Annotated in this window: 51 protein-coding genes, 1 tRNA gene, 1 pseudogene and 1 riboswitch; of the genes and pseudogenes, 21 read left to right on the top strand and 32 right to left on the bottom strand. The window is 72.9% G+C overall.

The features are described from left to right. Positions 1-238: 238 nt before the first annotated feature. A complete protein-coding gene (locus ACFYNX_RS31020; protein WP_365545258.1) occupies positions 239-1,564 on the top strand; it encodes a UDP-glucose/GDP-mannose dehydrogenase family protein in 1,326 nt (441 codons plus the stop codon). 37 nt (positions 1,565-1,601) lie between these two features. On the opposite strand, the gene ACFYNX_RS31015 is transcribed toward ACFYNX_RS31020, so the two are convergent. Further along, positions 1,602-2,120 carry a cupin domain-containing protein gene (locus ACFYNX_RS31015; protein ID WP_365544806.1) on the bottom strand — a complete coding sequence of 173 codons (519 nt, stop codon included), beginning with the start codon at positions 2,118-2,120 and terminating at the stop codon, positions 1,602-1,604. Between the two features lie 447 nt (positions 2,121-2,567). Here ACFYNX_RS31015 and ACFYNX_RS31010 point away from each other — a divergent pair, with 447 nt between their 5' ends. Continuing rightward, entirely contained in the window at positions 2,568-3,464 is an 897-nt protein-coding gene (locus ACFYNX_RS31010; RefSeq protein WP_388666227.1) for an SGNH/GDSL hydrolase family protein, read from the top strand. Between the two features lie 121 nt (positions 3,465-3,585). Further along, complete coding sequence (locus ACFYNX_RS31005) at positions 3,586-3,966, top strand: VOC family protein (protein WP_365544811.1); 381 nt, start codon at positions 3,586-3,588, stop codon at positions 3,964-3,966. A 6-nt stretch (positions 3,967-3,972) separates the two neighbouring features. Here the strand turns inward: ACFYNX_RS31005 and ACFYNX_RS31000 are convergent, their stop codons facing one another. Genes ACFYNX_RS31000 through ACFYNX_RS30990 form a run of 3 tightly spaced genes read right to left on the bottom strand, consistent with a single transcriptional unit; the run spans position 3,973 to position 6,835 of the window. Beyond that, complete coding sequence (locus tag ACFYNX_RS31000; RefSeq protein ID WP_388666225.1) at positions 3,973-5,175, bottom strand: dipeptidase; 1,203 nt, start codon at positions 5,173-5,175, stop codon at positions 3,973-3,975. Further along, positions 5,172-5,699: a 5-(carboxyamino)imidazole ribonucleotide mutase gene (gene purE, locus ACFYNX_RS30995; RefSeq protein WP_388666223.1), complete on the bottom strand. Its 528-nt coding sequence runs from the start codon at positions 5,697-5,699 to the stop codon at positions 5,172-5,174. The genes ACFYNX_RS31000 and purE overlap by 4 nt, the downstream gene beginning before the upstream one ends. Further along, positions 5,696-6,835 (bottom strand): 5-(carboxyamino)imidazole ribonucleotide synthase, encoded by a 1,140-nt coding sequence (locus ACFYNX_RS30990; protein WP_388666221.1) that lies wholly within the window; start codon positions 6,833-6,835, stop codon positions 5,696-5,698. Before ACFYNX_RS30990 ends, purE begins: the two co-directional genes overlap by 4 nt. A gap of 211 nt (positions 6,836-7,046) precedes the next feature. Between ACFYNX_RS30990 and ACFYNX_RS30985 the strand changes: the two genes are divergently transcribed. Further along, positions 7,047-7,562, top strand: a complete 516-nt coding sequence (locus ACFYNX_RS30985; protein ID WP_365544823.1) for a GtrA family protein — start codon at positions 7,047-7,049, stop codon at positions 7,560-7,562. 9 nt (positions 7,563-7,571) lie between these two features. Here the strand turns inward: ACFYNX_RS30985 and ACFYNX_RS30980 are convergent, their stop codons facing one another. Continuing rightward, positions 7,572-8,843 carry an ATP-binding protein gene (locus ACFYNX_RS30980; RefSeq protein ID WP_388666218.1) on the bottom strand — a complete coding sequence of 424 codons (1,272 nt, stop codon included), beginning with the start codon at positions 8,841-8,843 and terminating at the stop codon, positions 7,572-7,574. 21 nt (positions 8,844-8,864) lie between these two features. Next, a complete protein-coding gene (locus ACFYNX_RS30975) occupies positions 8,865-9,542 on the bottom strand; it encodes a response regulator transcription factor (protein WP_125664197.1) in 678 nt (225 codons plus the stop codon). Positions 9,543-9,968: 426 nt separating this feature from the next. On the opposite strand from ACFYNX_RS30975, the gene ACFYNX_RS30970 reads away from it, so the two are divergent. Beyond that, positions 9,969-11,489, top strand: a complete 1,521-nt coding sequence (locus ACFYNX_RS30970; protein WP_365544827.1) for an oligopeptide:H+ symporter — start codon at positions 9,969-9,971, stop codon at positions 11,487-11,489. Positions 11,490-11,573: 84 nt separating this feature from the next. On the opposite strand, the gene ACFYNX_RS30965 is transcribed toward ACFYNX_RS30970, so the two are convergent. Next, positions 11,574-11,996: an ATP-binding protein gene (locus ACFYNX_RS30965; RefSeq protein WP_125664191.1), complete on the bottom strand. Its 423-nt coding sequence runs from the start codon at positions 11,994-11,996 to the stop codon at positions 11,574-11,576. 108 nt (positions 11,997-12,104) lie between these two features. Further along, on the bottom strand, positions 12,105-12,473 hold the full coding sequence (locus tag ACFYNX_RS30960) for an STAS domain-containing protein (protein WP_125664189.1): 369 nt from the start codon (positions 12,471-12,473) through the stop codon (positions 12,105-12,107). Between the two features lie 218 nt (positions 12,474-12,691). Between ACFYNX_RS30960 and ACFYNX_RS30955 the strand changes: the two genes are divergently transcribed. The 4 genes from ACFYNX_RS30955 to ACFYNX_RS30940 all read left to right on the top strand — a co-directional run bounded on the left by ACFYNX_RS30955 (position 12,692) and on the right by ACFYNX_RS30940 (position 15,063). Continuing rightward, on the top strand, positions 12,692-13,606 hold the full coding sequence (locus ACFYNX_RS30955) for an RNA polymerase sigma factor SigF (RefSeq protein WP_388666214.1): 915 nt from the start codon (positions 12,692-12,694) through the stop codon (positions 13,604-13,606). 183 nt (positions 13,607-13,789) lie between these two features. Next, entirely contained in the window at positions 13,790-14,125 is a 336-nt protein-coding gene (locus ACFYNX_RS30950; RefSeq protein WP_388666211.1) for a hypothetical protein, read from the top strand. 39 nt (positions 14,126-14,164) lie between these two features. Next, entirely contained in the window at positions 14,165-14,515 is a 351-nt protein-coding gene (locus ACFYNX_RS30945; RefSeq protein WP_365544834.1) for a VOC family protein, read from the top strand. Between the two features lie 14 nt (positions 14,516-14,529). Then, entirely contained in the window at positions 14,530-15,063 is a 534-nt protein-coding gene (locus ACFYNX_RS30940) for an NUDIX hydrolase (RefSeq protein WP_388666208.1), read from the top strand. A 55-nt stretch (positions 15,064-15,118) separates the two neighbouring features. Here ACFYNX_RS30940 and ACFYNX_RS30935 read toward each other — a convergent pair whose 3' ends face one another. The 5 genes and pseudogenes from ACFYNX_RS30935 to hutU all read right to left on the bottom strand — a co-directional run bounded on the left by ACFYNX_RS30935 (position 15,119) and on the right by hutU (position 21,469). Further along, entirely contained in the window at positions 15,119-15,841 is a 723-nt protein-coding gene (locus tag ACFYNX_RS30935) for a hypothetical protein (RefSeq protein WP_388666205.1), read from the bottom strand. A gap of 111 nt (positions 15,842-15,952) precedes the next feature. Next, positions 15,953-17,197, bottom strand: a pseudogene (gene hutI, locus ACFYNX_RS30930) (imidazolonepropionase); the annotation flags it as partial. A gap of 17 nt (positions 17,198-17,214) precedes the next feature. Further along, positions 17,215-18,555, bottom strand: a complete 1,341-nt coding sequence (locus tag ACFYNX_RS30925; RefSeq protein WP_388666202.1) for a formimidoylglutamate deiminase — start codon at positions 18,553-18,555, stop codon at positions 17,215-17,217. Then, on the bottom strand, positions 18,546-19,772 hold the full coding sequence (locus ACFYNX_RS30920; RefSeq protein ID WP_388666245.1) for an allantoate amidohydrolase: 1,227 nt from the start codon (positions 19,770-19,772) through the stop codon (positions 18,546-18,548). Before ACFYNX_RS30920 ends, ACFYNX_RS30925 begins: the two co-directional genes overlap by 10 nt. 17 nt (positions 19,773-19,789) lie before the next feature. Next, positions 19,790-21,469, bottom strand: coding sequence for a urocanate hydratase (hutU, locus tag ACFYNX_RS30915; protein ID WP_388666199.1), 1,680 nt, complete (start codon positions 21,467-21,469; stop codon positions 19,790-19,792). A gap of 117 nt (positions 21,470-21,586) precedes the next feature. On the opposite strand from hutU, the gene ACFYNX_RS30910 reads away from it, so the two are divergent. The 6 genes from ACFYNX_RS30910 (at position 21,587) to ACFYNX_RS30885 (ending at position 25,908) form a co-directional block, all read left to right on the top strand. Next, entirely contained in the window at positions 21,587-22,969 is a 1,383-nt protein-coding gene (locus ACFYNX_RS30910; protein WP_388666196.1) for a diaminopimelate decarboxylase, read from the top strand. 32 nt (positions 22,970-23,001) lie between these two features. Beyond that, positions 23,002-23,559 (top strand): SRPBCC family protein, encoded by a 558-nt coding sequence (locus ACFYNX_RS30905; protein WP_388666193.1) that lies wholly within the window; start codon positions 23,002-23,004, stop codon positions 23,557-23,559. 161 nt (positions 23,560-23,720) lie between these two features. Beyond that, a complete protein-coding gene (locus tag ACFYNX_RS30900) occupies positions 23,721-24,146 on the top strand; it encodes a hypothetical protein (RefSeq protein WP_388666190.1) in 426 nt (141 codons plus the stop codon). Beyond that, positions 24,143-24,931, top strand: a complete 789-nt coding sequence (locus ACFYNX_RS30895) for a transcriptional regulator (RefSeq protein WP_388666187.1) — start codon at positions 24,143-24,145, stop codon at positions 24,929-24,931. Before ACFYNX_RS30900 ends, ACFYNX_RS30895 begins: the two co-directional genes overlap by 4 nt. Then, a complete protein-coding gene (locus tag ACFYNX_RS30890) occupies positions 24,931-25,473 on the top strand; it encodes a roadblock/LC7 domain-containing protein (protein ID WP_388666184.1) in 543 nt (180 codons plus the stop codon). The genes ACFYNX_RS30895 and ACFYNX_RS30890 overlap by 1 nt, the downstream gene beginning before the upstream one ends. A gap of 63 nt (positions 25,474-25,536) precedes the next feature. Next, entirely contained in the window at positions 25,537-25,908 is a 372-nt protein-coding gene (locus ACFYNX_RS30885; RefSeq protein ID WP_125667118.1) for a hypothetical protein, read from the top strand. A 52-nt stretch (positions 25,909-25,960) separates the two neighbouring features. On the opposite strand, the gene ACFYNX_RS30880 is transcribed toward ACFYNX_RS30885, so the two are convergent. Together ACFYNX_RS30880 and ACFYNX_RS30875 are read right to left on the bottom strand one after the other, a co-directional pair. After that, entirely contained in the window at positions 25,961-26,818 is an 858-nt protein-coding gene (locus tag ACFYNX_RS30880; RefSeq protein ID WP_365544864.1) for a MurR/RpiR family transcriptional regulator, read from the bottom strand. A gap of 505 nt (positions 26,819-27,323) precedes the next feature. Beyond that, a complete protein-coding gene (locus tag ACFYNX_RS30875) occupies positions 27,324-28,712 on the bottom strand; it encodes a cystathionine beta-synthase (RefSeq protein WP_365544867.1) in 1,389 nt (462 codons plus the stop codon). A 103-nt stretch (positions 28,713-28,815) separates the two neighbouring features. On the opposite strand from ACFYNX_RS30875, the gene ACFYNX_RS30870 reads away from it, so the two are divergent. The 3 genes from ACFYNX_RS30870 to ACFYNX_RS30860 all read left to right on the top strand — a co-directional run bounded on the left by ACFYNX_RS30870 (position 28,816) and on the right by ACFYNX_RS30860 (position 32,421). After that, positions 28,816-29,853: an SGNH/GDSL hydrolase family protein gene (locus tag ACFYNX_RS30870; RefSeq protein ID WP_388666179.1), complete on the top strand. Its 1,038-nt coding sequence runs from the start codon at positions 28,816-28,818 to the stop codon at positions 29,851-29,853. A gap of 244 nt (positions 29,854-30,097) precedes the next feature. Next, positions 30,098-31,318, top strand: a complete 1,221-nt coding sequence (locus tag ACFYNX_RS30865) for an acetyl-CoA C-acetyltransferase (RefSeq protein ID WP_388666176.1) — start codon at positions 30,098-30,100, stop codon at positions 31,316-31,318. A 275-nt stretch (positions 31,319-31,593) separates the two neighbouring features. Further along, positions 31,594-32,421, top strand: a complete 828-nt coding sequence (locus ACFYNX_RS30860; protein WP_365544875.1) for a hypothetical protein — start codon at positions 31,594-31,596, stop codon at positions 32,419-32,421. Between the two features lie 15 nt (positions 32,422-32,436). On the opposite strand, the gene ACFYNX_RS30855 is transcribed toward ACFYNX_RS30860, so the two are convergent. From ACFYNX_RS30855 to ACFYNX_RS30840, 4 genes are all read right to left on the bottom strand, one after another. Beyond that, positions 32,437-32,766: a hypothetical protein gene (locus ACFYNX_RS30855; protein ID WP_365544878.1), complete on the bottom strand. Its 330-nt coding sequence runs from the start codon at positions 32,764-32,766 to the stop codon at positions 32,437-32,439. Positions 32,767-32,879: 113 nt separating this feature from the next. Beyond that, entirely contained in the window at positions 32,880-33,782 is a 903-nt protein-coding gene (locus ACFYNX_RS30850) for a Bax inhibitor-1/YccA family protein (protein WP_125667112.1), read from the bottom strand. 182 nt (positions 33,783-33,964) lie between these two features. Beyond that, positions 33,965-35,293: a DUF2079 domain-containing protein gene (locus ACFYNX_RS30845; protein ID WP_388666172.1), complete on the bottom strand. Its 1,329-nt coding sequence runs from the start codon at positions 35,291-35,293 to the stop codon at positions 33,965-33,967. 290 nt (positions 35,294-35,583) lie between these two features. Further along, positions 35,584-35,668: transfer RNA gene (locus tag ACFYNX_RS30840), tRNA-Leu, on the bottom strand. 387 nt (positions 35,669-36,055) lie between these two features. Between ACFYNX_RS30840 and ACFYNX_RS30835 the strand changes: the two genes are divergently transcribed. Further along, positions 36,056-36,826, top strand: a complete 771-nt coding sequence (locus ACFYNX_RS30835) for an ABC transporter ATP-binding protein (RefSeq protein WP_388666169.1) — start codon at positions 36,056-36,058, stop codon at positions 36,824-36,826. Positions 36,827-36,917: 91 nt separating this feature from the next. Then, complete coding sequence (locus tag ACFYNX_RS30830; RefSeq protein ID WP_388666166.1) at positions 36,918-39,449, top strand: ABC transporter permease; 2,532 nt, start codon at positions 36,918-36,920, stop codon at positions 39,447-39,449. An 89-nt stretch (positions 39,450-39,538) separates the two neighbouring features. Here ACFYNX_RS30830 and ACFYNX_RS30825 read toward each other — a convergent pair whose 3' ends face one another. From ACFYNX_RS30825 to ACFYNX_RS30770, 12 genes are all read right to left on the bottom strand, one after another. Then, entirely contained in the window at positions 39,539-40,840 is a 1,302-nt protein-coding gene (locus ACFYNX_RS30825; RefSeq protein ID WP_388666163.1) for a class I SAM-dependent methyltransferase, read from the bottom strand. A gap of 211 nt (positions 40,841-41,051) precedes the next feature. Continuing rightward, positions 41,052-42,431, bottom strand: a complete 1,380-nt coding sequence (locus ACFYNX_RS30820) for an NAD(P)/FAD-dependent oxidoreductase (RefSeq protein WP_388666161.1) — start codon at positions 42,429-42,431, stop codon at positions 41,052-41,054. A 369-nt stretch (positions 42,432-42,800) separates the two neighbouring features. Then, positions 42,801-43,715: a Ppx/GppA phosphatase family protein gene (locus ACFYNX_RS30815; RefSeq protein WP_365544891.1), complete on the bottom strand. Its 915-nt coding sequence runs from the start codon at positions 43,713-43,715 to the stop codon at positions 42,801-42,803. Continuing rightward, entirely contained in the window at positions 43,712-44,260 is a 549-nt protein-coding gene (locus ACFYNX_RS30810) for a DUF501 domain-containing protein (RefSeq protein WP_365544894.1), read from the bottom strand. Before ACFYNX_RS30810 ends, ACFYNX_RS30815 begins: the two co-directional genes overlap by 4 nt. 46 nt (positions 44,261-44,306) lie before the next feature. Continuing rightward, positions 44,307-44,777 (bottom strand): septum formation initiator family protein, encoded by a 471-nt coding sequence (locus ACFYNX_RS30805; RefSeq protein WP_125664982.1) that lies wholly within the window; start codon positions 44,775-44,777, stop codon positions 44,307-44,309. A 119-nt stretch (positions 44,778-44,896) separates the two neighbouring features. Beyond that, positions 44,897-46,189: a phosphopyruvate hydratase gene (gene eno / locus ACFYNX_RS30800; RefSeq protein WP_365544897.1), complete on the bottom strand. Its 1,293-nt coding sequence runs from the start codon at positions 46,187-46,189 to the stop codon at positions 44,897-44,899. A 393-nt stretch (positions 46,190-46,582) separates the two neighbouring features. Next, positions 46,583-47,317: a transglycosylase family protein gene (locus ACFYNX_RS30795; RefSeq protein WP_388666156.1), complete on the bottom strand. Its 735-nt coding sequence runs from the start codon at positions 47,315-47,317 to the stop codon at positions 46,583-46,585. Between the two features lie 3 nt (positions 47,318-47,320). Continuing rightward, a riboswitch (cyclic di-AMP (ydaO/yuaA leader) is annotated at positions 47,321-47,496 on the bottom strand. 258 nt (positions 47,497-47,754) lie between these two features. Next, positions 47,755-48,846, bottom strand: a complete 1,092-nt coding sequence (locus ACFYNX_RS30790; protein WP_388666153.1) for a transglycosylase family protein — start codon at positions 48,844-48,846, stop codon at positions 47,755-47,757. Between the two features lie 160 nt (positions 48,847-49,006). Then, positions 49,007-50,350, bottom strand: a complete 1,344-nt coding sequence (locus ACFYNX_RS30785; protein WP_388666150.1) for a cytochrome P450 — start codon at positions 50,348-50,350, stop codon at positions 49,007-49,009. Between the two features lie 61 nt (positions 50,351-50,411). Further along, positions 50,412-51,389, bottom strand: a complete 978-nt coding sequence (locus ACFYNX_RS30780; RefSeq protein ID WP_388666147.1) for a nucleoside triphosphate pyrophosphohydrolase — start codon at positions 51,387-51,389, stop codon at positions 50,412-50,414. A 19-nt stretch (positions 51,390-51,408) separates the two neighbouring features. Then, entirely contained in the window at positions 51,409-52,092 is a 684-nt protein-coding gene (locus ACFYNX_RS30775) for a SurA N-terminal domain-containing protein (protein ID WP_388666144.1), read from the bottom strand. A gap of 80 nt (positions 52,093-52,172) precedes the next feature. Continuing rightward, positions 52,173-53,168, bottom strand: coding sequence for a glycosyltransferase family 2 protein (locus tag ACFYNX_RS30770; RefSeq protein ID WP_388666141.1), 996 nt, complete (start codon positions 53,166-53,168; stop codon positions 52,173-52,175). 125 nt (positions 53,169-53,293) lie between these two features. Between ACFYNX_RS30770 and ACFYNX_RS30765 the strand changes: the two genes are divergently transcribed. Continuing rightward, a complete protein-coding gene (locus ACFYNX_RS30765; protein ID WP_388666138.1) occupies positions 53,294-55,705 on the top strand; it encodes a YfhO family protein in 2,412 nt (803 codons plus the stop codon). Here the strand turns inward: ACFYNX_RS30765 and ACFYNX_RS30760 are convergent. Further along, complete coding sequence (locus tag ACFYNX_RS30760) at positions 55,623-56,285, bottom strand: VanZ family protein (protein WP_388666134.1); 663 nt, start codon at positions 56,283-56,285, stop codon at positions 55,623-55,625. The two genes, ACFYNX_RS30765 and ACFYNX_RS30760, sit on opposite strands and share 83 nt — an antisense overlap. Between the last annotated feature and the right edge of the window lie 196 nt (positions 56,286-56,481).

Genomic DNA, 56,481 nt, shown 5'->3' with positions numbered 1-56,481 from the left:
ACCGCCGCCGCGAACGGCGCGATCTTCGCCTCCGCCAGCGCACGCACCGACTCCCGGAGCATGTCGTGCTCCTCGGAAGGCCGATACAGGTCGAAATCGCCAGAACCCGCCACGTCCACTCACTCCCACGCTTGCCGACTACCGTCGAGTAACACAAAGGGTAGGGCGTGACCGGGCCCCCGGCCAGGGCACGGCTATGCTCGGGCAGGCATTCCGCCCGACCCTCCTGGAGTACCGCATGGCCCTCAAGATCACCGTGATCGGCACCGGCTACCTCGGCGCCACCCACGCCGCGGCCATGGCGGAACTGGGCTTCGAGGTGCTCGGCCTCGACGTCGTCCCCGAGAAGATCGAGCTGCTGTCCTCCGGCCGGGTCCCGATGTACGAGCCGGGGCTCGAGGAACTGCTCGCGCGGCACGTGGCCGGCATCGAGGGGTCGAGCGGCCGGCTGCGGTTCACCACCTCCTGGGAGGAGGTGGGCGCCTTCGGCGACGTGCACTTCGTCTGCGTGAACACCCCGCAGAAGCACGGTGAGTACGCCTGCGACATGAGCTACGTGGACGCCGCCTTCACCTCCCTCGCCGGGGTCGTACGGGAAGGGGCCCTGGTCGTCGGCAAGTCGACCGTGCCGGTCGGCTCGGCCGAGCGGCTCGCGGCCCTGCTCCCGGCGGGCGTCGAGCTGGCCTGGAACCCCGAGTTCCTGCGGGAGGGCTTCGCCGTCGACGACACCCTGCACCCGGACCGGATCGTGGTCGGCGTGCGCGGCGAGCGGGCCGAGAAGCTGCTGCGCGAGGTGTACGCGGTGCCGGTCGGCGAGGGCTCGCCGTTCGTCGTGACCGACTTCCCCACGGCCGAGCTGGTGAAGACCGCCGCGAACTCCTTCCTCGCCACCAAGATCTCCTTCATCAACGCGATGGCGGAGGTCTGCGAGGCCGCGGACGGCGACGTCGCCAAGCTGGCGGAGGCCATCGGCCACGACGACCGGATCGGCGCCAAGTTCCTGCGGGCCGGCATCGGCTTCGGCGGCGGCTGCCTGCCGAAGGACATCCGGGCGTTCATGGCCCGGGCGGGCGAGCTGGGCGCCGACCAGGCGCTGACCTTCCTCCGCGAGATCGACTCCATCAACATGCGGCGGCGCGGCCAGATGGTCGAGATGGCCCGCGAGGCCCTGGGCGGGAACTCCTTCCTGGGCCGCCGGGTCGCCGTCCTCGGCGCCACCTTCAAGCCGGACTCGGACGACGTCCGCGACTCCCCCGCCCTCAACGTGGCCGGGCAGATACACCTCCAGGGCGGCCAGGTCACCGTCTACGACCCGAAGGGCATGGAGAACGCCCGCCGCCTCTTCCCGACCCTGGGGTACGCGGACTCGGCCCTGGAGGCCGTGCGCGGGGCGGACGTGGTGCTGCACCTGACGGAGTGGCGCGAGTTCCGCGAGCTGGACCCGGCGGAGCTGGGCGGGGCCGTCTCCGCCCGGATCCTCCTGGACGGCCGCAACGCGCTGGACGCGGCGCGGTGGCGCGGGGCGGGCTGGACGTACCGGGCGATGGGCCGCCCGCGCGCGTAGGGCTCCGGGCCCCGCCGGACACCGGTCCGGGTGCGGCCTACCCCTCTCCGGACTCGAAGTCCTCCACGAAGTAGCTGTCGTGCCGGACGCGGAACCGCTTGAGCTCCTCGCCGCCGCGCCGCGCCACCTCCGCGACCCGCTCGAAGTACTCCTCGCGCGGGGCGCCCGGGGAGAAGAGCATGAGCATGGACGTGGGGTCGTCGGTCGCGTTCTTGAAGGCGTGCAGTCCTCCGACCGGCACGTACAGGAAGTCGCCCGCGCGGCCGGTGACCCACCTGTCGCCGTCGTAGAGCTCCAGTTCGCCGGAGAGGACGTAGAAGGACTCGGACATCGCCTTGTGGAAGTGAGGCTTGGCCCCGGCGGCCCGGGGGCCGAGGTCCACCTTGTAGAAGCCGAACTCGCCGCCGGTCGAGGCGTGGGTGGCGAGGTAGTGGGTGGAGCCGCCGGGCGAGGAGATGTCCGGCGGGGTGCCGGCGGGGCGGAAGGTCGCGTTCACCTCGCCCTCGTCGCCGTGGTAGCGGGGCTCCGGGTACGCGAAGTCCTCGGGGTGCGACACGTTCTGCTCCTTCGGTGGGTCCGCTGATCTCCCTCCGCATGGTGCTCCCCGCCCCGAGGGACCGGCATCGGGCTCGCGGACGATCTCGGGGCCGCCGGACCGGGGACCGGAGACCTACGGCCCGTCCGACGGCCGGTCTTCGGCGAGTGCGCGGAGCCGGGGGCACGGGGAGGCCGGGGCGCACCCGGGGCAGGGCCCGGTGGAGCGCGGGCGGCCGGTGGGCCGTGCACCGCCGCGAACCCGGTTCAACGCGCGACATCTTGACGACTCGTCACGCCGACCCGATATTACGGACGAGTAAGACCGATCGGTAACACTGCGCGCAGCGTCCCCGCACTTCCGGTGGCAGGCGAACGGGACCGCCCTGCCGTCGGCACGGTGCGCCTTCCGGCCTTCCCCGGCGGCCGACGGGCGCCCGCCCCTCACCCCGTCATGAGAGGCACCGCCATGCGATCAGTCCCACCGAGCCGCCGCACCCGCACCGCCGCCGTCGCCGCCGCCACCGCCGTGCTGGCCACCGCCGCCGGTCTCGGCGCCGGTCCCGCCTCGGCCGCCGACACCCCGTTCGACCGTTACGTGGCCCTGGGCGACTCGTACGCGTCGGGAGCGGGCGTACCGGACCAGACCGACTCCGCCTGTACGCGCTCCAGCCGCAACTACCCCGCCCTGCTGAACGCCGCGCTCTCCCCCGCCGCCCACCGGGACGTCACCTGCGGGGGTGCCACCACGGTCCACATGACCTCCGCCCAGAACGCTTCCGCGCCCCCACAGTTCGACGCCCTGGACGTCGGCACGGACCTGGTGACCCTCACCATCGGCGGCAACGACGTCGGCTTCGCCGGCATCATCGTCCGCTGCGTGACCCTGGGCGTGTTCGACCTGGGCGGCTCGCCCTGCAAGAGCAGCTACACCTGGACGGGCACCGACCGGCTCGCCGCCACCGTCGACGCCGCAGCCCCCAGGATCGCCGCGACCCTCGACGGCATCCGGCAGCGCGCGCCCCACGCCAGGATCCTGGTCACCGGCTACCCGGCGATCCTCCCCGACGACGGCACCAACTGCCCCCGGGTGGCGACCGTCGCCAAGGGCGACGCCCCCTGGCTGCGGGACGTCCACAAGCGGCTCAACACCGTGATCGCCGCGCAGGCCGCCGCGCACGGGGCCGTCTACGTGGACACGTACACCAAGTCCATCGGCCACGACGTCTGCAAGCCGGCCGGAACCCGCTGGATGGAACCGCTCCTCACCGACGCCGCGGCCCCCTTCCACCCCAACGCGGCGGGCGAGAGGGCCATGGCCGACGCGGTGCTCGCGGCCGCACGCCGACCGGCGACGGCGACGTAGCCGTGTGAGTGGGTTCCGGTCCGTGCGCCGGGTCGAGCGCGTGTGGGTGGCCTTGTCGTGCGCGGACGCGGGTAGGGGCGGACGGTGGGAACGTCCCACCCGTACGAGCACGAGGAGAGCCATGCCCGTCGCCACCCTGCGGTCCGTCGTCCTGGACTGTCCCGACCCCATGTCCCTCGCCACCTTCTACGCCGGGATCCTCGGCGGCTCGCCCCGCGTCTCCTCGGACCCCGAGGAGGGCGACTCCTGGGTGATGCTCTCCGGGCACGACGGCACCCAGCTCGCCTTCCAGGAGGTCTCCGGGTACGTCGCGCCGCGCTGGCCCGAGGAGGAGGGCGGGCAGCAGTTCCACCTGGACCTGACCGTGGACGACCTCGACCGGGGCGAGGAGCAGGTCCTCGCGCTCGGCGCCAAGCTCCTCGACGCGGGCGGGCCCGACCGCGACTTCCGCGTCTACGCGGACCCGGTCGGGCACCCGTTCTGCCTCTGCGTGGACCTGTAGGGGCGGTCAGGCCCCCCGGCCGTCCAGGGACTCGATCGTCGCGTTCGACGGGGCCGTGCCGTTCCTCAGGTCGCGGGAGACGTCCTCCGCGTCGCGCAGGACGCGGACCGCGTTGGACCAGGTCAGCTTGGCCAGGTCCGGGCGCGACCAGCCGCGGTGGAGGAGCTCCGCGATCAGGTTCGGGTAGCCGGCGACGTCGTCGAGGCCGGCCGGGGTGAAGGCCGTCCCGTCGTAGTCGCCGCCGATGCCGACGTGGTCGATCCCGGCCGCCTCGCGCATGTGGTCGAGGTGGTCGGCGACCGTGGCGGCAGTGGCCACCGGGCGCGGGTTCGCCTCCTCGAAGGCGCGGTGCAGCGCCATCGCCCCGGCCGTGGTGTCGAGGTGGTCGAAGCCGTGCTCCCGCAGGTTCTCGTCCGCCCGCGCGGTCCACTCGACGGCCGCCGGGAGGATGAACTTGGGCACGAAGGTGGCCATCGCCACGCCGCCGTTGGCGGGCAGCCGCTCCAGGACGTCGTCCGGGACGTTGCGCGGGTGGTCGCAGACCGCGCGGGCCGAGGAGTGCGAGAAGATCACCGGCGCGGCGGTGGCGTCCAGGGCGTCCCGCATGGTCGTCGCGGCCACGTGCGAGAGGTCGACGAGCATGCCGGAGCGGTTCATCTCGCGGACGACCTGCCGGCCGAAGGCGGAGAGCCCGCCGACGCCCGGCTCGTCGGTCGCCGAGTCCGCCCAGTCGTTGTTGTCGTTGTGGGTGAGCGTCATGTAGCGCACGCCCAGGGCGTGCAGCGCGCGCAGGGTGGCGAGGGAGTTGTTGATCGAGTGGCCGCCCTCGGCGCCCTTGAGGGAGGCGATGCGGCCCTGCTCGCGGGCCGCCTCCATGTCGTCCGCCGTCAGGGCGGGCGCGAGGTCCGCCGCGTACCGCTCCAGGAGCTGGTCGACGACGTCGATCTGCTCCAGGGTGGCGCTGACCGCGTCGTCCCCGGCGAGCCGGCAGGGCACGTACACGGACCAGAACTGGGCGCCGACCCCGCCGGCCCGCAGCCGGGCCAGGTCGGTGTGGAGCGCGCCGGTCTGGTCGGCCGCGATGTCCATGCGGTCCAGGTCGTACCGCACGTGCTCCCGCAGCGCCCACGGCAGGTCGTTGTGGCCGTCCACGACGGGGTGGCCGGCCAGCAGCTCCCGCGCCTCGGCGAGGCGGTCGGCGGCGGTCACCGGGCGAACCCGAAGGACTCGGCGCCCTCGACCCTGGCCCGCAGCCGCGCGCCCTTCTCCGTCGCCTGGTCGTTCAGCTCCCGCTGGAAGGCGCGCATCCGGTCCAGCAGCGCCGGGTCGTGCGCGGCGAGGATCCGGGCCGCGAGCAGGCCCGCGTTCCGGGCGCCGCCGACGGAGACCGCGGCGACCGGCACGCCGGCCGGCATCTGCACGATGGAGAGCAGCGAGTCCATGCCGTCGAGGTACTTCAGCGGCACGGGCACGCCGATGACGGGCAGCGGCGTGACGGAGGCGAGCATGCCGGGCAGGTGGGCGGCGCCGCCCGCGCCCGCGACGATCGCCTTGAGCCCGCGCCCGGCGGCCTCCTCGCCGTACGCGATCATCTCGCGCGGCATGCGGTGCGCGGAGACGACGTCGACCTCGTAGGGGATCTCGAACTCGTCCAGGGCCTGGGCGGCGGCTTCCATGACGGGCCAGTCGGAGTCCGAACCCATGACGATGCCGACGACGGGGCTGGTGCTCATTCGGTGATCGTTCCTCGCAGGTAGCCGGCGGCGTGGCGGGCGCGCTCCAGCACGTCGTCCAGGTCGTCGCCGTAGGTGTTGACGTGGCCCACCTTGCGTCCGGGCTTCACGTCCTTGCCGTACATGTGGATCTTGAGCTGCGGGTCCCTGGCCATGCAGTGCAGGTACGCGGAGTACATGTCCGGGTAGTCGCCGCCCAGGACGTTGCACATCACGGTCCACCGCGCGCGCGGGCGCGGGTCGCCGAGCGGCAGGTCGAGGACCGCGCGGACGTGGTTGGCGAACTGCGAGGTGATCGCGCCGTCCTGGGTCCAGTGGCCGGAGTTGTGCGGGCGCATCGCCAGCTCGTTGACGAGGATGCGGCCGTCCGTGGTCTCGAACAGCTCCACGGCGAGGTGGCCGACGACGCCCAGCTCCCGGGCGATCCGCAGCGCCAGCTCCTGGGCCTGCCCGGACAGCTCCTCGGACAGGTCGGGGGCGGGCGCGATCACGGTGTCGCAGACGCCGTCGACCTGGCGGGACTCGACGACCGGGTAGGCGACGGCCTGGCCGTGCGGGGAGCGGACGATGTTCGCCGCCAGCTCGCGCGCGAAGTCGACCTTCTCCTCCGCGAGGACGGGCACGCCGGCCAGGAAGGGGTCGCGCGCGTCCTCGGGCGAACGCACGAACCAGACGCCCTTGCCGTCGTAGCCGCCGCGCACGGTCTTGAGGATGACCGGGAAGCCCCCGACCTCGGCCGCGAAGGCCTCCGCGTCCGCCGGGTCCGCGACGATGCGGTGGCGCGGGCTCGGCGCGCCGATCTCGTCGAGCCGGGCGCGCATCACCCCCTTGTCCTGCGCGTGCACCAGTGCGTCGGGCCCCGGCCGGACGGGGATGCCGTCCGCCTCCAGGGCGCGCAGGTGCTCGGTGGGGACGTGCTCGTGATCGAAGGTGATCACGTCGCATCCGCGCGCGAAGTCACGCAGCGTGTCCAGGTCGCGGTAGTCGCCGATGACGACCTCGCTCACCACCTGGGCCGCGGAGTCCTGCGGAGTGTCACTGAGGAGCTTGAACTTGATGCCGAGGGGGATGCCCGCCTCGTGGGTCATTCGGGCGAGCTGACCGCCACCGACCATGCCGACTACCGGAAACGTCACCCTCTTAGGGTATCCGCACCATCGGGGAACACTCGTCCGGCTGTGTTTTGACACAAGGATCATGGGCAGACGCGCGGGCGGAAGCACGGGCGGGGCGGGGGTTCGGCCGTGGTTTGCGCGGTACAACGGCATGTGCCAGAGGCCCCTGGTTAGCATGGACTGGTTGACGTCACCCGGACGTCACCCGGACGGACGGGACAGAGCCATCACCATGAGTGAACCCGGCGCACTGCGCACGCGACTCGACCGGCTCTTCCGCGAGGTCGCGAAGTTCGGCGCCGTGGGCGCCGTGGGGGTTCTCGTCGACCTCGGGGTGTTCAACCTCGTGCGGCACTTCTCGGACCTGCCGGTCGTGCGGGCGAGCGTCGTCGCCACCGTGGTCGCGATCGCGTTCAACTACATCGGCTTCCGGTACTTCACCTACCGGGACCGGGACAAGAGCAGCCGCACCAAGGAGATGTCCCTCTTCCTGGTCTTCAGCCTGATCGGCCTGGTGATCCAGAACGGTCTGCTCTACGCGGCGACGTACGGCTTCGGCTGGGACGGTCCGCTGGCGAGCAACTTCTTCAAGTTCTTCGGGATCGGGGTCGCGACCCTGTTCCGCTTCTGGTCGTACCGCACCTGGGTCTTCCGCGCCCTGCCGGCGAAGGAGACCGTGCAGACCGCCGAATCGTTCCTGGAGCAGGCCCCGCGGCAGGCGACCCGCCGCCAGCCCGACCGGGTCTGACCCGGCCCCTCACCGCACGGGGCGGTCCTCGAGTTCCTCCGAGGGGCCCCGGACCTCGCGGCTCAGGAAGAGCGCGAAGACCGGCGGCTGCTGCTGGAGGAGCTCCAGGCGCCCGCCGTCGGCCTCCGCGAGGTCGCGGGCGACCGCCAGGCCGATGCCGGTGGAGCTGCGGCCGCTGACGGCCCGCTCGAAGATCCGCGCGCCGAGGTCGGCCGGGACGCCCGGCCCCTCGTCGGTGACCTCGATCACGGACTGGTTGCCGGTGACCCGGGTGCGCAGGGCGACCGTGCCGCCGCCGTGCATGAGCGAGTTCTCGATCAGGGCGGCGAGGACCTGGGCGACCGCGCCCGGGGTGCCCACGGCCCGCATGCCCTGCTTCCCCGAGTGCACGATGGCCCGCCCCGCGCTGCGGTAGGCCGGCCGCCACTCCTCGATCTGCTGCTTGACGACCTCGTCCAGGTCGAAGGCGACGGCGGAGCCGGTGCGGGGGTCACGGGAGTTGGTGAGGAGCCGCTGCACGACGTCGGTGAGCCGCTCGACCTGGGTGAGCGCGATCGTGGCCTCCTCCTTGACCGTCTCCAGGTCGTCGGCGACGGCGACCTCCTCCAGGCGCATGGAGAGTGCGGTGAGGGGCGTGCGGAGCTGGTGGGAGGCGTCGGCGGCGAGCCGGCGCTCGGCGGTGAGCATCCGGGCGATCCGCTCGGCGGAGGCGTCCAGGACGTCCGCGACCCGGTCCAGCTCGGGCACCCCGTACCGCTTGTGCCGGGGGCGCGGGTCGCCGGAGCCGAGGCGTTCGGCGGTCTCCGCGAGGTCGGTGAGCGGGGAGGCGAGCCGGTTGGCCTGCCGTACGGCGAGGAGGACGGCGGCGACGACGGCGAGCAGGGCCACCGCGCCGATGATCAGGAGGGTGCGGCCGACCTCGGCGGTGACGGCCGAGCGGGACTCCTCGACGGTCACGGTCTCGCCGCGCTCGCCCGTGGCGGAGCCGCGGATGACCTCGCCCTCGGGGCGCTCCCCGATCGCGATCGGTTCGCGGCCGGGGATGCGGATCTGCGCGTACCGCTTGGCGCCGCTCTGCTCGGCGAGGATGTCCGGGTTGACCGGCTCGCCGCCGATGAGCCGGCTGTCGACGATGGAGACGATCCGCAGCGCCTCCGAGTCCACGCTCTCCTGGGCGCTGCCGGCGATCGTGCGGGTCTCGACGATGACGAGGGAGACGCCGAAGACGGCGATGACGACGAGCACCACGGCGAGCGTGGAGTTGATCAGACGGCGGCGCACGGCTGCTTCTCTCTGGAGGTCCTAGCTCTTCTCGAAGCGGAAGCCGACGCCGCGGACGGTGGCGATGTAGCGCGGGTTCGCCGCGTCGTCGCCGAGCTTCTTGCGCAGCCACGAGATGTGCATGTCGAGGGTCTTGGTGGAGGACCACCAGGTGGTGTCCCAGACCTCGCGCATCAGTTGGTCGCGGGTGACGACCCGGCCGGCGTCCCGGACGAGGACCCGGAGCAGGTCGAACTCCTTGGCGGTGAGCTGGAGCTCCTCGTCGCCCATCCAGGCGCGGTGCGACTCGACGTCGATCCGCACGCCGTGGGTGGAGGGGGCGGCGACGGGCTCGGTGGCGCCGCGCCGGAGCAGGGCCCGGACCCGGGCGAGGAGCTCGGCGAGCCGGAAGGGCTTGGTGACGTAGTCGTCGGCGCCCGCGTCGAGCCCGACGACGGTGTCGACCTCGTCGGCGCGCGCGGTGAGCACCAGGATGGGGATCGCGTGCCCCTCGGCGCGCAGTCGCCGGGCGACCTCGAGTCCGTCCATGCCGGGGAGGCCCAGGTCGAGCACGACCAGGTCGACGCCGCCCTGGAGGCCGGCGTCGAGCGCGGTGGGTCCGTCCTCGCGGACCTCGACCTCGTACCCCTCCCTCCGCAGGGCGCGGGCCAGCGGTTCCGAGATGGACGCGTCGTCCTCGGCGAGCAGTACACGGGTCATGGGGTGATGGTAGTCCGCACGGCGCCCGCCCCGGGGCGCGATGCGCGGGACCCGGGGAGAGCCTGGGGATCTTGCGACCATCCTGTGTGGGACCTTCGAATGACCTTGTACGGTTGCACTTCCGCCTGTGATTCATGTCTCAAGTCCTTCCATATCCGGCACTGTCGTGTCGTATGGTGGCGAGACGTCTGTTGCGGTATTCGGGGACCTTCGGCCGGCTTGGTGGGTCGGGGTCCTCTTTTCTGCGTGAGGGGGCCCAGCCACCCTCGATGACGGCGAATGACCTGTGGGCCGGGTCCCGGGACGCGAAGACGCGTCCCCCGGGGCGTGGATCCCGGTGGAGTTCCACGATTCCCCCGGTGCCGGCCTCCCCCACCGGGCGCACCCCGCTCACAAGGCGAGCGTCCCGACAGAGCAAGGATCGACATGGCGTCCAGCCTGACGACGGCTTCGGCCGGAACCCCTGGTTCCGAGAAGACGTTCTTCGGCCACCCCCGTGGTCTGGCCACTCTCTTCATGACCGAGATGTGGGAGCGCTTCTCCTACTACGGCATGCGGGCACTTCTCGTTCTGTACCTGGTCTCCGGCGGCGCGGACGCCGCGACCGGCAGCCAGGGTGGCGGCCTCGCCATGACGGCGGCCACGGCGACGGCCATCTACTCCGTGTACGTCTCGATGGTCTACCTCATGGCCATGCCCGGCGGCTGGTTCGGCGACCGCGTCTGGGGCGCCCGCAAGACCGTCGCCATCGCCGGCTTCGTGATCATGGCCGGTCACGCCTCGCTGGCCATCCCCGGCCAGGCGATGTTCTTCGTCGGCCTCGCGCTCGTCGCGGCCGGCTCGGGCCTGCTCAAGGCCAACATCTCCACGATGGTCGGCCACCTCTACGACGGCCCGGACGACCCGCGCCGCGACGGCGGCTTCACGCTCTTCTACGTCGGCATCAACCTCGGTGCCTTCGTGGCGCCGTTCGTGGTGGGCACGGTCGGCGAGAAGGTCAACTGGCACCTCGGCTTCGCGCTCGCCGCGGTCGGCATGGGCCTGGGCCTGCTGCAGTTCCTCCTCGGCACGAAGAACCTGAGCCCGAGGAGCGAGGTCGTCCCGAACCCGCTCTCCCCGGCCGAGCGCAAGGGCATGCTGGTCAAGGTCGCGCTCGTCGTCGTGCTCGCCGCCGTCTTCTACGGCGTCGTCGTCGCCCTCGGCGTGTACACCCTGAACTGGGCGCTCGTCCCGATCACCCTCGCCGGTCTGATCATCCCGGTCGCCGTCCTCGTCCGCATCAAGCGCGACAAGGACCTCGACAAGTCCGAGCAGTCGAAGATGACCGGCTACATCTGGTTCTTCGTCGCCGCCGCCATCTTCTGGATGATCTACGACCAGGGCGGTTCGACCCTGTCGCTGTTCGCGGACGACAAGACCGCCGACACCGTCTTCGGCTTCGGCTTCCCGGCCACCTGGTACCAGTCCCTGAACCCGCTGTTCGTCATGGCGCTGGCCCCGGTCTTCGCCTGGCTGTGGCTGTGGCTGGCCCGCAAGAACCAGGAGCCGAACACCATCGTGAAGTTCGCGATGGGCCTGGTCCTGGTCGGCGCGTCCTTCTTCGTCTTCGTCGTGCCCATGAACATGGCGGGCGACGGCACGAAGGTCTCCCCGATGTGGCTCGTCTCGATCTACATGATCCAGACCATCGGCGAGCTGTGCCTCTCCCCGGTCGGCCTCTCCGTCACCACGAAGATGGCGCCGCAGAAGTACGCGTCCCAGATGATGGGCGTCTGGTTCCTCGCCGTCACCGCCGGTGACTGCACCACCGGTCTGCTCTCGCTGGCCGGCGTGGACCTGAACGGGACCGGGATCATCGCCCTGGAGGCCGCCCTGGCCGTCTTCGCGGGCTTCGCGATCTACATGTACCGCAAGAAGGTCCAGAAGCTCATGGGCGACGTCCACTGACGCCGTCCCGCCGCTCACACAGGAGGCCGCCGCACCGATCCGGTGCGGCGGCCTCCGCCGTGTTCGGCGGCCCTGAGGGGCCCGTCAGTCGCCGGGGGCCGAGATCTCGGCCCAGACCGTCTTGCCGGGGGCGCCGGGCGTGCGGTCGATGCCCCAGTCGCGGCAGAGGCGCTGGACGATGAACATGCCGTGGCCGCCGGGGCGGCCGGCGCGGTGCGGGGTGCGCGGAGCGGGCTGGCCGGCGCCGCGGTCGGTGACTTCGAGGCGCAGCACCTTGGGCAGCCGCAGGACGCGCAGGCTCTCGGGCCCGTCGGCGTGCAGACAGGCGTTGGTGACCAGCTCGGAGACGACCAGGAGGACGTCCTCGGCGGCGGCCCTGCGGTCGGCGGTGGCGGCGGGCAGCCAGCCCCACTCGTGGAGCGCCGTCCGCGTGAAGTCGCGGGCGAGCGGCACCGTGCCGCTGGTCTCGCCGAGGGCGAGCGTACGGACGTCGGAAGCTTGGTCCATCAGCGCTTCACCTCACCGATCGACGGGACTGGGGCAGGAGGTACGGGACGTGCGGGGCCGGGCCGGGACCGGACCCGGCGGTCCGATCCGGCCCGGGTCCGGCCGGGCTCATTCGGGGAGCGCCGTCGCGAGCGTGTCGTGGACGGTGAAGACGGTGTCCGCGCCCGTGATGTGGAACACCCGGGCCACCGCGGGCCGCATCGCCACCAGGTGCACCGCGCCGCCGGCAGCGTCCGCCCGCAGCCGGGCGCCGAGCAGCACGTTGAGCCCGGTCGAGTCGCAGAACTCCAGACCGGAGCAGTCGACGACGAGTCTCGAACGACCCGCGTCCAGTGCCCCGTCCAGGGGTTCGCGCAGGAGTTCGGCGGTGTGGTGGTCGAGTTCGCCCACCGGGGTGAGGACTTCGCTCTCCCCCACGGTCCGCGTCTCGACCCGCAGCCGCGCGGGCAGTGCGCTGCCGATGTGTTCGCGGTCCATGGCCGTGCCTCTTCTCGCTCTCGCGGATGCCGATGACGTCCTCGAACACTACAAGCGGGGCGGCCCTCGATGCACACGAGGTCCATCTCATAACCGAACAAACAGGATTAATGGCACTTGCAACCTTCAGGGTCGAGCAGGTAGGGCTAGAGGAAACACCCGAAACGGCCGGCTCGGAGGCGCCGCAAACCGCTGCGAGAAGAACCCGAAGGAGACCCATGTCACCCCGGCTCGACGCCACGCGTACCCCCGACGCGCCGTCGACAACCCTGTCCGGCATCCCCACCCCCACCACCCCCCTCACCCCCCTCCCCGGCGAGCTCGCCGACCGGCTGCTCGACCGGCCCCTCGACCGGATCGGTCCGGTCGACGCGCGCGCCCTGTCGAAGGACCTCTTCGCCCGCCTCGCGGAGCTGGAGGAGGGCACCCACGACCACGCGTACGTCCGCAACACCCTCGTCGAACTCAACCTCGCCCTGGTCCGCTTCGCCGCCGCACGGTTCGGCACCCGCAGCGAACCGATGGAGGACATCGTCCAGGTCGGCACCATCGGCCTCATCAAGGCGATCGACCGCTTCGAGCTCTCCCGCGGCGTCGAGTTCCCCACCTTCGCGATGCCGACCATCATCGGCGAGATCAAGCGCTTCTTCCGCGACACCTCCTGGTCCGTGCACGTACCCCGCCGCCTCCAGGAGCTCCGCCTCGACCTCGCCCGGGCCACGGACACCCTGTCCCAGCGCCTGGACCGCTCCCCCACCGTCGCCGAGCTCGCCGAGGAACTCGGCATCGCGCCGGAGGAGGTCGTCGAGGGCATGGCGGCGAGCAACGCGTACACCGCCAGCTCGCTCGACGCCCAGCCCGCCGAGGAGGACGGCGGCGGCGGCGAGGCCGCGCTCGCCGACCGGCTCGGCTACGAGGACGACGGCATCACCGGCATCGAGTACATCGCCTCCCTCAAGCCGATGATCGCCTCGCTGCCCGCCCGCGAGCGGCAGATCCTCTCCCTGCGCTTCGTCTCCGGCATGACCCAGTCGGAGATCGGCGAGGAGCTCGGCATCTCCCAGATGCACGTCTCCCGGCTCCTGGCCCGCACCCTCACCCGGCTGCGCCAGGGCCTCACTCTGGAGGAATGACCTCCCCGGAGGAGCCCGTCCCCGGTCGGAACGACCGGGGACGAGGGCCCGTTCACGGTCTGCCGACCCTGGACGGGCCCTCTCGCGCACCATCACGCGTACGGCCGGGGGGCGTTGTCGACGCGCCGTCCGGAACCGGAAGAAGGGAGCGGACCTCCTCACCTCCGGCGCCCCACGGGCCCCGTGGAGCTGGACCTCGTCCGGGAGTCGGGGCGGCGTGCCTGGCCGCCGCGGCTTCCGGAGCAGCCGGTCTTCTACCCGGTGACGAACGAGGACTACGCGATCCGCATCGCCCGCGACTGGAACGTCCAGCACGACGGGGCGGGCTTCGTCACCCGCTTCGAGGTCGACGCGGGGTTCCTGCGCAGGTACCCGGTCCGGCAGGCGGGCGGGCGGACGATCCTCGAACTGTGGGTGCCGGCGGAGGAGCTGGAGGAGTTCGACGCGCATATCGTGGGGGAGATCCAGGTGGTCCACGAGTTCCGCCGAACGTCGTCGAGTGCCGTCGAGGGGCGTTGAGGACCATTGAATGCCGTTTCCCGTCCCGAGGAGTGCCCGATGAGCGTGCGCCGCGTAGTCCCCAACCTCCGGACGACCGCCCCGGAGGAGAACCGGGACTTCTACGGGCTCCTCGGCTTCGAGCAGGTCATGGACCACGGCTGGATCGCGACCCTCGCCTCGCCGGACGTGCCCGCCGCCCAGGTCAGTCTGATGGGCGCGGACCTGACCGCTCCCGTCTCCCCCGACCTGAGCGTGGAGGTGGAGGACGTGGACGCGGTGTACGCGGCGGTGCGGGCGGCGGGGGCGGAGGTCGTGCACCCGCTGACGGACGAGGAGTGGGGCGTGCGGCGCTTCTTCGTGCGGGATCCGGACGGCCGGGTCGTCAACGTGCTCGGCCACCGGGCCTGAAGGGGGTCTCCGTCGTGCGCTGGAAGGTCCACGGGGAGCGCCCGCTCCACGAGTACCCCTGGGTGAACCTGTGGCTGGCCGACGTCGAGCGGCCCGACGGGCAGCGGGACGAGTACTACGTGGTGAAGCTCCGCGACCTCGCCGTCGCGGCCGTCGTCAACGACCGCCGCGAGGTCCTGATGATGTGGCGCCACCGCTTCGTCACCGACGTCTGGGCCTGGGAGCTGCCCATGGGCCTGGTCGAGGACGGCGAGACCCCGGCGGAGGCGGCGGCCCGCGAGGTCCTGGAGGAGACGGGCTGGCGCCCGGGCCCGCTGACCCCGCTGATCTACTCGGAACCCGCCAACGGCATCACCGACTCCCGGCACCACGTCTTCCGCGCCGCCGGCGCCGCGTACGAGGGCCCGCCGACCGAACGCAACGAGTCGGACCGCGTCGAATGGATCCCCCTCGCGGCCGTCCGGGGCATGATCGCCCGCCGCGAGATCGTGAGCGGCGCGACCCTGGTGGGGTTGTTGCAGGTGCTGCTCGACGGGGTCCCGGGCTGATCCCGGGCGGACCGGGCCGGTGGGCCGCGCAGCCGGGCCCGGGGGCCCGGGCCGGTCAGGAGGCCGGGGCGGCGGGGTTCCGCTTGCGCTGGACCGTCGTGATGCGGACGTCGTCCGTCTCCGGGACCCCGAAGGGCTCGACGCGTACCCGGTGGCGGGTGCCGGTGACCTCCAGGGCCAGGTTGTTGCCCATGAAGCGGAGGTCGATCCGGGCCCGGGGCGAGCCGTCCCGGTCCGGCATGCGGTGGATGCGGGACGGCGGGTACTCCAGGCCCGTCAGCTTCTTCCGCAGGGCCGGGTAGTCGGCCGGGCCCGTGCCGCCGAACGCCGTGAGGATGCGCTCGGCGTGCGCGTCACCGGCGCACTCGTCCAGGGGGTCCAGCGGCACCTCCTCGACGGGCCCGGTCCCGGTGGGGGCCGGCTCCGGGCCGGCCGGCGGCTCGGGGGCTTCCAGGGGGAGCGGGGCGCCCTCCGACGGGTGCCGCGACGGGATCGCACCCTCCGGGGCCGGCTCGACCGGCGCCGGGCCGCCCGGCTCGCAGTCGTCCAGGATGCGGGTGGCCACGGCCAGGTGGCGCACCTCCGGGTCGGGGTCCGTCGCCAGGCCGTCCGACGGGAGCGACCGCTTCGGTGCCGGTGTCTTCGAGGCACCGGCACCCACGGCGGACGCCTCGGCGGAGGCCCCACCGGGGGCGGTCGCCGTGCCGCAGGCGGTCAGGGCCGTGCCGGCGAGCGCGACGGCCAGGACGGTCTTCGTGAAGCGGTGCGGAGTTCTCATGCGGGAATCATGCGAGCGGACGGTCGCCGCCCACATGAGTACCCGTACTCAACGCGGACCGTGACCGACCGGACGGTGAACCACCGGTTCTGAGGTCGCGTCACCTCCTCGAACCACCCGCACGCCCCTCCGCCACACCTCCGACACCAGCGGCACCCCCGGGCGGTAGGCCAGGTGGACGTGGGACGGGGCGTTCAGGAGGGTGAGGTCGGCGCGGGCGCCGGGGGTGAGGCGGCCGACGTCCGTGCGGCGGAGGGCCGCCGCGCCGCCCGCCGTGGCGGACCAGAGGGCCTCGTCGGGGGTCATGCCCATGTCCCGGACCGCCAGGGCGATGCAGAAGGGGACGGAGGAGGTGAAGGAGGAGCCGGGGTTGCAGTCGGTGGAGAGGGCCACCGTGACGCCCGCGTCGAGGAGGCGGCGGGCGTCCGGCCACTCGGCGCGGGTGGAGAACTCCGCCCCCGGGAGGAGGGTGGCGACCGTGTTCCCCGACGCCAGCGCGTCCACGTCCGCGTCCGTCAGGTGGGTGCAGTGGTCCGCGCTCGCCGCGTCCACTTCCACCGCCAGCCGGACGCCGGGGCCGTACGTGAGCTGGTTGGCGTGGACGCGGGGGTGGAGGCCCTTCGCCCTGCCGGCGGTGAGGATCGCGCGGGCCTGGTCGCCGTCGAAGGCGCCCTTCTCGCAGAAGACGTCCACCCAGCGGGCGTACGGGGCGCAGGCGTCGAGCATCTCGCCCGTCACCAGCTCCACGTACGCCGCCGGGTCGTCGGCGTAGTCCGGGGAGACGACGTGCGCGCCGAGGTAGGTGACCTCGTCGGTGTGCTCGGCGGCGATGCGCAGGGCGCGGGCCTCGTCCTCGACCGTCAGGCCGTAGCCGGACTTGGTCTCGAAGGTGGTCGTGCCCTGGGCGAGGGCCTCGCGCAGGTAGCGGGCGACGTTCGCCGACAGGGCCTCGTCGCTCGCCGCGCGGGTCGCCGCCACGGTCGTGCGGATGCCGCCCGCCTCGTACGGCTGCCCGGACATGCGGGCGTTGAACTCGGCCGTGCGGTCGCCCGCGAAGACCAGGTGCGAGTGGGAGTCGACGAAGCCGGGGATCACGGCCCGGCCGCCGGCGTCGACCCGGTTGTCAGTGGTGGGTGCTTTGCTGGATTCACCGACCCAGACGACGCGGTCGCCTTCCACGACGACGGCCGCGTCCCGGATCAGACCCAGAGGACTTCGATCACCGAGGGAGGGATCGTTGGTGACCAGGCTCGCGATGTTGACGATGGCGGTGGCGGGCGTCGCCACGGCGCTGTTCGCGCTCGTGGGGGCGGAGGTCGCCGCCGCGCTGTTCCTCGCCTCGGGTCCGGTGTTCATGGTGAGGGGTGTCTCCTTCAGCCGCGCAGGGCGGCGATCGAGTCGGCGAGGGCCCGCGGCACGTCCGGTACGGACCGGTGGACCCCGTCCCGCACGACGTGGCGGCCGCCCACGACCGTGTGACGCACATCCGCTGCCGACGCTGCGAATACCGCCGTCTCGGCTGCCAGACGCGGTGCCGGTCCCGCTGTCCTGACGGAGTCCAGGGCGATCGTCGTGAAGTCCGCGAGGGCGCCCGGCGTCAGCTCGCCCGCCTCCGGCCGGCCCAGGGCCGCGTGGCCGTCCGCGCTCGCCGCGCGGAGGAGCGCCGCCGCCGTCCAGTGGCCCCGGATGTGGGTGCGCAGGCGCTCGTTCAGCTCCATCGCCCGCGCCTCTTCGAGGAGGTCGACGACCGCGTGGCTGTCGCTGCCCAGGGAGAGGGGGGAGCCGGCGCGCTGGAGGTCCACCGCCGGGCCGATGCCGTCCGCGAGGTCGCGTTCGGTCGTCGGGCACATGCAGGTGCCGGTGGAGGACGAGCCGATGAGGGCGATGTCGCCGGGGGTGAGGTGGGTGTTGTGGACCCCGGTGGTCCGGGGCCCGAGTACGCCGTGCTCGGAGAGGAGTTGCGTGGGGGTGAGGCCGTGGGCCGCCAGGCAGGCGTCGTTCTCGGCCGTCTGCTCCGAGAGGTGGACGTGGAGGGGGGCCTCCCGGCGCCGGGCCCAGTCGGCGACCGTGGCGAGCTGGTCCGCCGGGACGGCCCGTACGGAGTGGATCGCCGCCCCGATGCGTACGCCGTCCCGCTCCTTGAGGGCCGAGACCCGCTCGGCCCAGGCGTCCGCCGTGCCGTCGGTGAAGCGGAGCTGGTGGTGCTCGGGCGCGGCGCCGAAGCCGGAGGAGAGGTAGGCGGTGTCGAGGAGGGTGATGCGGATGCCGGCCTCGGCGGCGGCCGCGATCAGGGCCTCGCCCATGGCGTTGGGGTCGGCGTAGGGGGTGCCGCCGGGGGCGTGGTGGAGGTAGTGGAACTCGCCGACGGAGGTGATGCCGGCGAGCGCCATCTCCGCGTACACGGCGCGGGCCAGGGCGAAGTAGCTGTCGGGGGTGAGGCGCTGGGCGATCTTGTACATGGTGTCGCGCCAGGTCCAGAAGGTGCCGGAGCCGACCTGGACGGTGCCGCGCAGGGCGCGGTGGAAGGCGTGCGAGTGGGCGTTGGCCAGGCCCGGGACCGTCAGGCCGCGCAGGATCTCGGCGCCCGGGGGCGGGGTCTCCACCCCCGTGCGGACCGAGGTGATCCGGCCGTCCGCCACCTCCAGGGCGACGCCCGGTTCGACGGCGGGGTCGATCCAGGCGTGCTCCAGCCAGTACGTGGTCGTCAGCGGCACGCCAGCTCCTCCAGTACGTCGGCGAGTGCGCGGACCCCGGCCAGGCAGTCGTCCTCGGCCGCGAACTCGGCCGGGGAGTGCGAGACGCCCGTGGGGTTGCGCACGAACAGCATGGCGGTCGGGATCGATTCGGACAGAATGCCCGCGTCGTGGCCCGCGCCGGTGCCGAGGACCGGGACCTTGCCCGAGGGCCCCGTGCTGCCCGTGGCGGCGGCCGAGTCGCCCAGGATCCGGGACAGCTCGTCGCGCAGGGCGTGCGAGAAGTCCACGACCGGGGTGAAGGACTCCCGCACGACGGTGAGGTCGATGCCGTGGCGGTCGGCGTAGTCGCGGGCCGCCGTCTCGACGCCCGCGACGACCGCGTCCAGGGCGTCCTGGTCGGCGGCGCGCGCGTCGAGCCAGCCGCGCACGAGGGAGGGGATGGCGTTGACGCCGTTCGGCTCGACCGCGATCTTGCCGAAGGTGGCGACGGCGCCCGCGAGTTCGGCCTCGCGGCGGGCGGCGAGGACGGTCTCGGCGTAGGTGAGCATCGGGTCGCGGCGGTCGACGAGCCGGGTGGTGCCGGCGTGGTTGGCCTCGCCCGCGAAGTCGTACCGCCAGCGGCCGTGCGGCCAGATGGCGGAGGCGATGCCGACGGCGTCGCCGGACAGGTCCAGGGCCCGGCCCTGCTCGACGTGCAGTTCGACGAAGGCGCCGATGCGGGCGAGCCGTTCGGGGTCGGGACCGATGGCGTCGGGGTCGTACCCGGCGGCCTCCATGGCCTGCGGGAGGCTGGTCCCGTCGCCGTCGCGCAGTTCGTGCGCCTGCTCCTTCGTCAGGCGTCCGGCGGTGAGGCGGGAGCCGACGCAGGCGAGGCCGAAGCGGGCGCCCTCCTCGTCGCCGAAGTTGACGATGGCGAGGGGGCGCTTGAACGAGACGCCCCGGGAGCGCAGTTCGTCGAGCGCGGCGAAGGAGGAGACGACACCGAGGGGGCCGTCGAAGGCGCCGCCGTCGGGGACGGAGTCCAGGTGGGAGCCGGTGACGACGGCGTCGCCGGCCGTCGGGTCGCCGAGCCAGGCCCACTGGTTGCCGTTGTGGTCGGTCTCGACGTCCAGGCGGCGGGCTTCGGCCTGCATCCGGAACCAGAGGCGGCAGTCGGCGTCGGCGTCCGTCCAGGCGTAGCGGCGGTAGCCGCCGGAGGCGGCGCTGCGGCCGAGGGGCCGCAGCGACCGCCACATGGCGTGGAAGGTCTCGCTCACGCGGAGGCCCCGGAAGCGTCGTCGCCCTCGCGCATCGGGACGCGGACGCCCTTCTCGTCGGCGACCCGCTCGGCGATGTCGTAACCGGCGTCGACGTGGCGGATGACGCCCATGCCCGGGTCGTTCGTCAGCACGCGGCGGATCTTCTCGCCCGCGAGGGCGGTGCCGTCGGCCACGGAGACCTGGCCCGCGTGGATGGAGCGGCCCATGCCGACGCCGCCGCCGTGGTGGAGGGAGACCCAGGAGGCGCCGGAGGCGACGTTGACCATGGCGTTGAGCAGGGGCCAGTCCGCGATGGCGTCGGAGCCGTCGAGCATGGCCTCGGTCTCGCGGTACGGGGAGGCGACCGAGCCGCAGTCCAGGTGGTCGCGGCCGATGGCGAGGGGGGCGGCGAGGGTGCCGTCGGCGACCATGTCGTTGAACATGGCGCCGGCCTTGTCGCGCTCGCCCTGGCCGAGCCAGCAGATGCGGGCGGGCAGGCCCTGGAAGTGGACGCGCTCGCCGGCCATCTTGATCCAGCGGTGCAGCGACTCGTTCTCGGGGAAGAGGTCGAGGATCGCCTTGTCGGTCTTGTGGATGTCCGAGGCCTCGCCGGAGAGGGCGGCCCAGCGGAACGGTCCCTTGCCCTCGCAGAACAGCGGGCGGATGTACGCCGGGACGAAGCCCGGGAAGGCGAAGGCGCGGTCGTAGCCGGCGAGCTGGGCCTCGCCCCGGATCGAGTTGCCGTAGTCGAAGACCTCGGCGCCCGCGTCCATGAAGCCGACCATGGCCTCGACGTGCTTGGCCATGGACTCGCGGGCCCGGGTGGTGAACCCGGCCGGGTCCTTCGCCGCCGCGTCGGCCATGTCCTCGAAGGCGACGCCGACGGGGAGGTAGGAGAGGGGGTCGTGGGCGGAGGTCTGGTCCGTCACGATGTCGATCGGGGCGCCCTCGGCCAGCATGCGCGGGAGCAGCTCGGCGGCGTTGCCGAGGAGGCCGATGGAGAGCGGGCGGCGGGCGTCGCGCGCCTCGACCGCGAGCTGGAGGGCGTGCTCCGGGGAGTCCGCCTTCACGTCCAGGTAGCGGTGCTCGATGCGGCGCTCGATGGCGCGCGGGTCGACGTCGACACAGATCGCGACGCCGTCGTTCATCGTCACGGCGAGCGGCTGGGCGCCGCCCATGCCGCCGAGGCCGGCGGTCAGGGTGATGGTCCCGGCCAGGGTGCCGCCGAACTTCTTGGCGGCGACGGCGGCGAAGGTCTCGTACGTGCCCTGGAGGATGCCCTGGGTGCCGATGTAGATCCAGGAGCCGGCCGTCATCTGGCCGTACATGGTGAGGCCGAGCTGCTCCAGGCGCCGGAACTCCTCCCAGTTCGCCCAGTCGCCGACGAGGTTGGAGTTGGCGATGAGGACGCGCGGGGCCCACTCGTGGGTCTGCATGACGCCGACCGGGCGGCCGGACTGGACGAGCATCGTCTCGTCCTGTTTGAGGGTGCGCAGGGTGCGGACCATCGCGTCGAAGGAGCGCCAGTCGCGGGCGGCCTTGCCGGTGCCGCCGTAGACGACGAGCTTGTCGGGGTGCTCGGCGACCTCGGGGTCCAGGTTGTTCTGGAGCATCCGGAGGGCGGCCTCCTGCTGCCATCCCAGGGCGCTCAGTTCCGTACCGCGCGGGGCCCGTACGGGGCGGGGTCCTGACATGGCGGTGCCTCCTCGATGTCGTTCAGATATTCACATCCTGACCTGATGAATAGTTGTAGTCAACAGGGCCCGCCCCCTCACACGGTCCCCTCCCCCTCCCGCACCCGATGGGCCACGATGGGACCCATGGCCTCCTCCCGTCGCGATCTCGCCGTCCGCGCCGCCGTCGACCAAGGACTCCTCTCCCCCTCCGAACCGGTCGTCGCCCTCCTCGACACCGCCGGCATCCGCGCCTCCGCCGCCGCTCTGACCAGCGCCTTCGCCGCCGTCACCGACGCCCCCGTGCTGCACGCCTTCGCCGTGAAGGCCGCCCCGCTCGTCCCCGTCCTGCGTCTGCTCCACGAGGCCGGGCTCGGGGCCGAGGTGGCGAGCCCCGGCGAGCTGGCCCTCGCCCGCGCCGCCGGGATCCCGCCGGAGCGCACCGTGCTCGACTCCCCCGCCAAGACCCCGGACGAACTCCGCCAGGCCCTCGCGCTCGGGATCGCGGTCAACGCCGACAACCTCCAGGAGCTGGCCAGGATCGACGCGCTCACGGCGGGCGCGCCCACCGCCTCGTCCCTCGGCCTCCGGGTGAACCCACAGGTCGGAGCCGGTTCCATCGGCGCGCTCTCCACCGCGACCGCCACCTCCAAGTTCGGCGTGGCGCTGCGCGACGAGGGCGCCCGCGAGGCCGTCGTCCAGGCCTACCTGGAGCGCCCCTGGCTGACCCGGCTGCACACCCACACCGGCTCCCAGGGCGTGCCGCTCGCCCTGATGGCGGAGGGGGTCGGGGAGGCGTACGCGCTCGCCGAGGAGATCAACCGGACCGCCGGCCGGCAGCAGGTCGACGCCCTCGACATCGGCGGCGGCCTGCCGGTGAACTTCGCCTCCGACGAGGAGACGCCGACGTACGCGGAGTACGCGCGGCTGCTCGCCGGCACCGTCCCCGGGCTCTTCGACGGCCGCTACCGTCTGGTCACCGAGTTCGGGCGCTCACTTCTGGCCAAACACGGGACGGTCCTCGCCCGGGTGGAGTACACCAAGACCTCCGGGGGCCGCCCGATCGCCGTCACCCACGCGGGCGTGCAGCTCGCCACCCGTACGGTCTACGCCCCCGGCTCCTGGCCGCTGCGCGTCCTCGCGTACGACTCCGGGGGCCGGCCCCGCGCCGGGGAGACCGCCGTGCAGGACGTGGCGGGCCCCGCCTGCTTCGCCGGGGACCTGATCGCCACGGGCCGCGAGCTGCCGCTGCTGCGCCCGGGGGACGTGGTGGCGGTGCCGGACACCGGCGCGTACTACTTCGCCCACCACTACGCGTACAACAGCCTGCCCCGGCCGGGGATCCACGGCTTCGCCGTGGCCGGTGACGGGACGGTGGCGTTCACGCCCGTGCGCAGGCCCCAGACGCTCGACGAGATCGTCGCCGAGGCGGGCGGGGACCTGGCGGACGCGCTGGTGGGCCCACCGGCCGGGCCGGCCGGGCGCAAGGGTCGAACGGAAAGAGGGCCGACAGTCCGGTAGCGCCGCCCCCGCGCCCCGGCTTCCATGGGGACATGAGTGGTGAAGGCATGACCGGAACGGGTACGGACGGCACCGCCGTCGTCGTCGAGCGCCGGGTCGCCGCCTCCCCCGGGCGGGTCTGGGAGGCGATCACCGACCTGCCGGGGCTGCCCCGCGTCCTGACCGGCGTCCGGAAGGTGGAGGTGCTCACCCCGGGCGGCTTCGGCGTGGGCACGCGCTGGCGCGAGACCCGGCGGATGCTCGGCCGGGAGGCCACCGAGGAGATGACCGTGACCGCGTGCGAGCCGCCCGACCGGTACGTCACGGTCGCCGACTCCCACGGCATGCACTACGTCTCCGAGCTCACCCTCACGCCCGACGGCACCGGGTCCGCTCCCGGCGGGACCGGAACCACCCCCGGCGGAACCGGATCCACCCCCGGCGGGACCGGATCCACCGTCCTCCGCATGACCTTCTCCGCCCGGCCCGCGCACGGGCGCGCCCCCGGCGTCCTCGGCCGGCTGCTCGCCCGCTTCGGGGCGAAGGCCGTCGCCAGGGCGCTCGCGAAGGACCTGGCGGACATCGCGAACGCCGTGGAGACCCGGGCCTGACGGGCCCACCACATCCGGCCGCCGCGGGCAAGGGATCAATTTCCGTCAGACCCGGGCATGTTCCGATGGAAAATGCCAGAACACCTCCCCCGGAGCGGAACGTTCAGTAGCGTCACCGTTACTGCCGCACGTTCGCACGCCGCATCGGGAGGGGAATCCGCGTGCCCGGAATCGACGAGTGCCTGACGGAGGCCATGACCCTACCGGGTGCTCGGGGCGCCTCCCTGGTCGACTGGACCAGCGGGCTCGCACTGGGAACGGCGGGCGAGTCACCCGTCGGGGACCACGAGACCACGGCCGCCGAGACCGCCGAACTGGCCCGCTCGGCGGCCGAATTCGACACCTTCCTGGCGACGGACGACGAAGCGGGAGGAACGGGCGGGGCCGGAGGGGCCGGAGACGACGGCGGGCCCCCCGTCGAGGACCTGATCGTCACCACCCGGGCCGGCTACCACGTCCTCCGCTTCGTCGAGACCTCCTTCGACAGCAGCGTCTTCCTCCACCTCTGGCTCGACCGCGACACCGGCAACCTCGCCCTCGCCCGCATGCGGCTCCGCGACATAGCCGAGAAGCTGGTCCTCGGATGAGCGCGGTCGCCACCCCCGTCTCCCCGATGCTGGTCCGGCTCGCCGCCGAGAAGGCCACCGGCGCCCTGCTGCGCGACCACGGCACGCTCTACCTGGTGGACGGCCGGGTGGTGCACGCCGAGAGCCCCGCCGCCCCCGGCGTCGACGTCCTCCTCACCACCGGCGGCACGCTGCCCCGGGAGAACTGGGACGAGGCCGTGGACCGGGCCGGCGCCCACCGCGCGGTCGGCCGCTTCCTCGTCGACAGCGGCCGGCTCCAGGACGGGGAGCTGGAGATCTGCCACCTCGGCGCCGTCTTCGACGCGGCCTTCTTCGCCCTCTCCCCCACCAGCGGCCCGACCCGCTTCCGGTACGGGGTGGGGCACTGGTTCGGCACGGTGCGGCCGGTCTCGGCCGAGGCCGTCGAGCGCGAGACCGTGCGCCGCCGCGAACTCCTCGACGCCGTCTGGCCGTACCCCGCCGTGGACACCGCCCCGGTCGTCCCCCGCCCCGCCGCCCCCGGCCAGACCGTGGGAGCGCGGCAGCGCGCCCTGCTCGCGGCGGCCGACGGCGAGCGGAACCCGGCGGAGCTGGCCCGGCTGCTCGGCCGCCCCGCCTTCCACACGCTCCTCGACGTCCGGCGGCTCGCCGCCGCCGGGCTCGTCGAGACCCCGCTCAGCCCCGAACCCGAAACCGCGTCCGACCCCGCGCCACCGGTACCGGCCCTCCTGCCGGTCCTGCCGGTGCCCGATCCCGACATCGCCCTGCTGCGCCGGCTCCGTGACGCCCTGGAGGCACACCTGTGATGAGGCGTGCCCTGCGCCTGCGCGCCGAGAGGAGACAGCTCATGACGGCAGAAGCCGAGGTCCTCGGCGAACTGAGACGGCTGCGGGCGCGGCTGCCCCAGCTCACCGGAGCCCTCGCGGCCAGCGCCGACGGCCTGGTCCTGGCCCACGACACCGTGGACGGCGAGGCCGAGAGCGTGGCCGCGCTGACCGCGGCGGCGCTCGGCGTCGGCCAGCGCCTGACCGACTCCACCGGTCAGGGCCGCTTCCGCGAACTGCTCGTACGCGGCGAGAGCGGCTACGTGGCGACGTACGCGGCGGGCGGCTCGGCCGTCCTGACGCTGCTCGCGGAGCCCCGGATCAACGTGGGGCGGCTCCACCTGGAGGCGCGCCGCTCCAGCGCCCGGATAGGCGAGCTGGTGGACGGGGCCCTGGAGCGCAGGGAGCCGAACCGGCTCGGCCAGCTCCCGCCCCCGTACCCGGGGAAGCCCCCGCACCCCGGGCGGCCCCCGCACCCCGCCGGGCCCCCGGTCCGCGAGGTCCGCCGGCCCAGGACTCCGTGACCCCGTCAGCAGGCCCCCGTGGCCCCGTGAACCCGTAACCCCAGAAGGAAGAAGTACGACACCATGGCGAACACCGAGACCTCCCTCAAGGAAGCGGCCTCCATCGACGGCGCGATCGGCGCTGCCCTCGTCGACTACACCAGCGGCATGGCGCTCGGCACGATCGGCGGCGGCAAGGAGCTCGACCTGAACGTGGCCGCGGCCGGCAACACCGACGTCGTGCGGGCCAAGGTCCGGGCGATGGAGATGCTGGGGCTCAACGACGAGATCGAGGACATCCTCATCACCCTCGGCACCCACTACCACCTGATCCGGCTGCTCAAGGGGCGCAACACCAACGGCCTCTTCCTCTACCTGGCCCTGCACAAGGACCGGGCGAACCTGGCGATGGCCCGCCACCAGCTCAAGAAGATCGAGGCCGAACTGGACGTCTGACGGCCGGAGGGCCGCCCGCCGCCTCCTCGACGACCCCCTGCTCGCCGAACGCCTACTCGACGAACAGGCCCCGCGCCGCCGCCTTCGCGTCGAACTCCTCCAGGCGCGCCTGCGCGTCGGGGAGTCCGTCGGCCATGGCCTCCAGGAGGACCCGGCCGAGCATCATGGGGGCGCAGGCGGTGTCGAAGGCGAGCCCGGTGCCGACGGCGGCCGGGATCAGCAGGTCGCTGTGGGCGGCGACGGGCGCGAACGCCGAGTCGGCGACGGTCACGACCGCGAGCCCGGCCGCCCGCGCGTACGCGAGCGCCTCGACGACCTCGCGCGGGTGCCGGGGCAGCGCGAAGCAGAGCAGGGCCGTGGCCCCGGCCCGTACGGCCGCGTCGACGCGGTCCGTGAGCATCGAGCCGCCCTCGTCGAGGAGCCGCACGTCCGGGTGGACCTTGGCGGCGAAGTAGGCGAAGCCGCGCGCCTGCGAGGAGGCGGCCCGCAGTCCGAGCACGGGCAGCGGGCGGGAGCGGGCGAGCAGCCGTCCGGCCCGCTCGACGGGGCCGGGGTCGGCGAGCAGTCCGGCGAGGTGCCGGAGGTTCTCGATCTCGGCGAGCACGGCCTGCTGGTACTCGTTGAACGCCTCGCCCCCGCCCGCTCCGTCCCCGGCACCGGAGCCGGCCTCGGGGGGCGCGACCTCGCGCAGGTGGCGCCGGAGCGCCGGGTACCCGTCGAAGCCGAGGGCGACGGCGAAGCGGGTGACGGAGGGCTGGCTGACCCCGGCGAGCTCGGCCAGCTCCACGCTGGACAGGAACGGCACGTCCCCGGCCCGCCGCACCATGCAGTGCGCGATCCGCCGCTGGGTCGGCGTCAGCCGGTGCCCCTCGAAGAGGGCCTGGAGCCGGCCGGCCGGGCTGTCGCTCACGTCGCCCTCCCCTTTCGCCTATTCACTCGCACGTCACTCTGCATAAGGATATGCACGATCGCGCGCGGGCGGTCCTGGAAAGAGGATGGCCGAAGGGCCCCCCGCCGTCGCGGGGGGCCCTTCGTGAGGCTTGGCGCGGGGACCGCCGCACCCCCGTTGCCGGGGGGCGGGACGACGGCGGTCCCCGCGAGGGACACGGGCCCGGGTCAGGGCCGGTCCGCGTCCGCGGCGTCTCTGGAGGCCCGGGAGCCGCTCCGGAAGTCCGTGACGCCGACGAGGAACAATCTGCCGGACCCGTGTTAAGCGGGTGCTGCGCGGACGTGTCGCGCTCGTACCAGTTGCGCGAACTCGGCCGCGCGACCCGCTCCCGGGCCCGCCCCGCGGCGCCGTACGCCCGGCCCCGGGCCCGCCCCGCGGCGCCGTACGCCCGGCCCCGGATCCGCCCCGCGGCGCCGTACGCCCGCCTCCGGGCCCGCCCCGAGGCGCCGTGCGTCCGCTCCCGGGACTACTTCGTGGCGCCGCCCGCCAGGAAGGCGAGCAGGTCCTGGCGGCTGACGACGCCGGTCGGCTTGCCCTCGACCAGGACGGTCGCCGCGTCGGCGGACTCGCCCAGGACGGCCATGAGGTCCTCGACCGGCTCGCCGGAGCCGACCTGCGGCAGCGGCGCGCTCATGTGCCGCTCCAGGGGGTCCTCCAGGGACGCCTTCTTGGTGAAGAGGGCGTCGAGCAGCTCGCGCTCGACGACCGAGCCGACGACCTCGGCGGCCATGACGTCGGGGTGGCCGGCGCCCGGCTTCACGATGGGCATCTGGGAGACGCCGTACTCGCGCAGCACCTCGATGGCCTGGCCGACGGTCTCGTCCGGGTGCATGTGGACGAGGGAGGGCAGGCCGCCCTCCTTGTGGCGCAGGACGTCGGCGACGGTGGCGGAGGAGGTGTTCTCCAGGAAGCCGTAGTCGGCCATCCACTCGTCGCTGAAGATCTTGGACATGTAGCCGCGGCCGGAGTCCGGGAGCAGCACGACCACGACGTCGTCGGGGCCGAGGCCGCGGGCGACCTCCAGGGCCGCGACCACGGCCATGCCGCAGGAGCCGCCGACGAGGAGGCCCTCCTCGCGGGCGAGGCGGCGGGTCATCTGGAAGGAGTCCTTGTCGGACACGGCCACGATCCCGTCGGCGACCTTCCGGTCGTACGCGCTGGGCCAGAAGTCCTCGCCGACGCCCTCGACCAGGTACGGGCGGCCCGAGCCGCCCGAGTAGACGGAGCCCTCCGGGTCGGCGCCGATGACCTTGACGGCGCCGCCGCTGGCCTCCTTGAGGTAGTTGCCGGTGCCGGAGATGGTGCCGCCCGTGCCGACGCCCGCGACGAAGTGGGTGATCTTCCCGTCCGTCTGCTCCCACAGCTCGGGACCGGTGGTCTCGTAGTGCGAGCGCGGGTTGTTCGGGTTGGAGTACTGGTCGGGCTTCCAGGCGTTCGGCGTCTCGCGCACGAGCCGGTCCGAGACGTTGTAGTACGAGTCCGGGTGCTCAGGGTCCACGGCCGTGGGGCAGACGACGACCTCGGCGCCGTACGCGCGCAGCACGTTGATCTTGTCGAGCGACACCTTGTCGGGGCAGACGAAGATGCACTTGTAGCCCTTCTGCTGGGCCACGATCGCCAGGCCGACGCCGGTGTTGCCGGACGTGGGCTCGACGATGGTGCCGCCGGGCTTCAGCTCGCCGCTGCGCTCGGCCGCCTCGATCATCCGCAGGGCGATCCGGTCCTTGACCGACCCGCCGGGGTTGAAGTACTCGACCTTGGCCAGGACGGTCGCCTGGATGCCCGCTGTGACGTGGTTGAGCTTCACCAGCGGGGTGTTGCCGACGAGGCTGATCATCGAGTCGTGGAATTGCACCGTAATCTCCGGGGTCTCCGTAATGGTGTGGCCAGCGTATGCGTAGTCGGAGCGGGTTACGGGGCAGTTACACCCTGAACGGCTTGAAGGAGGTGACGGCCCCATGTCCAGGGCGAGGGTGGCGCGGCGGATCGCGGCGGGTGCGGCGTACGGCGGTGGGGGCATCGGGCTCCTCGGGGTCGCGGCGGTGGGGGTCCTCCTCGCCGAGGCGCACCTCGCGAAGCGGACCGTGGGGGGCGGGGCGGCCCCGCTGCCGCCCGCGGCGGACGGCCTCTACGGGCGGGCGTTCGGGACGGAGGACCCGCTGCGGCTGGCCCTTCTGGGTGATTCCACGGCGGCGGGCCAGGGGGTGCGCCGCACCGGCCAGACCCCGGGAGCGCTGCTCGCCTCGGGGCTCGCGGCGGTGACGGAGCGGCCGGTGCTGCTGCGGAACGTGGCCCTGTCGGGGGCGCGCTCGGACGACCTGGAGCGGCAGGTGTCGCTGCTGCTCTCGCAGCCCCTGGGACCGCCGGACGTGTGCGTGGTCATGATCGGGGCGAACGACGTGACGCACCGGCTGCCGGCGACGGAGTCGGTGCGGCTCCTGGCGGCGGCGGTGCGGCGGCTGCGGACGGCGGGGTCGGAGGTGGTCGTCGGCACCTGCCCGGATCTGGGCACGATCGAGCCGGTCTACCAGCCCCTGCGCTGGCTGGCCCGGCGGGCGTCGCGGCAACTGGCGGCGGCGCAGACGATCGTCGTGGTGGAGCAGGGCGGGCGGACGGTGTCGCTCGGCGACCTGCTCGGCCCGGAGTTCGCGGCGAACCCGCGCGAGATGTTCGGGGTGGACAGCTTCCACCCGTCGGCCGAGGGGTACGCGACGGCGGCGATGGCCGTCCTGCCGACGGTCTGCGCGGTGCTCGGCGCGTGGCCGGAGGCGGACCGCCTGGAGCCGGCGCGGCGGGAGAACATGCTGCCGGTGGCGAAGGCCGCGGCCGAGGCGGCGCGGGAGGCGGGCACCGAGGTCACGGGCGCCCGCGCGCCCTGGGCCCTCCTCAAGCACCGCCGCAGGCGGCGGCTTCCGGTCGCGACGGAGGCGGCGGAGGCCCCGGCGGAACCCGCCCCTTCCCCGCAGGCTCCCGCGTCGGAGGCCCCCGCCAACTGATCGCCCGCCGGGAGCCGGGGGCCCGGGGACCCTGCGACCCCAGGGCCCGGCAGCCCTGCGACCCCGGAGCCCCGGAGCCCCGGGAACAAAGCCCCGGCGGGCGCCGTTCCCGACGGAGGACCCCCTTCCTGAGCGCCCGCTTAGAAAAGAGGTCCGCATCACACGCCCGCCCCGGTGACCCCGTGCGGTACGTACGGGTAACTTCCCTTTCAGTCCGCTCACTCCGCACCCTCATGGAGCCGTGATGCCCGAAGCCGTGATCGTCTCGACCGCCCGTTCCCCCATCGGCCGGGCCTTCAAGGGCTCCCTGAAGGACCTGCGTCCGGACGACCTCACCGCCACCATCGTCCAGGCCGCCCTGGCGAAGGTGCCCGAGCTGGACCCGCGCGACATCGACGACCTGATGCTGGGCTGCGGCCTGCCCGGCGGCGAGCAGGGCAACAACCTGGGCCGGATCGTGGCCGTGCAGATGGGCATGGACCACCTGCCGGGCTGCACGGTCACCCGTTACTGTTCCTCCTCGCTCCAGACCTCCCGGATGGCGCTCCACGCGATCAAGGCGGGCGAGGGCGACGTGTTCGTCTCGGCCGGCGTCGAGATGGTCTCCCGCTTCACCAAGGGCAACTCGGACTCCCTGCCCGACACGCACAACCCGCTCTTCGCCGAGGCCGAGGCCCGCACCGCCGAGGTGGCCGCCTCCGAGGGCTCCACCTGGCACGACCCGCGCGAGGACGGCCTCGTCCCCGACGCGTACATCGCGATGGGCCAGACCGCCGAGAACCTGGCCCGCTGGAAGGGCGTCAGCCGCCAGGAGATGGACGAGTTCGGCGTGCGGTCGCAGAACCTCGCCGAGCAGGCCATCAAGAACGGCTTCTGGGAGCGCGAGATCACCCCGGTGACGCTGCCGGACGGCACGGTCGTCTCGGCGGACGACGGCCCGCGCGCGGGCGTCACCCTGGAGGGCGTGCAGGGCCTCAAGCCGGTCTTCCGTCCCGACGGCCTGGTCACCGCCGGCAACTGCTGCCCGCTCAACGACGGCGCCGCCGCCCTGGTGATCATGTCCGACACCAAGGCCCGCGAGCTCGGCCTGACCCCGCTGGCCCGGATCGTCTCCACCGGCGTCTCCGGCCTCTCCCCCGAGATCATGGGCCTCGGCCCGGTCGAGGCGTCGAGGCAGGCCCTGAAGCGCGCCGGTCTGACGATCGACGACATCGACCTGGCCGAGATCAACGAGGCCTTCGCCGCCCAGGTCATCCCCTCCTACCAGGAGCTGGGCCTCGACCTGGACAAGGTGAACGTCAACGGCGGCGCCATCGCCGTCGGCCACCCCTTCGGCATGACCGGCGCCCGCATCACCGGCACCCTGATCAACGGCCTCCAGTTCCACGACAAGCAGTTCGGCCTGGAGACCATGTGCGTCGGCGGCGGCCAGGGCATGGCGATGGTCATCGAGCGCCTGAGCTGAGCCGAGCCGAGTTGAGTCGAGCCGAGTCGAGTTGAGCATCGCTCTCCTCGCGGACTCCGGCTAACCACGTCGCGTCCCAGCCGTGACCGAATCTCCCCCAGGATGTGACCTACATCCCGGGGGAGTTCGTTTTCCCAGGTCAGAGCGGTTTCGGGACGAAACACCTGGCCGAAATACCTGTCCAATTCGTGACGTAATGCACTGACAGCGGCCCCCACCTCACGACAAGCTGAGGTAGGAAGTCGGGGGATCGACTCGGAATCGGGAGTACGTCAGTGAGCGCCATGCCTCTTGCCCTGCTGCTGACCACGGCCGCTGCCACGGCCGTGGGCGCTGCCGCCCTGCACGCCGTCCACGGTCTCCGCAAGCAGGTCACCGCCCTGCGGCGCGAGCTGGCCGCCGGGCACGGCATCACGGTGCCCGCGGCCCGCGCCACGCCCGCCGCCGAGATACGGGCCGCGGTCGCGGAGGCCCTGGCCGAGGAGCGCGAGCGCGAGCTCGCCGAGGCGCGGGCCTTCTGGGCCGCGCAGGAGGCCCGGGACGCCGCCGACGCCCCCTCCCTGCTCGGCGGTCTCGGCGGACCGGCCGAGGACGGCTCCTTCTTCGTGCCGCGCCAGACCGACTTCGTGGGCCTGGAGGCGATGGCCCTGGAGGCCATGGAGTCCGAGGCGGCGGCGCTCGACAGTGCGCCGGAGCCGGTGGACGAGTTCCCCGAGGACTCCCCGGAGCTGGCCGCGGCCCGGCGCCGGCACCCCTCGCACCCGGACTTCGTGCCGGTGCAGACCCCGGTCGTCACCGACCACGAGCGGACGGTGGCGCGCCTGGAGGAGCTGGCCGACACGCGCACGGCGCTGACCGACGTCCGCCCGGGCCCGCTCGGCACCCTGGACGTGTACGTCTTCGCGGACGGCACCACGCTCTGTATGACCCCGGGGCACCGCGAGACCGCGGAGCGCCTCGCGGAGGCCCTGCGCGCGGGCCGCACCCCGGTCCTGCTCGGCGGCTCGGGCGTCTCCGGCGCCTTCGCCCTGACCTTCTCGTACGGCGACACGGACGAGGAGAACGTCTACATCCTCGCGGACCGCGTGATCGCCTCCCTGTAGGGCCGGGAACGGGCCCTACAGCCCCGAGCGCTCCGCCGCCCCCCGCACGAGCCCCACGGCCTCGTCCAGCTCTCCCTCGCGGGAGCCGGCCGGGGCCGTTCGCAGTGCCTCGGCCAGGTCGCTCCCGGCCACCACGAGCTGGTCGGCCACGGTGAAGATCCCGGCGTCCGGCATGGTCCTCGGCTCCCGGTCCGGGTCCTCGACGCGCTGCGCGCGCACCGCGAGCTCCCGGGCGAGGGCGAGCCCCTCGGCCGCCGCGCCCCTCTGGAGGCGGCTCTGCGGGGCGGCCCGCAGCCGGTCGGCGAACCGCTCCACGGCGGCGGTCAGGTCACTCGTATCAAGCACCCCGCGACCCTACGCGCCGCCCGGGGCCGCCCGCCAACGGACCGGGGAACGCGGAAGGGCCCGCCCGGCACACCGCCGGACGGGCCCTTCCCCCCGAGTCGGGGGGCCGTGCGTCAGTCGTCGCCCTGGAGGATCGACAGCAGACGCAGCATCTCCAGGTAGATCCACACCAGGGTCATGGTGAGGCCGAAGGCGGCCAGCCAGGCCTCCTCGCGCGGCGCGCCGTAGGTCACGCCGTCCTCGACCTGCTTGAAGTCGAGGGCGAGGAAGCAGGCGCCCAGGATGATGCCGATGACGCCGAACAGGATGCCGAGGCCGCCGCTGCGGAAGCCGAGGCCGTCACCGCCCGCGAAGACCGCGAACAGCAGGTTCGTCACCATGAGGAGCATGAAGCCCATCGCGGCGGCCATCACGAAGCCGTAGAAGCGCCGGTTGACCCGGATCCAGCCCAGCTTGTAGGCGATGAGCACGCCGGCGAAGACCGCCATGGTGCCCAGGACCGCCTGGATGACGACGCCGTCGGCGATGTACGTCGAGACGGCGGCCGAGATCACGCCGAGGAAGACGCCCTCGAAGGCGGCGTAGGACAGGATCAGCGCGGGCGACGGCTTGCGCTTGAAGGACTGCACCAGGGACAGCACGAGGGCGACCAGGGCGGCGCCGATGGCGATGCCGTAGGACTTGCCCAGGTTCGCCGGGTCGACCGGCAGCAGCAGCCAGGACAGGACGGCGGTGAGCACGACCGTGCCGAGCGTCATGGCCGTGCGGCTCACGACGTCGTCGATCGTCATCACGTTGCCGCGGGCCTGCTGCGGGGCGCCGAGCTGCGTGTCCTGCGGGGCGTACGGGTTGGTCGCGTACGGGTTCGCCGCGTCCCCGGCGTACGGGTTGCCGGTGGCGTACGGGTTGGTTCCGACGGCGGGGCCCCCGGCCTGCGGCTGCTGCGCGTTGAAGCCCGCGTAGCCGTTGTCGCGGCTGAACCCCCGTCGCGAGAAGACCGGGTTGCTGCTCCTCATCTCACTCCTCCATGGCGGACCGCACGGCGCGGCCTTGCGTCAAGGGTAATGCGTAGGCAAAAGAAACTCCCTAGTGCTCGGGGAGGATCTTTCCCTCATCTTCCCGCTCTTCCTCTCCGGAGTCGCGGGGTGTACGCGCCCCCTCCCGGAAGGGGCGGCCGGGGCCGGTCCGGGTCCGGGCCTCAGGGCCGTCCGGGAGGGGCGTCGGCCCTCTCCAGGAGGGTGATCCCGCTCCGGCGCTCGACGATCCGGTAGCCGGGGACCCGCGGGGCGGACGATTCCAGGGACGTCCCGGTCGCGCATTCCGGATCGGACGGATCGGCGTCCTCGTAGACCATCCACCGGGGCGCTTCCTCCGGCGCGAAGGAACGGGGGAAGAGGCAGACCTCGCTGACGGTGGTCCGGTACGCGAGCTGGGCCGCGAGGCGATTGGACGCGGCCACCGTGGCGCCGTCGGGGATCCTGCCGAGGATTTCGTCGGCCACCCTCACGTGCTCGGACGCGACCCATGTCCGGGGCAGCACGAGTTCGTGGAACGGGGAGGTGAAGAAGGTGACGGCGGTGGCCGCCGTTCCGATCACGGCGGCGTGCAGGAGCCGGCGGGTGACCGTCCGCCCCGAGGCGACCGCGTGGACCGCCGCGGCGAAGGCGACCGGCATCAGGACCGCGCTGTAGTGGAAGTCCATTCCCCAGTAGTTGGGGAAATCCGAGGTGAAGCGCCAGCCGAGCGTCGGGAGCATGACGACCAGGAGCGGGGAGCGGACCGCCAGGAATCCCGTGGGGGCGACGAGCATGAGCAGCGTGAGCCATTTGACCGGCGGCCAGAAGGTCGCCACGGCCTTTACCAGGAGGCTCTTCTCCTCGGGTTCCGCGGGCGGCCAGTAGGCGAATTCGCCGAGCGGATTGACGGAGGGGAGGACGACGAACATCGCGAGGGCCGTCGCCACGATCCCGAAGACGGCGAGCAGGATCCCCGTGCGCCGGGGCCCCTTCCACGCGACGTACGCGCCGACCGCCGCCACCGTGAGGCCGAGGTCCTCCTTGACCAGGACCAGGGGGATCGCCCAGAGGACGGCCGCGCGCCACTTCTCCCGGCCGGCGGCGCACACGGAGAACGCGAGGAGCGGGACCGCGAAGGCCACTTCGTGGAAGTCGAACTGGACGAGTTCCGCGATGCCCCAGGAGGCCCCGTAGGAGATGCCGGTCCAGTAGGCGAACGCCCGGCCCCTGACCTCGTGGGCCCAGCGCGTGATCGGAAGGACGGAGACCGCGACCAGGGCCGCCTGGCAGACCAGGAGCGTATAGCTCGACGGGAATACCCTGTACACCGGTCCCAGAATCGCGAGGATCGGATGGAAATGGTCCCCGAGCGCGTTGTATCCGGTCCCCTTGAGCGGCGCGTACGGAGCCGTGAACTGTGAATAGGACTTCGCTATCTGGGTGAAGATCCCCAGGTCGTATCCGGTCGTGAGGTGTATCGCGTGCCGCCGCGCGGACAATGCGAGATACACCAGGAAGAAAATCCCGGACAGGAGGAGGGCGGGCTTCGGGAAACGCCGCTCCACGATTTCCGGCGCTTTCTCCCGAGGCGCCGTGCCACCCCCTTCCGGTGCGCGCCGCTGAGTGGGCACTACCGAAAGGTTCAGGATATTCATGGCGGCATGAGAACCTAACAGGAGGCGGAGGGGCCCTTAGGGTAACAGGGGCCGATCGGCGGCCTCCTGGCCGCGGCGGCACCCCGGCGGACGGGCCGGTGGGGCGACGGACCGGCGTCCCCGCCGGTCGGCGGCACTGTCGTCGGTGGTGCCCGGAACCGGACTCGAACCGGTACGGCCCGAAGGCCAGCGAGGTTTAAGCTCGCCGTGTCTGCATTCCACCATCCGGGCGTCGCGATGCTCCGCGTTGGCACGTGAGCCTATCGGGGCGCTTCCCCCGTTCAGCGGAACGTCCCTCTCGATGTTGTCTTATTTTATTGGTGTCTGAGGGTGCGTCAGTGCAGGTAGAGGCCTTTTCGCCGAACTGTGACGGGGGTCGCAGGCGCAAACCGGCGCCCCAGGGATGACGAAAAGTCGTCGCATTTGTGTCACCTTGGCCCGGCGCCCCCCGCCCGGCGGCTCTCAGGGATCCGGTCATACCTCAGGAGGAGGACCCGGGCCCCCGGTCCGACTCCAGACTGCCCCGGGAACGGGCACGTGGACGGACGTGCCGGTGCGGAACGCCCGAGACGATGGAGGGGTTCCCGCAACAGCCCCGCAGTGACAGGAGTCCTCCTCGTGACCACCTCCCCCACCGTGTCCCGCGCCACCGCGGTGGCCGCCCGCGCCACGGATCTCACGAAGGTCTACGGACAGGGCGAGACCCAGGTGGTCGCGCTCGACCACGTCACCGTGGACTTCCGGCAGGGCGAGTTCACCGCCATCATGGGACCCTCCGGCTCCGGCAAGTCGACGCTCATGCACTGCGTCGCCGGCCTGGACTCCTTCTCCTCCGGCTCGGTGCGGATCGGCGAGACCGAGCTGTCCACCCTCAAGGACAAGCACCTCACCCAACTGCGCCGGGACAAGATCGGCTTCATCTTCCAGGCCTTCAACCTGCTGCCGACGCTGACGGCCATGGAGAACATCACGCTGCCGATGGACATCGCGGGCCGCAAGGCCGACAAGCAGTGGGTCCAGCAGGTCATCGACATGCTCGGCCTCTCCGGCCGGCTCACCCACCGCCCCACCGAGCTCTCCGGCGGCCAGCAGCAGCGCGTGGCCGTGGCCCGCGCGCTCGCCTCCCGCCCCGAGATCATCTTCGGCGACGAGCCGACCGGAAACCTGGACTCGCGCTCCGGCGCCGAGGTCCTCGGCTTCCTGCGCAACTCGGTGCGCGAGCTGGGCCAGACCGTCGTCATGGTCACCCACGACCCCGTCGCCGCCTCCTACGCGGACCGCGTGATCTTCCTCGCGGACGGCCGGATCGTCGACGAGATGCCGAACCCGACGGCGGACGGCGTGCTCGACCGCATGAAGGCCTTCGACGCCAAGGGCCGTACGAGCTGACGCGCGGGCACCGGAACCGGACTCGAACCGGTACGGCCCCGCCCAACAGCCCCGACACCCGTCCGCCCTCCTTTCGTTCAGGACACACCCCATGTTCCGTACCGCCCTGCGCAACGTCCTCGCGCACAAGGCGAGACTGCTGATGACCGTCCTCGCCGTGATGCTCGGCGTGGCCTTCGTCTCCGGCACCCTCGTCTTCACCGACACCCTCTCCCAGGCCTTCCGCAACCAGTCCGCGAAGAGCTACGACGACGTCGCCGTCGCCGTCGAGATGCACCCCGACGCCGAGCAGGCCCGGAAGGCCCCCGGCCTCTCCCAGAAGGACGTCGACGAGGTCGCCGGGCTCGACGGGGTCGCCTCCGTCGCCCCCCGCGTCGGCGGCTTCGCCGGCGTGCCCGACAAGGACGGCAAGCTGATCGGCGTCGGCTGGTCCAACAAGGGCACCAACTTCGCCCCCGGCAAGGACGGCAAGGACCGCGCGTACGCCTTCACGACGGGCGGCGGGCCGGTCCGCGACGGGCAGATCGCGCTCGACGAGACCTCCGCCGGCAAGGGCGGCTACAAGGTCGGCGACACCGTCCGCGTGGCCACCAACGGCCCCGTGAAGGAGTACGTCCTCTCCGGCGTCTTCACCACCGAGGACGGCGCCGTCAACGCCGGCGGCAGCCTGGTCCTCTTCGACACCTCCGTCGCCCAGAAGCTCTACCTGAAGCCCGGCTACTTCCAGGAGCTGACCGTCACCGCCGCCCCCGGCGCGAACGCGGACAAGCTCCTCGACGACGTCCTGAAGGTCGTCCCGAAGGCTGCCACCGCCCAGACCGGGCAGGCCCTCGCCGACCGGCAGGCCGAGGACATCGAGGCCGGGCTCGGCGCGCTCAACCAGGTCCTCCTGGGCTTCGCGGGCATCGCGCTCTTCGTCGGCGTCTTCCTGATCGCCAACACCTTCACGATGCTGGTCGCCCAGCGCACCAAGGAACTGGCCCTGATGCGCGCGGTCGGCGCCTCGCGCAAGCAGATCACCCGCTCCGTCCTCGCCGAGGCCGGTCTGGTCGGCCTGGTCGCCTCGGCCGTCGGCCTCGTCCTGGGCATCGGCCTCGCGCTCGGCCTGCGGTCCGCCATGAACGCCTTCGACCTGAAGATCCCGGCCGGCGGCCTGGTCGTCGGCGCCGCCCCCGTCGTCTCCGCGTTCGCCGTCGGCGTCCTGATCACCATGTTCGCCGCCTGGCTGCCCGGCCGCCGCGCCGCGAAGATCCCGCCGGTCGCCGCCATGAACAGCGTGCACGCCACCGCGAGCACCAAGTCGCTCGTCCTGCGGAACTCCGTCGGCGCCGCGTTCACCGCGCTCGGCGTCGTCCTGATCGTGCTCGGCGCGGGCAAGGGCGGCGACGACGGCCGCATGCTCATCGCGGGCGGCGCGTTCCTCACCCTCATCGGCGTGATCGTCCTGATCCCGATGCTGTCGCGGCCCGTGATCGCCCTGATCCGCCCGCTCTTCGTCGGCCTCTTCGGGATCTCCGGCAAGCTCGCCGGCCTGAACGCGGTCCGCAACCCGCGCCGCACCGGCGCCACCGCCTCCGCGCTCGCCATCGGCCTCACCCTGGTCACCGGACTCTCCGTGATCGGCGCGACCGTCGGCTCGGCCATCGACCGGATGACGGTCGACCAGATCAAGGCCGACTACATGGTCACCATGGCCAGCGGCGACAGCCTGGGCGAGGAGGCGCTCGCCGCCCTCGCGAAGGCCCCCGGCGTCACGGCCGTCTCCCCGCAGCAGGCCGGCGCCCTGGAGATCAAGGGGTCGTTCGTCTCCGCCTCCGGCGTCACGCCCGGCGACATCGAGAAGGTCCTCAACCTGCACGTCGTGAACGGCTCGCTGGCCTCCCTGAAGCAGGGGCGGATCGCGGTCGCCGACGAGACCGCCGGGAAGCGCGGCCTGAAGGTCGGCGACACGGTCCCGGTCGAGTACATGGACAAGGCCAAGGGCAGGCTGACGATCGGCGCGATCTACGAGGAGAGCGAGTTCGTCTCCCCCGTCCTGATCGACCACAAGGTCATCGAGGCCCACGACCCGCAGGTCTACACCCCGCAGATCTTCGTCGCGATGGACGGCGGCGCCTCCGACGCCAACGCCAAGGCCCTGTCGAAGGCCATGGGCGACAACCCCGGCATCACCGTGATGGACCACAAGGACATCCGCGACGCCTTCGGCGGCCCGATCAACATGCTCCTGAACATCGTGTACGGGCTGCTCGGTATGGCCCTGATCATCGCCGTCCTCGGCGTGGTCAACACGCTCGCGATGTCCGTCTTCGAGCGCCAGCAGGAGATCGGCATGCTCCGCGCGATCGGTCTCGACCGGCGCCGGGTGAAGCGGATGGTCCGTCTGGAGGCCGTGGTCATCTCGGTGTTCGGCGCGGTCGTCGGCATCGGCCTCGGCGCGTTCCTCGGCTGGGCGATCGGCGAGACGTTCAAGAAGAGCCTGCCGGGCTACGCGCTGGTGCTCCCCTGGGAGCGGATCGGGATCTTCCTGCTCCTGGCCGGTCTGGTCGGCGTCCTCGCCTCACTGTGGCCGGCCCGCAGCGCGGCCCGTCTGAACATGCTCGCCGCCATCAAGGCCGAGTAGCCGTCCGGGCCGAGTGGGCACGGCACGCACCACCGGCGAAGGGCCGGTCTCCCACCCGGGAGGCCGGCCCTTCGCCGTACGCACGCGGGTCAGTCCGTCCCCCCGGTCCACGCCCGCGTCCGCAGCGGCAGTCCGCTCGTCCCCGCCGCCGGGGTCTTGACGGCGAGGAACTGGTTCACGCCGATCCGGTTGCGTTCGAAGGAGACGGCGGAGGCGGCCATGTAGAGCCGCCAGACGCGGGCCCGGCCCGGGGAGACGAGCCGGACGGCCCGGTCCCAGTCCGCCTCCAGGCGGGCCACCCAGCGGCGCAGGGTCAGGGCGTAGTGCTCGCGGAGCGCCTCCACGTCCCGGACCTCGAAGCCGGCGTCCTCCAGGGTCGTCAGGGTGCGGCCCATGGGGGCGAGTTCGCCGTCGGGGAAGACGTACGCGTCGATGAAGGGGTCGATCGCGTAGGCGGCCTCGTCGGGCTCGGGGCGCCGGGAGATCTGGTGGTTGAGGAGCCGCCCGCCGGGCCTGAGGAGCCCGTACAGGACGTCGGCGTACTCCCGGTACTTCACGGCGCCGACGTGCTCGGCCATCCCGATTGAGGAGATCGCGTCGTACGGGCCGTCGGTGACGTCCCGGTAGTCCTGGACGCGGATCTCGATCCGGTCCGTCAGGCCCTCCTCGGCGATCCGCTTGCGGGCGTGGGCGGCCTGTTCGCGGGAGAGGGTGACGCCGACGACCCGGGCGCCGTACTCCCGGGCGGCGTGCAGGGCCATGGAGCCCCAGCCGCAGCCCACGTCGAGGAGCCGGTCGCCCTCCTTCAGGTCCAGCTTGCGGGCGACGAGGTCGAGCTTGTCCCGCTGGGCCTCCTCCAGGGTGCCGCCGGGCGTCCAGTAGGCGCACGAGTAGACCATCGAGGGGCCGAGGACCAGCTCGTAGAAGTCGTTGCCCACGTCGTAGTGGTGGCCGATCGCCTGCCGGTCGCGGCGTCTGGTGTGCCGGCCGCCGCTGCGGCCGCGGACCTCCTCGGTCGGCGGGGCCGGGGGCGGCACGGGTCCGGCGAGCCGCAGCAGGGAGCGGGCGGCGGCGCGCAGCCGGGGGTCGCGGGCGGCGGCGAACAGGCCCGGGGAGTCGCCGTCGCGCTCCCAGAGCAGTCCGGAGACCCGGTCCAGGACCTCGTACAGGTCCCCCTCGACGTCGAGCTCCCCGGCCACCCAGGCGCGGACGAGGCCCAGTTCGCCGGGCTTCCAGATCATCCGGCGCAGGGCGCGTCGGTCGCGGACGACCAGGACGGGGGCGCCGGCGGGTCCGGCCTCGCTGCCGTCCCAGGCCCGCAGCCGGACCGGGAGCGGTCCTCCGAGGAGCTCTTCCGCGAGTTCCGCCAGCCGCGACGCGGCGTCGGCCATGGTGCCCACCTCCGTGATCGGTGTCCCGGAAACATCCGTCACCCAGGGAACACCGTGGGTGGGCACCGGCACTCCCACCGCGGTGCAACGAGTCGGCAAAACACGCGAAGGGCCGCCCGCACCACGGATGGCGGGCGGCCCTTTCGGGACTGCTGCGTCACTGCTCTGCCGCGTTACCGCTCTGCTGCGGCACCGCTCTCCTGCCGGAGGGTCAGGAGGCCTTGGCCTTCTCCTGCACCGGGGCGGCCGGGGCGGGGGCGGGCTTGGCGGCCTCGTAGAACTCCTCGCGCGGCGACTCGATGGCGCCGAGCGAGACGACCTCGCGCTTGAGGAACATCGCCAGGGTCCAGTCGGCGAAGACGCGGATCTTGCGGTTCCAGGTCGGCATGGCCATGCCGTGGTAGCCGCGGTGCATGTACCAGGCAAGACGGCCCTTGAGCTTGATCTTCACCTTGCCCATGACGATCATGGCGACGCCCTTGTGCAGACCGAGTCCGGCCACCGCGCCCTTGTTGGCGTGGCTGTACTCCTTCTGCGGGAAGCCGCGCATGCCGGCCACCACGTTGTCGCCGAGGACCTTGGCCTGGCGCAGGGCGTGCTGGGCGTTCGGCGGGCACCAGGCGTTCGGGTTGCCCGCGCGGCGGCCGACCATGTCGGGGACCTGGGCGTTGTCGCCCGCGGCCCACGCGTAGTCGAGACCGTTGATCTGGAGCTTCTCGTTGCAGTCCACGTGGCCGCGGGGGCCGAGCGGCAGACCGAAGCGGGAGAGCGCCGGGTTCGGCTTCACGCCGGCGGTCCACACGATCGTGTTGGAGTCGACCTCCAGGCCGTTCTTCAGCACGACGTGGCCGTCGACGCAGGAGTCCATGGAGGTCTCGAGGTAGATCTCGATCCCGCGGCTCTCCAGGTGCTCCTTGCCGTACTGGCCGAGCTTGGGGCCGACCTCGGGAAGGATCTTGTCGGCCGCGTCGACCAGGACGAAGCGCATGTCGTCGCGCGACACGTTCTGGTAGTACTTCGCGGCGTCGCGGGCCAGGTCCTCGACCTCGCCGATGGTCTCCGCGCCGGCGAAGCCGCCGCCCACGAAGACGAAGGTCAGCGCCTTGCGGCGGACCTCCTCGTCGGTGGTCGAGTCGGCCTTGTCGAGCTGCTCGAGGACGTGGTTGCGCAGGCCGATGGCCTCCTCGATGCCCTTCATGCCGATGCCCTGCTCGGCGAGGCCGGGGATCGGGAAGGTGCGGGAGACCGCGCCCATCGCGATGACGAGGTAGTCGAAGGGCAGCTCGTACGCCTCGCCGACGAGCGGGGCGATCGTGGCGACCTTGCGGTCCTGGTCGATGGTGGTGACCCGGCCGGTGAGCACCTCGGCTCCGCGGACGACGCGTCGCAGCGGGACGACGACGTGGCGCGGCGAGATGCTGCCGGCGGCGGCTTCGGGGAGGAAGGGCTGGTAGGTCATGTACGACCGCGGGTCGACGACCGTGACGGTCGCCTCCGCGTAGCGCATCTTCTTGAGGATGCGCCGAGCTGCGTACAGGCCTACGTACCCGCCGCCTACTACGAGGATCCTGGGACGCTCCGTGGTGCTCATGCCATCGAGTATCCACCCCGTCCGGGGGGTGTGTTCGTGCGCCCCTTCACAAGGTTGCGGGACACCTCTGCTACACTCCGCCGCCCACGTGATCCAGGTCATGTTCCCGCAAAGGAACCGGGGTGCAGTGGCGAACGTTGTTCACCCCCCGTGAACTGGACCGGAGAGCCTCCGTCAACCCTGAACCGGAGGCCCCGTTCACGCGATGGAAACACCGGGCGGATCGGGCCCCGCGCCTGCGAAAGGGCCCTGAGAGGTACCTCGGAGGGCCCAACGACCCCCTTCGGACTCCCTCAGGGCCCTTTTCCTTGTGAAGAACTTCACGAACTTTCCCGGCGGAGCCGCGTGGGAAGGCTCGATAGCGACCTCCTATGCGACGGATAGAGCGATCCCATCGAGGATGTCGTGCTCGCTGACGACCACCTCGCGGGCTCCGACGCGCTCCACGATCTCCCTCAGGACGAGCGCCCCGGCGACGATCACGTCCACCCGGCCGGGGTGGATCACGGGGATCGCGGCCCGCTCGTCGTGGGTGGAGGCGAGGAGCCGGTCGGTGACCTCGGCGACCTGCTCGGCGGAGATCCGGGAGTGGTGGACCTTCTCGGAGTCGTACTCCGGGAGGCCGAGGGCGATGGCGGCGACGGTGGTGACGGATCCGGCCAGGCCGACGAGGACGTCGGCCGTGTCGATCGGCACGCTCCCGGCGGCCAGGTCGAGCGCGGCCCGGACGTCGGCGCGGATCGCCTCGGCCTCCTCGGCGGTCGGCGGGTCGTGGCGGACGTGCCGCTCGGTGAGCCGGACGCAGCCGACGTCGACCGAGCGGGCGGCCCGGACGTGGTCGGTGCCGGTGACGAACTCGGTGGAGCCGCCGCCGATGTCCACGACGAGGTAGGTCTCGGTGCCGGGCAGCTCGCCGGTGGCCCCGGCGAAGGAGAACGCGGCCTCCTGGTCGCCGGTGATGACCTCGGGCTCGACGCCGAGGATCTCCACGACCCCGCGCACGAAGTCGTCGCGGTTCTCGGCGTCGCGGGAGGCGGAGGTGGCGACGAAGCGGATCCGCTCGGCGCCCAGCTCCTCGATCACGGCGGCGTACTCGCGGCAGGCGGCGAAGGTCCGCTCCAGGGCCTCGGGGGCGAGCCGGCCGGTCCGGTCGACGCCCTGGCCGAGGCGGACGATCGTCATCCGCCGGTCCAGCTCGATCAGCTCGCCCGTCTCCGGGTGCACGTCGGCGACGAGCAGGCGGATGGAGTTCGTACCGCAGTCGATTCCGGCGACCCTGGTCACTTCTTCTCCTCCGCGTCCTCGTCCGGCGCCCCGCACGGGGTGACGCACGGGCCCTTGGCCCACCACTCCGGCAGCATCGCGAGCGCCTCGTCGCCGAACGGGTTCACGCCCGGGCCCGCGACCAGCGAGTGGCCGACGAGGACGTGCAGGCACTTGACCCGGTCCGGCATGCCGCCGGCGCTCGGGAAGCCCTCCAGGACCTCGATGGCGTCGCGGCGGGCGAGGTAGTCCTCGTGCGCGGCCCGGTAGGCGTCGGCCAGCTCCGGGTCGGTGGCGAGCCGGGCCTGCATCTCCTTCATGACCCCGTTGGCCTCCAGGGTGCCGATGGCCGAGGCCGCCCGGGGGCAGGTCAGGTAGTACGTGGTGGGGAACGGCGTGCCGTCGGGGAGCCGGGGCGCGGTCTCGACGACGTCCGGCTGCCCGCAGGGGCAGCGGTGCGCGATGGCGCGCAGGCCGCGGGGCGGCCGGCCGAGCTGGAGCTCGAAGGCGGCGACGTCCGCCTCGGTGGGCTCGGTGCGTTCGGTCTGCGGAGGGGGCGTTTGCATGTCTGCCTTGGTTGCCTAGGTCGTCGGTCGTCGGTCGTACGGGGTGTCAGGGACGGTCGGCCTTGTCCACGCCGTCCCAGAGGTTGTCGTACCAGGGGCGGTCGGCCGCCCCCTGGTCGGCGCGGGGCCGCTGCTCCGCGCCGGGGTCGTTCACGGTGAAGCCGGTCTCGCCGGGGAGCACGTAGTGCAGGTGCTCGCGGGCGAGGCGGCGGACGTAGGCCGGGTCCTGGAGGCGGGCCTTCTCGTCCCTCAGCTCCTGCACCCGCCGGGCGGCCTCGGCGGCCCGGCGCTCCTGCTCGGCGATCTCGCCCTGCTGGGAGACGTAGCTCCGCATGGGATAGGCGAGGGCCACCACCAGGGAGCAGACGACGAGGGCGAGGAAGGCGGCGCGGCCGGTGAGCCGGGAGCGGCGGGCCTGACGGCGGGTCTGGGAGCGGTAGACACGGGCGGCGGTCTGCTCGCCGAGCAGCCTGATCCGGGTCGCGGTCGAGAACCGGTCCCGGTCCTTCACGGCCATGTCGTGTCGCCTCCCCTGTTCACGCGGACGTCCCCGCACACGGTACGGGACCGAGTACGGGGACGTACGGAAGCTGCTCTGCGGAAAGGCGCAGCGGGTGTCAGCCCTTGCCGTGCCGATCAGTTCGCGGTGCGGAACCGCGGGAAGGCGCTGCGGCCGGCGTACACCGCGGCGTCGTCGAGGATCTCCTCGATGCGCAGGAGCTGGTTGTACTTGGCGACGCGCTCGGAGCGGGCCGGGGCGCCGGTCTTGATCTGGCCGCAGTTGGTGGCGACGGCCAGGTCGGCGATGGTGACGTCCTCGGTCTCGCCGGAGCGGTGGGACATCATGCACTTGAAGCCGCTGCGCTGGGCGAGCTCGACGGCGTCGAGGGTCTCGGTCAGCGAGCCGATCTGGTTGACCTTGACGAGCAGGGCGTTCGCGGACTTCTCCTCGATGCCCCGGGCCAGGCGCTCCGGGTTGGTGACGAACAGGTCGTCGCCGACGAGCTGGACCTTCTCGCCGAGCTTCTCGGTGATGACGTTCCAGCCGGCCCAGTCGTCCTCGAACAGCGGGTCCTCGATGGAGACCAGCGGGTACGCGGAGACGAGCTCCTCGTAGTACTCGGTCATCTCGGCGGCCGAGCGGGACTCGCCCTCGAACTCGTACTTGCCGTCCTTGTAGAACTCGGAGGCGGCGACGTCGAGCGCGAGCGCGATGTCCTTGCCGGGCACGTAGCCGGCCTGCTTGATCGCTTCGAGGATGAGGTCGAGCGCCTCGCGGTTGGAGCCGAGGTTCGGGGCGAAGCCGCCCTCGTCGCCGAGGCCGGTGGAGAGGCCCTTGGACTTCAGGACGGACTTGAGGGTGTGGTAGACCTCGGTGCCCCAGCGGAGGGCCTCGGAGAAGGACTCCGCGCCGATCGGGGCGATCATGAACTCCTGGATGTCCACGTTGGAGTCGGCGTGCGACCCGCCGTTCAGGATGTTCATCATCGGAACGGGCAGCAGGTGCGCGTTCGGGCCGCCCAGGTAGCGGAAGAGCGGGAGGTCGCTGGCCTCGGAGGCGGCGTGCGCGACGGCGAGGGAGACGCCGAGGATGGCGTTGGCGCCGAGCGAGGACTTGTCCGGGGTGGCGTCCAGGTCGAACATGGCCTGGTCGATCAGGCGCTGCTCGGTGGCGTCGTAGCCGACGAGCTCCGGGCCGATCTGCTCGATGACGGCGAGGACGGCCTTCTCGACACCCTTGCCCTGGTAGCGGTTCGGGTCACCGTCGCGGAGCTCGAGGGCCTCGAACGCACCGGTGGAGGCGCCGGACGGAACGGCAGCACGGCCGGTGCTGCCGTCGTCGAGGCCGACCTCGACCTCGACCGTGGGGTTGCCTCGGGAGTCCAGGATTTCCCGGGCTACGACGACGTCGATGGACGGCACGAGCATCTCCTTCTGGGATGTGACGCGGGATGTGACGCAAGGTCGGTGCAGGGTCGCTCGGCCTTGCGACAAGAGCCTAACCGCCCCGGAGGCTCCGACCGGCCGGGCGCCCGCCCCCTGGGACGAAAAAGGACCCGAGGGCACGCACAACGGGACGAAGGACCCCAGACCTACCGGGCGGTAACCGTCAGGTGGGGCCGGAGTCGTCCCGTACGAGGGGGTCGCTCCGTACGAGGGGGTCGCCCCGTACGAGGGGTCGCCCCGTACGGGAGGTGTCCCCCCGGCAAAGGGGAACCCCGGTCCGGCGCGCACGGGGGAGTGGCGCGCCGGACCGGGGTGGTCACCGCGGGAGGGTCATCGGGGGCGCGTGAGCCGCCGGACTCACGCGACCCGCCGGGCTCACTTCAGGTGGAGCTGCTGGCCCGGGTAGATCAGGTCGGCGTTCTCGACGACGTCGTCGTTGAGCTCGAAGAGCTGCGCCCAGCCGCCCTGGACGCCCTGCGCCTGGGCGATCTTGCTGAGGGTGTCGCCGGCCACGACCTTGTACTCGCCGTCGCCCTTCTTGACCGTCTTGCCGGTCGGGGTGGTGACGGTCTTCTGCGGGGCGGCCTGCGGAGCCTGGCGCGACTGGCTGCGGGTGGTCGGCTGCTCGGCCTTCCGCTCCTGCTTCGGCTGCGCCTGCCGCTGCGACTGCTCCTGCTCGGGCTGTTCCTGCTTCGGCTGCTCCTGCGGCGCGCTCTCGGCGGAGCCGCCGTCGTACGAGGCGCCGGAGAGGCCCACGCCGCAGCTCGGCCAGGCGCCCTTGCCCTGGCCCGCGAGGACCTTCTCGGCGACGGCGATCTGCTGCGACTTCGACGCCTGGTCGGCGCGCGGGGCGTAGGCGGTGCCACCGAAGGCGGCCCAGGTGGAGTTGGTGAACTGCAGGCCGCCGTAGAAGCCGTTGCCGGTGTTGATGGACCAGTTGCCGCCGGACTCGCACTGGGCGACGCGGTCCCACTCGGAGGCCGTGGCGGCCGAGGCGGTGCCCGCGGTCATCAGCGGGGCGGCGACGGCGACGCCGGTGACGCCGACGAGCGCGGCGACCTGGGCGGCCTTGGAGGGACGGCGGTGTTTGCCCTTGACGGAAAACAGCATGGGGATTCTCCTCACCGACGCCTGCGAGGTGAGCTGTCGGGTTCGGGCCGAAGAGTTGCCCGGCCGCGTGTCCTAGCACGCGACTTCACCCCTAGCCGGTCGTCGGCCGTCCGTGTCTGGACGGCCGGGCCCGGCGCTTACCTTGGGTCCCCCGCTCCTGCCTTCGGCGCTTGCGCGACGACTGTTCCCATCGGCCGACGGCAGGATTCGGCGTTTCGGTCGACGGGGCCCGCGGTGGCGAGCGATGACGACCGTAGACACAGACCCCCCCGAAGTTCAAAGAGGCTCATACGACGAATTTCGCCTCTTCTTGCCCTTCGGAGGGGACTGTTTGCGCAGGTGAGGGATGACGGAAGCGGAGCTTGCGGGCGCGACACGCCAGTTGGGACAAAGAGACCCATGTCTCACTCGTCCGGAACCGGACATACGCCCACGAACTACCCGGCCGCCGGGACCGAACCCTTCGTCAGATCGAGGTTCTGACCAGGGAGGATGAGGTCCGGATCGGTGCCCACGGTCCGCTTGTTGGCGTCGTAGAGGGCGGTCCACCCTCCGGGCAGTTCGTTCGCCTGGGCGATGTCCGAAAGGCTGTCACCCGGACGCACGACGTATTCACCCGAAGAGCGCTGACTGTCCGTTGTGCCCGAATCCTTCGCTTCATCAGCGATCGGGGTCGATGCAGCCTCTTCGGACAGCTTGTCCTTGTCCGAGGCATGTCTACCGGATTCGGTGGAGCTGTCCGGCTTGCCGGTTTCCTCCGGGGCGGCCTCGCCCCGGTGCTTGCCCGTGCCGGGCGCGGCCGACGTTCCCTCAGCTCCCGGAACACCGGGCGTAACAGACGTACCGGGCGTAACGGACTCACCGGGGGTGGCGGGGACCGTCGGGTCGGCCGGATCGGTCGGACCGGCCGGGAGCGTCGGGTCCGCCGGGTCCGTGGCCCCGGTGGTCCCGGACGGCGCGGACGGCGTCGCGGGGGCGGTCGGCGTGCTCGGGCCCGTCGAGCCGGCGGGAGCCGTCGGCGTGGCCGGCGCCGTGGCGGGGGCGGTCGCGGGGGCGGAGGACTTCGGCGCCCCGGTGGACGGAGCGGCGGCGGACGGCGCGGCCGCGGACGGCGCGGCCGCGGAGGCGCCCGACGCGCCCGAGTTCCAGTTCGACTCGGGGACGGGCGCCACGGAGGTCGTCGGGGCGGCGGCCGGGCCCGGGTCCACCCCGGTGGGCTTCCCGTCGTTCGCCAGGCCGGCGATCGGCGCGCAGGTGGCCCACGCGTCGCTGCCCTTGGCGAGGGCCTTCTCGGCCACCGCGATCTGCTGGGCGCGGCTGGCCAGGTCGGGGCTGGGCGCGTACGCCAGGCCGCCGTGGCGCTCCCAGTCGGCCTGGGTGATCTGGAGGCCGCCGTACATCCCGTTCCCGGAGTTGGCGCTCCACTGACCGCCCGACTCGCACTCGGCGACGCGGTCCCAGGTGGCGGCGTCGGCGGCGGACGCGGATCCGGTGGCGAGCAGGGGCAGCGCCATGGCGGATCCGGTCACGCCCGCGGCGACGACGATGGCGGGGGCCTGACGGGGGCGACGGTGTCGTCCGTTCCCGGAACGCATAGGTACGCCTTTCGCGTGACGGCTGAGACTGCCGGGAAACGTAGCGGCATTCGAACGCTCGTCACAAGTCGATGGCCACTCGATCACATGAAGATCACATTTCTGACGGGCCGTCACCGTACGAGAGGGGTACGGACGGGGAGAACTCCACCGGAAGCGTGCGCAAACCGCGCATGATGAGCCCGCCGCGCCACCGCAGTGCGGCCGGATCGGCGGCGAGCCGCAGGTCCGGCAGACGGGTCAGCAGGGTGGCGAGCGCGGCCTGTCCTTCGAGGCGGGCGAGCGGCGCGCCGAGGCAGTAGTGGATGCCGTGGCCGTACCCGAGGTGCTGGTTGTCGCGCCGGGCGAGGTCGAGCACGTCCGGCCCGTCGAAGCGCTCCGGGTCCCGGTCGGCGGCGGCGAGGACCACGAGGACCGGGTCCCCCGCCGGGATCTCCTGCCCGCCGATGGTCAGCGCCCGCGTCGCGTACCGCCAGGTCGCCATCTCCACGGGCCCGTCGTACCGCAGCAGCTCCTCGATCCCGGTCTCCAGGAGCCCGGTCTCGCCGGCGGCGAGGGAGGACTGGAGGCGCGCACGCTCGCCCGGGTTCCGCAGGAGGGCGTACAGGCCGTTCCCGATCAGGTTCACGGTCGTCTCGAACCCCGCGAACAGGAGGATGAAGGCCATGGCGGCGGCCTCGTTCTCGGTGAGGTGCTCGCCGTGGTCGGAGGCCTTGATGAGCCCCGAGATCAGGTCGTCGCCCGGCTCTTCTCGCTTGCGGTGGATCAGCTCGGCGAGGTAGCCGCGCATCTTCTTCACCGACCGGGCGACCCCGCCGCGCGGCCCGCCGCCGTGCCGGATCATCATCCCGGCCCAGTCCCGGAAGTCGTCCTGGTCCTCGCGGGGCACGCCGAGCAGGTCGCAGATGGCGTAGATGGGGAGCGGGAAGGCGAACTCGTGGATGAGGTCCGCGCTCCCCTTCTCGACGAAGCCGTCGATGAGCCGGTCGGTCAACTCCTGGACGCGCGGGGCGAACTCGGCGACCCGGCGCGGGGTGAAGGCCTTCGACACGAGCCGCCGCAGCCGGGTGTGGTCGGGCGGGTCGATGTTGAGCAGGTGGGTCATCAGCTCGGCCTTGCGCTCGCCCGGAATGCCCGTCTTGCCCTTGGCGTGCGGGGACTCGTCGTGGTGCGCCGGGTTCTTGGACAGCCGCTGGTCCGCGAGGGCCTGCCGGGCGTCCGCGTACCGCGTCACGAGCCAGGCCTCGACCCCGCTGGGCAGCGTCGTCCGGTGCACGGGCGCGTGCTCCCGCAGCCAGGCGTAGGCGGGGTACGGATCGGTGGCGAACTCCCAGGTGAAGAGCTCGGGCGCGGGCTCCTGGGCGGGGGCCGGTGCGGGGTCCGTGACGGAGGCCGGTGCGGGGTCCGGTACGGAAGACGGGGCGGTGCTGTCACTCACCCCCCGACGGTACAGCGCGCTCCGACGCGCCCCGGCGGCCCGTACGGAGCCCACTCCCCTCCTACGACCCCTCCCGCTCCTCCAGCCCCTCCGCCGCCCGGATCGCGTCCCGGTACGTCCGGGCCGCCGCCCGCAGTGCCGTCTCCGGGTCGACGCCCTCCGCCTCCGCGCGGGCGGCGAGGGCGAGCAGCTCGTACCCGACGCCCCCGTCCGCCGGGAGGGCCACGTCGAGTCCGGCCGAGCGCGCCCGGCCCGCCAGCTTCGCGGCGAGCGCGAGGCCGGGCTGTCCGAGCGGCACGCCGTCGGTGACGGACTCCCGCCGCTTCTCGACCGCCTTGGTCCGCTGCCAGTGCGCGTGGACCTCCTCGGGCGTCGCGGCGGTCGCGTCCCCGAAGACGTGCGGGTGGCGGTGGATCAGCTTCTCGACGAGGGTCCCGGCCACGTCGTCCACGGAGAACGGCTCCTCCGGGTCCTCCTCGGCGATCCGGGCGTGGAAGACGACCTGGAGCAGGACGTCGCCCAGCTCCTCCCGGAGCGCGGTCCGGTCCCCGTCCTCGATCGCCTCCACGAGCTCGTACGCCTCCTCGATGGCGTACTTCACGAGCCCCTCGTGGGTCTGCGCCGAGGTCCAGGGGCATGCGCGGCGGACGCGGTCCATGACCTGGACGAGGTCGAGGAGCCGGGCGCCGGGCAGGTCGTACGAGCCGGGGAGCAGTTCGAGCTCGGGCATCGCGACCCGGCCGGAGCCGGCGAGCCGGGCGAGGCCGTCGGTGAGGCGCCGGTCGCCCTCGCCGGAGGCGACGAGCAGGACCGTGCGGCCCCCGGCGCACTCCTCGACCAGCTCCTCGGCGGTGGGCAGGGCGTGCTCGACGACGACGCCCGCCTCCCGCAGGTACGGCACCTGGGGGTGGTGCTCGTCGGGGCAGAGCACCCGGTCCGCGGCGCGCAGCGCCTGCCACGCGGGCCAGGACAGGAGTCCGGGGGCCACGCGGTGGCTGGCGGTGAGCAGGACGACGCGGCCGGGGCTTTCGGAAGTCACCCCCCGAACCTACCCGGACTCAGGCACCGGCCTCGACGGCCTCCGGGGCCTTGCTCACCTGCCGCAGCCAGGGCGCGGTGGTGGAGGCCAGCCGGATCTGGGCGTCGTCCCAGGCGCCGTAGCGCGGGTTCACGTCGATGCCGAGGTCCTTGGAGGCGGCGGTGAAGACGTCCGTCAGCTTCTTCTGGCCCTCGGGGCTGCCGTCGGCGCCCACCTTTGCGGCGATCTTGTTGAGGAGGACGTTGCGGCGGACGACGCCGTCGATCTGGTTGGGGGCGACGCCCTGCTCCTGGAGGAGGGCGGCGGCGAGCCGGTCCTCTCCGCCGCTCTGGCGGACGAAGGCGGTGCGGGTCGCCTGGAGCTCGGCGCGGCTGGCGGTGACGCCCTTGTCGCGGGCGACCTGCTCGACGACCCGGTCGAAGATCATGCTGTTGAGCTTGCGGCGGCCGAGGTCGCCGGTGGAGGCGACGAGCTGCGCGGACTCCGGGGAGGCGGCCTGCGCGGCCCGGACGTCCTTCACCTGCGCCTGGAGGCTGGCGACGTCGATGCGCTCGCCGCCGACGACGGCCGCGGCTCCCGGGTGGGCGTCGCCGCCGCAGGCGGTGAGCAGCGGGGCCGCGGCGAGGAGTGCGGCGGAGACGGCGAGCGCGGTGCGGCGGGACTGCGTGGGGCGGGGCGTGCGGGGCTGCGTGCGGCGGTGCAAAGGAGCCTCCCGGGCTGGTCGTGCGTCAGTTGGACGACCTTGCGGTGATCGATGGTAGGCAGTCGCCGGGGCCGGAGCCACTACTTCGGAGCGACTGTTTCCCACAACGACTCACCCGTCGCCCGGGTGTCGGCCCGTCCCGCGCGTTCCCCTCCTTCGCCCCCGGCCTCCTTCAGCAGGTAGTGGGGCCGGCGCTTCACCTCGTAGTAGATGCGGCCGACGTACTCCCCGATGAGCCCGACCATGACCATCTGGACGCCGGCGAGGGCGGTGACGGTGACGAGGAGGGTGACGTAGCCGGGGGTGTCGACGCCGTTGGCCAGGGCGTCGCCGACGATCCAGGCCGCGTAGCCGAGGGCGACGACGAGCAGCAGCAGGCCGAGGTGGACGGCGGCGCGCAGCGGCTTGTTGTTGAAGGAGAGGAGCCCGTCGAGGCCGTAGTTGAGGAGCTTGCCGAAGGACCACTTGGAGCGGCCCTGCTCGCGGACGGCGTTCTCGTAGGAGAAGGTCGTGGTGCGGAAGCCGACCCAGGCGAAGAGGCCCTTGGAGAAGCGGTTGTACTCGCCGAGGTCGAGGACCGCGTCGACGGTCCGGCGGGACAGGAGCCGGAAGTCCCCGACGCCGTCGACCAGTTCGACGTCGACGAGCCGGTTGATCGCCCGGTAGTAGAGGCGGGCGGTGAGGGTGCGGGTGACCCGGTCGCCCTCGCGGGTGCGGCGGGCCACGACCTGGTCGTGTCCCTCGGCGTGCAGCGCGACCATGCGGTGGACCAGCTCGGGAGGGTGCTGGAGGTCGGCGTCCATGATCACGACGGCGTCGCCGGACGCGTGCCGGAGGCCGGCGAGCATCGCGGCCTCCTTGCCGAAGTTCCGGCTGAAGGAGAGGTAGCGGACCCGGCGCGGGTCGCGCGCGGCGAGGTCCCGCAGGAGCGGGAGGGTCCCGTCCCGGCTTCCGTCGTCCACGTAGACGATCTCGAACTCGCCGTCGAGACGGCCGAGTTCGTCGGTCACGCGGTCGTGGAAGCGGACGAGGACGTCTTCCTCGTTGAAGCACGGCACGACGATCGAGAGCAGCACGCGGACCACGACAACGGAGGGCGGTGACCCGGCCGGACCGGACGGATGGACTCTGGGCGACCATCGTGTGAACGGCCTTTCCGGGAGGCGGTTTCCCCCTCTTTCGCTGGCATATTCGACCCGTCATGCCGAACACCGCGCGCTCCTGCCTGCTGTCCGCACTCCTCTCCGCCGTGGCCGTCTGCGGCGGGGACGCCGTCGCCCGGGTCTTCCCCTTCGGGCCGCGCCACCGGGCCGTCAACGACCTCGCCAACCAGTTCGTGCCGTTCCACGCGCACCTGTGGGACCTGCTGCGGGGCCGGGCGGACGGCGGTCTCCTCCTGGACTGGCGGGCGGGCTGGGGCACGTCCTTCCTGCCCGACTACGGCACGTACCTGTCGAGCCCGTTCGCCCCGCTGGTGGCGCTCCTCCCGCGCGCGGACGTCGAGTACGCGGTGTACGCGGTCACCGTCCTGAAGACGGCGGTCGCGGCGGCGGCCATGACGTTCCTGCTGCGCCGCCTCGGGCCGGGGGCCTGGTGGTGGGCGGCGGTGCTCGGCGCCTCGTACGCGCTGTGCGGCTGGTCGCTGGCGGAGGGCACGTACAACCCGATGTGGCTGGACGGCCTGATCGCCCTCCCGCTGCTCTGCCTGGTGGGCGAGTGGGTGCGGGAGGGGCGCCGGCCGCTCCTGGGCCCGCTGGTGGTGGCGGTCTGCTGGGTCGCGAACTTCTACACGGCGTACATGGCGACCCTGGGTGCGGCCCTGGTCCTCCTGGTGCGCCTGGCGGTGACGGACTCCTTCCGCGTGCGGATCCTGGCGCGGGCGGCGGTGACGACGGGGACCGGGGCGGGTCTGGCGGCCCCCGTGCTCCTGCCGGTCCTCCTCGGCTCCCGGCACGCCCACCCGGGCCTGGTGCGGGAGTTCGCCCCGGTGGCCGGGACGGACTTCCTCGCCCGGCTGCTGCCGGTGACGTACGGCTTCGCGACCCCGGCGGCCTTCGTCTGCACGGCGGTCCTCCTGCTCGCGGCGGCGCTGCCGTTCCGCCGGGACGTGCCGGGCCGGGAGCGGTGGCTGTGGCCGGGCCTGTGCGCGGCGGTGGCGGCGTCGATGCAGTGGGGCCCGACGCACCTGCTCTGGCACGCCTTCACGACGCCGAACGGCAGCCCGTACCGGCAGACGTTCGTCCTGTCCGGGGTGCTGGTCCTGACGGCGTGGACGACGCCGGCGCGGGGCGGCGGGGCGGCTCCGGAAAGCGGCGGGCCCGGACCGTCCCCGGCTCATGGCCGCCCGGACCGCCCGGACCGCCGGGCCGTCGCCGGCGGTTCGGCGGTCGTCCTCGTCCTGATCCTGGCGGCGCTGCCGAGCCCGGTCCTCACCCCCTGGGCGCTCCTGCTCGCGGGCGCGGGCCTCGCGGCCGTGGCGGGTGCCCTGCTCCTCCCCCGCCGGGGCCGGTACGGCGTGCTCGCCGCGCTCCTCGTCACGGGCACGCTGCTCGGCCAGGCGTCGGCGACCACGGCGTACGCGGACCGGGAGCGGCTCGCGCGGCTCGACGACTACCCGCCGCTCGGACCGGAGCAGGAGCGGCGGGCGGCGGCGCTGGCGGCGGCGGACGGCTGGCCCGCGTACCGCACGGATCCGGGCCTGCCCCGGGTGGCGGGCAACGATCCGCTGCTCCTGGGCGGGCAGGGCGCCGCGTACTACAGCAGCCACACCCCGGCGGTGCTCACGGCCACCCTGGACGCGCTCGGCGGCGGCTGGACCTCGCGGGGCCGGAACCTCCAGGGCCTGGACAACCCGGTGACGGACGCGCTGTTCGGGGTGGGCGCGCGCTGGCGGGACGGCGGGGTGGTCCGTACGGACACGCGCCTGCCCCTGGTGACGGTGCGGCCGCCGGGCCCGCCGCCGGCCTACGGCCGCTCGCCCTTCCGCAACCAGGAACTCCTGCTCGGCTCCCGGGTGTACGAGGCTCCGCACGCGGGCGCGTGCCGGGTCGGTACGGAGGTCTTCCTCTGGGCCCCGGACGCCACGGGCCCGGCCCGTCTGGGCGACCGCGAGGTCCGGCTCCTGGGCGGGCGGCCGAAGCGGCAGGCGGCGATGGTGTCCCTCGGGTTCCAGCGGGCCCCCGGCCTGCGGCCGTCGCTGCCGGGCCCCGGCGCGCTCGGGTGCCTGGACCACGGCCGCCTGCGGACGGCGGTCGCGGCCCTGCGCGCCCGCGCGGCGACCTCGGTGGAGGTCACCCCGTCCGGGATACGGGCCGTCCTCCCGCCGGGCGGCGGCACGGCGGTCGTGGCGGCCCCGCGCACAGCGGGCTGGCACTGCGAGGGCGCCGGACCGACCGCGTACGGCGGTCTCCTGGCGGTCGCCCTCGGGACCGGCCGCACGGAACTCGCCTGTTCCTTCCGGCCGCCGGGGCTGCGGGCGGGCCTGGCGGCGGGGGCGGGGGCGGTGGGAGCGCTGCTGCTCGGCGCCGGGCTCAGGTCCTTCCGCCGACGCCGGTCCGGCCCCGGCTCCGGCCCCCGGTCTCTCCCCCGGCGCGCGAAGGCCTCGGCAGGGTGAGCCGTCGCGACCGCGTCCTGCGGGTCCAGCGCCGGACCGCGAAGGCGCCCAGGGCGGCGCCGGCGGTGTTGAGGAGGACGTCGTCGAAGGACGAGACGCGGCCCAGGGAGAGCGCGTACTGCGCCACTTCGACGACGAGGGAGAACACCGCCCCGATCAGGGCGGTCTTGAGCACGCGCCGGCGGCCCGACCACAGGAACGCGGCGGCCGCGCCGAAGGGCACGAGCAGGAGGACGTTGCCGACGAGGTTGACGGCCCGCACGTCCGAGAGGTCCACGTCGGCGTGGGCCGACGCGTCCAGGATCTCCCGGAACGGGACGGCCGAGATCCTGCTCTCCGTCCCGTACCCGTGCGAGAGCGTGACGAGCAGGAACGGGACGAGGGCGAGCAGCGCCACGGCGCCGAAGACGGCCCTCCCGCCCGCCGACCCCGGTCCCGTCCCGGTTCCGGCGAACGGCGCGCGCCACGCCGAGTCCCGCGCCTCCCTCGCCTCCCGCGTCTCCCTGCGCGCCTGACGGACGCCGATCACGGCGGCGCACGCCACCGCGCAGACGGAGAGGAGGACTCCTCCTCCGTGCATGACCAACACACCCCTCCCGGACGATCTCCTCCGCCGGGTACCCGGACACACGGGGTCCAAGCCAGCGCCGGGCGGGTCCTAGGGGGTGGGGGGGCGGGGGGGGCCCCGGGGGGGGGGGGGGGCCCCGGGCGGGGGCGGCCCCCCCCGCCCCCCCGCCGGCCCCCGGGGCCCGCCGGGGGCCCCACCCCGCCGCGGC

This window comes from Streptomyces sp. NPDC007872, assembly GCF_042868165.1.
In the GTDB taxonomy this organism is placed as follows: Bacteria; Actinomycetota; Actinomycetes; order Streptomycetales; family Streptomycetaceae; genus Streptomyces.
Note: the sequence above shows the minus strand (reverse complement) of the source record. Positions and strands in the feature narration are given on the sequence as shown.

Bases quoted from the DNA above. Each gene is read 5' to 3' on its own strand.
- ACFYNX_RS31020 (WP_365545258.1), top strand. From the start codon at position 239: ATGGCCCTCAAGATCACCGTGATCGGCACCGGCTACCTCGGCGCCACC.
- ACFYNX_RS31010 (WP_388666227.1), top strand. From the start codon at position 2,568: ATGCGATCAGTCCCACCGAGCCGCCGCACCCGCACCGCCGCCGTCGCC.
- ACFYNX_RS31005 (WP_365544811.1), top strand. From the start codon at position 3,586: ATGCCCGTCGCCACCCTGCGGTCCGTCGTCCTGGACTGTCCCGACCCC.
- purE (WP_388666223.1), bottom strand. From the start codon at position 5,699: ATGAGCACCAGCCCCGTCGTCGGCATCGTCATGGGTTCGGACTCCGAC.
- ACFYNX_RS30985 (WP_365544823.1), top strand. From the start codon at position 7,047: ATGAGTGAACCCGGCGCACTGCGCACGCGACTCGACCGGCTCTTCCGC.
- ACFYNX_RS30975 (WP_125664197.1), bottom strand. From the start codon at position 9,542: ATGACCCGTGTACTGCTCGCCGAGGACGACGCGTCCATCTCGGAACCG.
- ACFYNX_RS30970 (WP_365544827.1), top strand. From the start codon at position 9,969: ATGGCGTCCAGCCTGACGACGGCTTCGGCCGGAACCCCTGGTTCCGAG.
- ACFYNX_RS30965 (WP_125664191.1), bottom strand. From the start codon at position 11,996: ATGGACCAAGCTTCCGACGTCCGTACGCTCGCCCTCGGCGAGACCAGC.
- ACFYNX_RS30960 (WP_125664189.1), bottom strand. From the start codon at position 12,473: ATGGACCGCGAACACATCGGCAGCGCACTGCCCGCGCGGCTGCGGGTC.
- ACFYNX_RS30955 (WP_388666214.1), top strand. From the start codon at position 12,692: ATGTCACCCCGGCTCGACGCCACGCGTACCCCCGACGCGCCGTCGACA.
- ACFYNX_RS30945 (WP_365544834.1), top strand. From the start codon at position 14,165: ATGAGCGTGCGCCGCGTAGTCCCCAACCTCCGGACGACCGCCCCGGAG.
- ACFYNX_RS30935 (WP_388666205.1), bottom strand. From the start codon at position 15,841: ATGAGAACTCCGCACCGCTTCACGAAGACCGTCCTGGCCGTCGCGCTC.
- ACFYNX_RS30920 (WP_388666245.1), bottom strand. From the start codon at position 19,772: ATGTGGCGGTCGCTGCGGCCCCTCGGCCGCAGCGCCGCCTCCGGCGGC.
- hutU (WP_388666199.1), bottom strand. From the start codon at position 21,469: ATGTCAGGACCCCGCCCCGTACGGGCCCCGCGCGGTACGGAACTGAGC.
- ACFYNX_RS30910 (WP_388666196.1), top strand. From the start codon at position 21,587: ATGGGACCCATGGCCTCCTCCCGTCGCGATCTCGCCGTCCGCGCCGCC.
- ACFYNX_RS30905 (WP_388666193.1), top strand. From the start codon at position 23,002: ATGAGTGGTGAAGGCATGACCGGAACGGGTACGGACGGCACCGCCGTC.
- ACFYNX_RS30895 (WP_388666187.1), top strand. From the start codon at position 24,143: ATGAGCGCGGTCGCCACCCCCGTCTCCCCGATGCTGGTCCGGCTCGCC.
- ACFYNX_RS30890 (WP_388666184.1), top strand. From the start codon at position 24,931: ATGAGGCGTGCCCTGCGCCTGCGCGCCGAGAGGAGACAGCTCATGACG.
- ACFYNX_RS30885 (WP_125667118.1), top strand. From the start codon at position 25,537: ATGGCGAACACCGAGACCTCCCTCAAGGAAGCGGCCTCCATCGACGGC.
- ACFYNX_RS30870 (WP_388666179.1), top strand. From the start codon at position 28,816: ATGTCCAGGGCGAGGGTGGCGCGGCGGATCGCGGCGGGTGCGGCGTAC.
- ACFYNX_RS30865 (WP_388666176.1), top strand. From the start codon at position 30,098: ATGCCCGAAGCCGTGATCGTCTCGACCGCCCGTTCCCCCATCGGCCGG.
- ACFYNX_RS30850 (WP_125667112.1), bottom strand. From the start codon at position 33,782: ATGAGGAGCAGCAACCCGGTCTTCTCGCGACGGGGGTTCAGCCGCGAC.
- ACFYNX_RS30830 (WP_388666166.1), top strand. From the start codon at position 36,918: ATGTTCCGTACCGCCCTGCGCAACGTCCTCGCGCACAAGGCGAGACTG.
- ACFYNX_RS30825 (WP_388666163.1), bottom strand. From the start codon at position 40,840: ATGGCCGACGCCGCGTCGCGGCTGGCGGAACTCGCGGAAGAGCTCCTC.
- ACFYNX_RS30820 (WP_388666161.1), bottom strand. From the start codon at position 42,431: ATGAGCACCACGGAGCGTCCCAGGATCCTCGTAGTAGGCGGCGGGTAC.
- ACFYNX_RS30810 (WP_365544894.1), bottom strand. From the start codon at position 44,260: ATGCAAACGCCCCCTCCGCAGACCGAACGCACCGAGCCCACCGAGGCG.
- ACFYNX_RS30805 (WP_125664982.1), bottom strand. From the start codon at position 44,777: ATGGCCGTGAAGGACCGGGACCGGTTCTCGACCGCGACCCGGATCAGG.
- eno (WP_365544897.1), bottom strand. From the start codon at position 46,189: ATGCTCGTGCCGTCCATCGACGTCGTCGTAGCCCGGGAAATCCTGGAC.
- ACFYNX_RS30795 (WP_388666156.1), bottom strand. From the start codon at position 47,317: ATGCTGTTTTCCGTCAAGGGCAAACACCGCCGTCCCTCCAAGGCCGCC.
- ACFYNX_RS30765 (WP_388666138.1), top strand. From the start codon at position 53,294: ATGCCGAACACCGCGCGCTCCTGCCTGCTGTCCGCACTCCTCTCCGCC.
- ACFYNX_RS30760 (WP_388666134.1), bottom strand. From the start codon at position 56,285: ATGCACGGAGGAGGAGTCCTCCTCTCCGTCTGCGCGGTGGCGTGCGCC.